Annotated in this window: 61 protein-coding genes, 1 other RNA gene, 1 riboswitch and 1 other annotated feature (1 of these 64 running past the window's edge); of the genes, 49 read left to right on the forward strand and 13 right to left on the reverse strand. The window is 34.4% G+C overall.

The annotated features are described in order from the left end of the window. Window positions 1-145: 145 nt before the first annotated feature. Complete coding sequence (locus FC72_RS06175; RefSeq protein WP_057765867.1) at window positions 146-487, forward strand: hypothetical protein; 342 nt, start codon at window positions 146-148, stop codon at window positions 485-487. A 32-nt stretch (window positions 488-519) separates the two neighbouring features. Further along, complete coding sequence (locus FC72_RS06180) at window positions 520-843, forward strand: hypothetical protein (protein ID WP_057765869.1); 324 nt, start codon at window positions 520-522, stop codon at window positions 841-843. 14 nt (window positions 844-857) lie between these two features. On the opposite strand, the gene FC72_RS06185 is transcribed toward FC72_RS06180, so the two are convergent. Beyond that, window positions 858-2,267, reverse strand: a complete 1,410-nt coding sequence (locus tag FC72_RS06185) for an amino acid permease (protein ID WP_057765871.1) — start codon at window positions 2,265-2,267, stop codon at window positions 858-860. Window positions 2,268-2,497: 230 nt separating this feature from the next. On the opposite strand from FC72_RS06185, the gene spxB reads away from it, so the two are divergent. Beyond that, window positions 2,498-4,258 carry a pyruvate oxidase gene (gene spxB, locus FC72_RS06190; protein ID WP_057765987.1) on the forward strand — a complete coding sequence of 587 codons (1,761 nt, stop codon included), beginning with the start codon at window positions 2,498-2,500 and terminating at the stop codon, window positions 4,256-4,258. 37 nt (window positions 4,259-4,295) lie between these two features. Here spxB and pstB read toward each other — a convergent pair whose 3' ends face one another. From pstB to FC72_RS06210, 4 genes are all read right to left on the reverse strand, one after another. Beyond that, window positions 4,296-5,090, reverse strand: a complete 795-nt coding sequence (pstB, locus tag FC72_RS06195) for a phosphate ABC transporter ATP-binding protein PstB (protein ID WP_057765873.1) — start codon at window positions 5,088-5,090, stop codon at window positions 4,296-4,298. 10 nt (window positions 5,091-5,100) lie between these two features. Further along, window positions 5,101-5,988, reverse strand: coding sequence for a phosphate ABC transporter permease PstA (gene pstA, locus FC72_RS06200; RefSeq protein ID WP_057765875.1), 888 nt, complete (start codon window positions 5,986-5,988; stop codon window positions 5,101-5,103). Continuing rightward, window positions 5,978-6,907 (reverse strand): phosphate ABC transporter permease subunit PstC, encoded by a 930-nt coding sequence (pstC, locus tag FC72_RS06205; RefSeq protein WP_057765877.1) that lies wholly within the window; start codon window positions 6,905-6,907, stop codon window positions 5,978-5,980. The genes pstA and pstC overlap by 11 nt, the downstream gene beginning before the upstream one ends. A gap of 73 nt (window positions 6,908-6,980) precedes the next feature. Further along, window positions 6,981-7,868 carry a phosphate ABC transporter substrate-binding protein PstS family protein gene (locus tag FC72_RS06210; RefSeq protein WP_057765879.1) on the reverse strand — a complete coding sequence of 296 codons (888 nt, stop codon included), beginning with the start codon at window positions 7,866-7,868 and terminating at the stop codon, window positions 6,981-6,983. Between the two features lie 251 nt (window positions 7,869-8,119). Here FC72_RS06210 and FC72_RS06215 point away from each other — a divergent pair, with 251 nt between their 5' ends. Then, entirely contained in the window at window positions 8,120-8,851 is a 732-nt protein-coding gene (locus tag FC72_RS06215; RefSeq protein WP_057765880.1) for a winged helix-turn-helix transcriptional regulator, read from the forward strand. 44 nt (window positions 8,852-8,895) lie between these two features. Here the strand turns inward: FC72_RS06215 and FC72_RS06220 are convergent, their stop codons facing one another. Next, window positions 8,896-11,535: an HAD-IC family P-type ATPase gene (locus FC72_RS06220; RefSeq protein WP_420806045.1), complete on the reverse strand. Its 2,640-nt coding sequence runs from the start codon at window positions 11,533-11,535 to the stop codon at window positions 8,896-8,898. Window positions 11,536-11,949: 414 nt separating this feature from the next. On the opposite strand from FC72_RS06220, the gene nagE reads away from it, so the two are divergent. The 5 genes from nagE (at window position 11,950) to FC72_RS06245 (ending at window position 17,831) form a co-directional block, all read left to right on the forward strand. Next, window positions 11,950-13,926 (forward strand): N-acetylglucosamine-specific PTS transporter subunit IIBC, encoded by a 1,977-nt coding sequence (gene nagE / locus FC72_RS06225; protein WP_057765884.1) that lies wholly within the window; start codon window positions 11,950-11,952, stop codon window positions 13,924-13,926. 652 nt (window positions 13,927-14,578) lie between these two features. Continuing rightward, window positions 14,579-15,553, forward strand: coding sequence for a mannose/fructose/sorbose PTS transporter subunit IIA (locus FC72_RS06230; protein WP_057765886.1), 975 nt, complete (start codon window positions 14,579-14,581; stop codon window positions 15,551-15,553). Window positions 15,554-15,589: 36 nt separating this feature from the next. Further along, a complete protein-coding gene (locus FC72_RS06235; RefSeq protein WP_057765888.1) occupies window positions 15,590-16,399 on the forward strand; it encodes a PTS mannose/fructose/sorbose transporter subunit IIC in 810 nt (269 codons plus the stop codon). 16 nt (window positions 16,400-16,415) lie between these two features. Then, window positions 16,416-17,327, forward strand: coding sequence for a PTS system mannose/fructose/sorbose family transporter subunit IID (locus FC72_RS06240; RefSeq protein ID WP_057765890.1), 912 nt, complete (start codon window positions 16,416-16,418; stop codon window positions 17,325-17,327). 108 nt (window positions 17,328-17,435) lie between these two features. After that, a complete protein-coding gene (locus FC72_RS06245) occupies window positions 17,436-17,831 on the forward strand; it encodes a DUF956 family protein (protein ID WP_057765892.1) in 396 nt (131 codons plus the stop codon). Window positions 17,832-18,210: 379 nt separating this feature from the next. Here the strand turns inward: FC72_RS06245 and FC72_RS06250 are convergent, their stop codons facing one another. Beyond that, window positions 18,211-18,963: a DUF5067 domain-containing protein gene (locus tag FC72_RS06250; protein WP_057765894.1), complete on the reverse strand. Its 753-nt coding sequence runs from the start codon at window positions 18,961-18,963 to the stop codon at window positions 18,211-18,213. Window positions 18,964-19,167: 204 nt separating this feature from the next. On the opposite strand from FC72_RS06250, the gene FC72_RS06255 reads away from it, so the two are divergent. From FC72_RS06255 to FC72_RS06270, 4 genes are all read left to right on the forward strand, one after another. Continuing rightward, window positions 19,168-19,383, forward strand: coding sequence for a hypothetical protein (locus tag FC72_RS06255; RefSeq protein ID WP_235805155.1), 216 nt, complete (start codon window positions 19,168-19,170; stop codon window positions 19,381-19,383). Window positions 19,384-19,504: 121 nt separating this feature from the next. Continuing rightward, entirely contained in the window at window positions 19,505-20,173 is a 669-nt protein-coding gene (locus FC72_RS06260) for a 2,3-bisphosphoglycerate-dependent phosphoglycerate mutase (protein WP_057765896.1), read from the forward strand. Window positions 20,174-20,279: 106 nt separating this feature from the next. Next, on the forward strand, window positions 20,280-20,816 hold the full coding sequence (locus FC72_RS06265) for a phenolic acid decarboxylase (protein WP_057765898.1): 537 nt from the start codon (window positions 20,280-20,282) through the stop codon (window positions 20,814-20,816). Between the two features lie 57 nt (window positions 20,817-20,873). After that, window positions 20,874-21,404: a PadR family transcriptional regulator gene (locus FC72_RS06270; protein WP_057765900.1), complete on the forward strand. Its 531-nt coding sequence runs from the start codon at window positions 20,874-20,876 to the stop codon at window positions 21,402-21,404. A gap of 32 nt (window positions 21,405-21,436) precedes the next feature. Here the strand turns inward: FC72_RS06270 and FC72_RS06275 are convergent, their stop codons facing one another. The 3 genes from FC72_RS06275 to FC72_RS06285 form a co-directional block, all read right to left on the reverse strand. Further along, a complete protein-coding gene (locus FC72_RS06275; RefSeq protein WP_057765902.1) occupies window positions 21,437-23,518 on the reverse strand; it encodes a KUP/HAK/KT family potassium transporter in 2,082 nt (693 codons plus the stop codon). Window positions 23,519-23,640: 122 nt separating this feature from the next. After that, entirely contained in the window at window positions 23,641-26,064 is a 2,424-nt protein-coding gene (locus FC72_RS06280; RefSeq protein ID WP_057765904.1) for a Xaa-Pro dipeptidyl-peptidase, read from the reverse strand. A gap of 104 nt (window positions 26,065-26,168) precedes the next feature. After that, window positions 26,169-26,591 carry a MarR family winged helix-turn-helix transcriptional regulator gene (locus FC72_RS06285; RefSeq protein ID WP_057765906.1) on the reverse strand — a complete coding sequence of 141 codons (423 nt, stop codon included), beginning with the start codon at window positions 26,589-26,591 and terminating at the stop codon, window positions 26,169-26,171. Between the two features lie 120 nt (window positions 26,592-26,711). Here FC72_RS06285 and FC72_RS06290 point away from each other — a divergent pair, with 120 nt between their 5' ends. After that, window positions 26,712-28,088, forward strand: a complete 1,377-nt coding sequence (locus FC72_RS06290; protein ID WP_157051122.1) for a DHA2 family efflux MFS transporter permease subunit — start codon at window positions 26,712-26,714, stop codon at window positions 28,086-28,088. 30 nt (window positions 28,089-28,118) lie between these two features. On the opposite strand, the gene FC72_RS06295 is transcribed toward FC72_RS06290, so the two are convergent. From FC72_RS06295 to FC72_RS06305, 3 genes are read right to left on the reverse strand one after another with little or no spacing between them, the layout of a single operon-like run. After that, window positions 28,119-29,462: a C1 family peptidase gene (locus FC72_RS06295; protein ID WP_057765910.1), complete on the reverse strand. Its 1,344-nt coding sequence runs from the start codon at window positions 29,460-29,462 to the stop codon at window positions 28,119-28,121. 21 nt (window positions 29,463-29,483) lie between these two features. Then, complete coding sequence (gene rpiA / locus FC72_RS06300) at window positions 29,484-30,170, reverse strand: ribose-5-phosphate isomerase RpiA (RefSeq protein ID WP_057765913.1); 687 nt, start codon at window positions 30,168-30,170, stop codon at window positions 29,484-29,486. Continuing rightward, window positions 30,167-30,469, reverse strand: a complete 303-nt coding sequence (locus FC72_RS06305) for a GNAT family N-acetyltransferase (protein WP_057765914.1) — start codon at window positions 30,467-30,469, stop codon at window positions 30,167-30,169. Before FC72_RS06305 ends, rpiA begins: the two co-directional genes overlap by 4 nt. Window positions 30,470-30,600: 131 nt before the next feature. Here FC72_RS06305 and FC72_RS06310 point away from each other — a divergent pair, with 131 nt between their 5' ends. The 35 genes from FC72_RS06310 to cas1 all read left to right on the forward strand — a co-directional run. Further along, complete coding sequence (locus FC72_RS06310) at window positions 30,601-31,143, forward strand: dCTP deaminase/dUTPase family protein (RefSeq protein WP_057765916.1); 543 nt, start codon at window positions 30,601-30,603, stop codon at window positions 31,141-31,143. An 18-nt stretch (window positions 31,144-31,161) separates the two neighbouring features. After that, window positions 31,162-32,532: a DNA repair protein RadA gene (gene radA / locus FC72_RS06315; protein WP_057765918.1), complete on the forward strand. Its 1,371-nt coding sequence runs from the start codon at window positions 31,162-31,164 to the stop codon at window positions 32,530-32,532. A gap of 10 nt (window positions 32,533-32,542) precedes the next feature. Continuing rightward, complete coding sequence (locus FC72_RS06320; protein ID WP_057765920.1) at window positions 32,543-33,751, forward strand: PIN/TRAM domain-containing protein; 1,209 nt, start codon at window positions 32,543-32,545, stop codon at window positions 33,749-33,751. Next, entirely contained in the window at window positions 33,732-35,228 is a 1,497-nt protein-coding gene (gltX, locus tag FC72_RS06325) for a glutamate--tRNA ligase (protein WP_057765922.1), read from the forward strand. Before FC72_RS06320 ends, gltX begins: the two co-directional genes overlap by 20 nt. 83 nt (window positions 35,229-35,311) lie before the next feature. After that, complete coding sequence (gene cysS, locus FC72_RS06330; RefSeq protein WP_057765924.1) at window positions 35,312-36,715, forward strand: cysteine--tRNA ligase; 1,404 nt, start codon at window positions 35,312-35,314, stop codon at window positions 36,713-36,715. After that, entirely contained in the window at window positions 36,708-37,121 is a 414-nt protein-coding gene (locus FC72_RS06335; RefSeq protein WP_057765926.1) for a Mini-ribonuclease 3, read from the forward strand. The genes cysS and FC72_RS06335 overlap by 8 nt, the downstream gene beginning before the upstream one ends. Next, window positions 37,102-37,869 carry a 23S rRNA (guanosine(2251)-2'-O)-methyltransferase RlmB gene (gene rlmB, locus FC72_RS06340; protein WP_057765928.1) on the forward strand — a complete coding sequence of 256 codons (768 nt, stop codon included), beginning with the start codon at window positions 37,102-37,104 and terminating at the stop codon, window positions 37,867-37,869. The genes FC72_RS06335 and rlmB overlap by 20 nt, the downstream gene beginning before the upstream one ends. Before the next feature lie 159 nt (window positions 37,870-38,028). Then, window positions 38,029-38,586, forward strand: a complete 558-nt coding sequence (locus FC72_RS06345; RefSeq protein ID WP_057765929.1) for a sigma-70 family RNA polymerase sigma factor — start codon at window positions 38,029-38,031, stop codon at window positions 38,584-38,586. Between the two features lie 73 nt (window positions 38,587-38,659). Next, window positions 38,660-38,809 carry a 50S ribosomal protein L33 gene (gene rpmG / locus FC72_RS10655; RefSeq protein ID WP_076613567.1) on the forward strand — a complete coding sequence of 50 codons (150 nt, stop codon included), beginning with the start codon at window positions 38,660-38,662 and terminating at the stop codon, window positions 38,807-38,809. Between the two features lie 13 nt (window positions 38,810-38,822). Beyond that, window positions 38,823-39,008: a preprotein translocase subunit SecE gene (gene secE / locus FC72_RS06350; RefSeq protein ID WP_057765931.1), complete on the forward strand. Its 186-nt coding sequence runs from the start codon at window positions 38,823-38,825 to the stop codon at window positions 39,006-39,008. 95 nt (window positions 39,009-39,103) lie between these two features. Beyond that, the gene (gene nusG, locus FC72_RS06355) at window positions 39,104-39,646 is read left to right on the forward strand and encodes a transcription termination/antitermination protein NusG (protein WP_057765933.1); all 543 of its coding nucleotides are present in this window, start codon (window positions 39,104-39,106) and stop codon (window positions 39,644-39,646) included. A gap of 124 nt (window positions 39,647-39,770) precedes the next feature. Further along, the gene (gene rplK, locus FC72_RS06360) at window positions 39,771-40,196 is read left to right on the forward strand and encodes a 50S ribosomal protein L11 (RefSeq protein WP_057765935.1); all 426 of its coding nucleotides are present in this window, start codon (window positions 39,771-39,773) and stop codon (window positions 40,194-40,196) included. 90 nt (window positions 40,197-40,286) lie between these two features. After that, the gene (gene rplA / locus FC72_RS06365; protein ID WP_057765937.1) at window positions 40,287-40,967 is read left to right on the forward strand and encodes a 50S ribosomal protein L1; all 681 of its coding nucleotides are present in this window, start codon (window positions 40,287-40,289) and stop codon (window positions 40,965-40,967) included. Between the two features lie 30 nt (window positions 40,968-40,997). After that, window positions 40,998-41,115 (forward strand) — a sequence feature (ribosomal protein L10 leader region). 46 nt (window positions 41,116-41,161) lie between these two features. After that, window positions 41,162-41,656 (forward strand): 50S ribosomal protein L10, encoded by a 495-nt coding sequence (gene rplJ, locus FC72_RS06370; RefSeq protein ID WP_057765939.1) that lies wholly within the window; start codon window positions 41,162-41,164, stop codon window positions 41,654-41,656. Window positions 41,657-41,689: 33 nt separating this feature from the next. Continuing rightward, the gene (gene rplL / locus FC72_RS06375) at window positions 41,690-42,058 is read left to right on the forward strand and encodes a 50S ribosomal protein L7/L12 (protein ID WP_057765941.1); all 369 of its coding nucleotides are present in this window, start codon (window positions 41,690-41,692) and stop codon (window positions 42,056-42,058) included. A gap of 73 nt (window positions 42,059-42,131) precedes the next feature. Continuing rightward, window positions 42,132-42,734, forward strand: coding sequence for a class I SAM-dependent methyltransferase (locus tag FC72_RS06380; protein WP_057765943.1), 603 nt, complete (start codon window positions 42,132-42,134; stop codon window positions 42,732-42,734). A gap of 52 nt (window positions 42,735-42,786) precedes the next feature. Continuing rightward, the gene (locus tag FC72_RS06385) at window positions 42,787-43,104 is read left to right on the forward strand and encodes a hypothetical protein (protein WP_057765945.1); all 318 of its coding nucleotides are present in this window, start codon (window positions 42,787-42,789) and stop codon (window positions 43,102-43,104) included. Between the two features lie 6 nt (window positions 43,105-43,110). Further along, window positions 43,111-43,587 (forward strand): nucleoside deaminase, encoded by a 477-nt coding sequence (locus tag FC72_RS06390; protein WP_057765991.1) that lies wholly within the window; start codon window positions 43,111-43,113, stop codon window positions 43,585-43,587. A gap of 43 nt (window positions 43,588-43,630) precedes the next feature. Further along, window positions 43,631-43,713: signal recognition particle sRNA small type (gene ffs / locus FC72_RS10660), an RNA gene on the forward strand. An 81-nt stretch (window positions 43,714-43,794) separates the two neighbouring features. Further along, window positions 43,795-45,492, forward strand: a complete 1,698-nt coding sequence (dnaX, locus tag FC72_RS06395) for a DNA polymerase III subunit gamma/tau (RefSeq protein ID WP_057765947.1) — start codon at window positions 43,795-43,797, stop codon at window positions 45,490-45,492. Between the two features lie 33 nt (window positions 45,493-45,525). Continuing rightward, window positions 45,526-45,831 (forward strand): YbaB/EbfC family nucleoid-associated protein, encoded by a 306-nt coding sequence (locus tag FC72_RS06400; protein WP_420806046.1) that lies wholly within the window; start codon window positions 45,526-45,528, stop codon window positions 45,829-45,831. A 1-nt stretch (window position 45,832) separates the two neighbouring features. Continuing rightward, on the forward strand, window positions 45,833-46,432 hold the full coding sequence (recR, locus tag FC72_RS06405; RefSeq protein ID WP_057765951.1) for a recombination mediator RecR: 600 nt from the start codon (window positions 45,833-45,835) through the stop codon (window positions 46,430-46,432). A 1-nt stretch (window position 46,433) separates the two neighbouring features. Then, entirely contained in the window at window positions 46,434-46,721 is a 288-nt protein-coding gene (locus FC72_RS06410; RefSeq protein WP_057765953.1) for a YaaL family protein, read from the forward strand. A 248-nt stretch (window positions 46,722-46,969) separates the two neighbouring features. Then, a complete protein-coding gene (tmk, locus tag FC72_RS06415) occupies window positions 46,970-47,620 on the forward strand; it encodes a dTMP kinase (RefSeq protein ID WP_057765955.1) in 651 nt (216 codons plus the stop codon). Between the two features lie 2 nt (window positions 47,621-47,622). Further along, window positions 47,623-47,946: a cyclic-di-AMP receptor gene (locus FC72_RS06420; protein WP_057765956.1), complete on the forward strand. Its 324-nt coding sequence runs from the start codon at window positions 47,623-47,625 to the stop codon at window positions 47,944-47,946. After that, window positions 47,946-48,899 carry a DNA polymerase III subunit delta' gene (locus tag FC72_RS06425; RefSeq protein WP_057765958.1) on the forward strand — a complete coding sequence of 318 codons (954 nt, stop codon included), beginning with the start codon at window positions 47,946-47,948 and terminating at the stop codon, window positions 48,897-48,899. Before FC72_RS06420 ends, FC72_RS06425 begins: the two co-directional genes overlap by 1 nt. Before the next feature lie 11 nt (window positions 48,900-48,910). Then, window positions 48,911-49,261, forward strand: coding sequence for an initiation control protein YabA (locus FC72_RS06430; protein ID WP_057765960.1), 351 nt, complete (start codon window positions 48,911-48,913; stop codon window positions 49,259-49,261). Between the two features lie 18 nt (window positions 49,262-49,279). Beyond that, entirely contained in the window at window positions 49,280-50,152 is an 873-nt protein-coding gene (gene rsmI, locus FC72_RS06435) for a 16S rRNA (cytidine(1402)-2'-O)-methyltransferase (RefSeq protein WP_057765962.1), read from the forward strand. Then, the gene (locus FC72_RS06440) at window positions 50,145-50,894 is read left to right on the forward strand and encodes an acyl-[acyl-carrier-protein] thioesterase (protein WP_057765964.1); all 750 of its coding nucleotides are present in this window, start codon (window positions 50,145-50,147) and stop codon (window positions 50,892-50,894) included. Before rsmI ends, FC72_RS06440 begins: the two co-directional genes overlap by 8 nt. 49 nt (window positions 50,895-50,943) lie before the next feature. Then, window positions 50,944-51,050: riboswitch (THF riboswitch) on the forward strand. Window positions 51,051-51,110: 60 nt separating this feature from the next. After that, on the forward strand, window positions 51,111-51,635 hold the full coding sequence (locus FC72_RS06445) for a folate family ECF transporter S component (protein WP_057765966.1): 525 nt from the start codon (window positions 51,111-51,113) through the stop codon (window positions 51,633-51,635). A 79-nt stretch (window positions 51,636-51,714) separates the two neighbouring features. Continuing rightward, window positions 51,715-52,437 (forward strand): tRNA (adenosine(37)-N6)-threonylcarbamoyltransferase complex dimerization subunit type 1 TsaB, encoded by a 723-nt coding sequence (gene tsaB, locus FC72_RS06450; protein ID WP_057765968.1) that lies wholly within the window; start codon window positions 51,715-51,717, stop codon window positions 52,435-52,437. Beyond that, window positions 52,406-52,957, forward strand: coding sequence for a ribosomal protein S18-alanine N-acetyltransferase (gene rimI / locus FC72_RS06455; protein ID WP_235805156.1), 552 nt, complete (start codon window positions 52,406-52,408; stop codon window positions 52,955-52,957). The genes tsaB and rimI overlap by 32 nt, the downstream gene beginning before the upstream one ends. A 10-nt stretch (window positions 52,958-52,967) precedes the next feature. Beyond that, window positions 52,968-53,981: a tRNA (adenosine(37)-N6)-threonylcarbamoyltransferase complex transferase subunit TsaD gene (gene tsaD, locus FC72_RS06460; protein WP_057765969.1), complete on the forward strand. Its 1,014-nt coding sequence runs from the start codon at window positions 52,968-52,970 to the stop codon at window positions 53,979-53,981. A 96-nt stretch (window positions 53,982-54,077) separates the two neighbouring features. After that, window positions 54,078-57,464 (forward strand): type II CRISPR RNA-guided endonuclease Cas9, encoded by a 3,387-nt coding sequence (cas9, locus tag FC72_RS06465; protein ID WP_057765971.1) that lies wholly within the window; start codon window positions 54,078-54,080, stop codon window positions 57,462-57,464. Window positions 57,465-57,641: 177 nt separating this feature from the next. After that, window positions 57,642-57,671, forward strand: partial view of a type II CRISPR-associated endonuclease Cas1 gene (gene cas1 / locus FC72_RS06470; protein ID WP_057765973.1) — the 5' end (the start) only. The gene runs 879 nt beyond the window's last position; only the first 30 of its 909 coding nucleotides appear in the window; its start codon is at window positions 57,642-57,644; the stop codon falls past the right edge of the window.

A 57,671-nucleotide genomic window follows, 5' to 3' on the forward strand; every position in this document is an offset into this window, starting at 1 on the left:
ATTATTTTCCCAGAAGTGCTCTTATTTATCTGTATCAAATTATATACTCAGTACCTAAAAGATATGATTTTTTTTATTGCCGCAACGTCAATCAGATTATCTGATATTACGTGTTAAACTTATTGAATAAAAGGGAGGGACCGATATGAGACGAATGAGCGGTGCACAATTGCTTGGATGGATTTTTTTCTGGTTACAAAATGTGGTCTTAATAGCCACTTCAATTATTTCTACTGTAAATTCAAAAGATCCGACGATTATACCTCATGATCTCTTGTCGACTGGTTTTGCCTTTGGATTGTTTTTATTCTTTGTAGTTTTTCTACAAGGTATGGCTGGTGTTGCAATAAAGAAGTTACATGAAGAAAATTATTGGTCGATCGTACTTTTGATAATAGGAATATTTTTCAATTGGTTTTATGTTATTTCAGCCATTTGGGGTATGATTTTAAATCAGAAAGCGGATAATATTAAATCAAGAACCTAGCAGCATGGTAAACTTAATTCGGGGTAAAGTTTATGAATAGCAAATCACAAGTGAGTGGTTGGATCGTTTTTTGGCTAACCAATATATTTATAATAGGGCTAATTTTAGTTTCAATCGTTCATCCAAAATATAAGACCTCGATTCCGTATGATGTTTCTTCGATGATTTTGGCTGTCTTATTATTAATTTGTATAGTAATTATTCAAGTTGTGGTGGGTTTATCAATTAAGAAGTTACACAAAAATGTTTATTGGTCAGTTGTGTTGTTTGCAATTGGCATAATTAGTAATTGGCTGTATTTAATACCAGCAATTTGGGGCATGATCATAAACAAACAAAAAGCTGACGAAACTTAATTCGTCAGCTTTTATTATGCTCTGATTTTTGAATGTTTATATGAATATCCAAAGTAAATACAAAGTCCAATAGCGAACCAGACTACGAATCTTAACCAAGTTTCCCAATTAAGTCCGACTACTAGCATGATACAGAATAAGATGGCAATTATTGGAGTTATAGGAACCCAAGGTGCTCTAAATCCACGATGAATTTCAGGATGTTTATATCTCATCCAAAGGACTCCGGCAGAAACGAGAATAAAGGCTGTCAATGTACCAATATTAACCAATTCAGATAAGATATTTAGATTTACTACGCCGGCCGCTAAAGCGGTAATTATTCCAAAGAACCATGTTCCTTTATAAGGTGTTTGACGTTGTATGCTGACGTCACCAAAGAATTTGGGGAATAATCCATCTCTTGACATAGAGTAAGTGATTCTTGATTGACCATATAATTGAACTAAGATAACTGTTGTCATACCTAAAATGGCACCAACGCTGACGATAATACTTAGCCATGTTTGACCGGTTGCTTTTATAACCGCCAAAATAGGCGCATCAAGGAATTTTGCAAAAACGGTATATTTAACAACACCAGTCATTATCAGTGTCATTGTAATGTATAAAATTGTTGATATACCAAGTGAGAATAAAATTCCTCTTGGTAGAGTTTTACTTGGATTGATAGTTTCCTCAGCACTTGAAGAAACAGAATCAAAACCGATGAATGAGAAGAAGACAATTGATGCGGCTGGAATTACCCCGGATGCCGTACCATTATGGAATGAGTAGATTCCGTATGGTGTAAATGGTTTCCAATTTTGAGGTTTTACAAACCAGACTGTGCAAATAATAAATAACAAAATAACGGCTAATTTGATCACTACCATTGTATCGTTAACACGCTTTGTTTGATTGATACCCATAGCAATGATACATGTAATTAGAATAACGATTAGAAAAGCTGGAAGGTTGAAGTATGTTTTTACTCCAGGAGTAGTTCCAGCCGCAGCAGTTAATCCTTTAGGGATTTTTAAGCCAAAATTAGTTAGTAAGTTGACGAAATATCCTGACCAGCCAGCAGCTACAGTTGCAGCTCCTAAGGCATACTCAAGAATTAAATCCCAACCAATGATAAAAGCTACAATTTCACCAAAAGAAATATAAGAATAAGTGTACGCGGAACCAGCAACTGGTGCCATTGAAGCAAACTCTGCATAACATAATCCTGCAAATCCACAACAGATAGCAGCTATTAAAAATGATAATGCTAAGGAGGGACCGGTAGTTAGAGCACCTTTACCAGTTAATACGAAAATACCAGTTCCGATGATAGCTCCGATCCCGAGGAAAGTTAGATCCCATGTATGAAGAGTTCGCTTCAAGGGGGAAGTTCTGTTGAGCAATTCATTAATGTCTTTTTTTTCAAATACATTCATGAAGCAACACCACCTTTGTTTTATTGCCGACATTCTAAGTCCTGATACGCCAATAATCCAGAATAATGAATTTCTATAATTGAAAATATTTTTTTGTAAAACTGAATAAATTCTTTTCTACCGCCGAGAAAAGATAATTGACAAAATATCAATATAAGAATAAAAATGATCATTGTATTCGTTTTCAAATGAGAGACATCTCATTAATTTCAGAGAAGGAAAGTGGAATTATGACAAAAATGATTGCAGGACAAGCTTTAGTTAAAGTATTAGAAGAATGGGGAGTAAAGCAAGTCTATGGTATTCCGGGGGGATCTATAAACCATACTGTTGAGGGATTATATTTAGAAAAAGATAATATTAAATATATTCAAGTGCGTCATGAGGAAGTTGGAGCCATTGCTGCTTCAGCTGATGCAAAATTCACGGGCAAAATCGGTGTAGCTTTTGGTTCTGCCGGCCCTGGTGCTACTCATTTATTTAATGGGTTATATGATGCCAAAATGGATCATGTTCCAGTTCTAGCATTGGTTGGACAAGTTCCACAAACAGCTATGAATACTAATTATTTCCAAGAGATGGACGAAACACCAATGTTTGAAGATGTTTCAGTTTATAATCGTACCGTTACAACAGCGGAACAAATTCCATATGTTATTAATCAAGCTATCAGAGAAGCATATCGTCAAAAGGGAGTAGCTGTTGTTACATTACCTGAAGATTTAACAAATAAAGAAATTGATTATGTTTCGCCAAAAACTCCAAAGATTGTTAAAAATAATTTCTCACAAGTTATTAATGCAGATGACATTGAAAATACATTGAAATTATTGAAGGAAGCAAAACATCCATTAGTATATGCAGGACGTGGATTATTGGGAGCCAAGGATGTATTAACAAAGTTTTCTGAACAATTTAATTTACCAGTTATGAATACCGTTCCAGCAACTGGTGTTATTAGTACAGACCATCCTAACTTTATAGGTACATTTGGACGTTTAGGTAGTAAATCAGGATTTGAAGCATTACAACATACTGATTTAATTTTGTTCTTAGGTTCAGAGTTTCCATTTGCAGGTTTCTGGCCAAAGAATTTAAAGATTATCGAAGTAAATAATAATCCATACGATATTGGTAAGACTGTTGATGTTGATTACGCAGTAATCGCTGATGCTAAAAGTTATTTACAAGCATTGATCGATACAGGCGATACTTTACCAGCTGGAAATTGGCTAAAAGCAAATCAAGAGAATAAGAAAAACTGGGATAAATGGCTAGATAAGTTAGCTAAGGATGATAGCAAAGGCCTAAATCCAGAAACAGTCATGGCAAAAGTTAAGGAATTAGCTGGTCCAAACGATACCTTTGGTGTTGATACTGGTAACGTTTCTGAATGGAGTGTTAGAGGATTACCAATGAATAAGAACCAACGTTTCGCATTGTCCGGATTATTCGCTACTATGGGATTTGGATTACCTGCTGGATTATCAGGTGCATTGAGCGTTCCAGATGCACAAAGTTGGTCATTTTCTGGTGATGGTGGATTCTCAATGGTAGCTCCAGATCTAATCACAGAAGCACGTTATAAACTACCTGTTATTAATGTTGTTTTCTCAAATGAAAGATTAGGTTTTATCTATTATGAACAAGTTGCAACAAAACAACACTTGTATGGTGTTGATTTAACGGGTGCTGATTGGGCTAAAGTTGCTGAAGGACTTGGTGGAATTGGATTTACCGTTTCATCTATTAAAGATGTTAATGAAGTGTTTAGTAAGGTTAAAGAATTACAAGAATCAGGTAATCAAAAACCAATAGTTATAAATGCTGTTATTAAACAAGATGATCCAGTTGCAACTGCATTCATGCCATTAGATGAAAAGTTATATGGAAAAGATACTGTTGATGCGTACGCTAAACAATATAATATTGATGTTTCTGAACAACCATCATTAGGTGAGTTGTTGAGAGCTACTGGTGATAATCAATAGTACAAAAAAAGATTGAATCAAACGATTCAATCTTTTTTTATCCAAAATCACCGGAAATATAATCTTCAGTTGCCTTTATTTCAGGTGCTGTAAAGATATTTTTTGTTTCATTGTACTCAATAATATGACCCATATGAAAGAAAGCAGTGTAATCACTGATTCTTGAAGCTTGTTGCATATTATGCGTAACGATAATAATAGTGTAACTTTTACTTAAAAGTTCAAGTGTTTCTTCAATCTTAGAAGTAGAAATAGGGTCCAGAGCACTTGCTGGTTCATCAAGTAATAAAATATCAGGATGCATGGCAATAGATCTGGCAATACAGAGTCTTTGTTGTTGACCACCAGATAAGGCTAGTGCACTTTTATCTAGATCATCTTTGACTTCATCCCAGAGTGCAGCATCTTTTAAACTAGTTTCAAGACGTTTTTGTAATTCATTTTTGTCGTTGATACCATTATTTCTTAATGCAAATAAAATGTTGTCTTTAATGGATTTGGCGAATGGATTAGGTCGTTGAAATACCATCCCAATATGACGTCTAACTTCATAAACATTAATTTTCTTTGAATTAATATCAGTGTTTCTATAAAGAATTTTACCGTCTACTTGGGCAATCTTATCATTCATTCTATTCAAGCATCGTAGGTAAGTAGATTTACCAGATCCTGAAGCACCAATTAAAGACGTAATCTGGAAACGAGGAAAATCAAGACTGGCATCAAAAATGGCGTGACTTTTTCCGTAGTGAACTTGTACGTTATCGGTCGAGATGGCGATTTCTTTATCTATTTTACTAATATATTGTTGATTAAAATCATAAGTTTTCAAACAATTATCCTCACTTTGCTGCAGTCATTTTCTTAAATAATTTATTACCAAGATATCTAGCACCTAAGTTAAAAATCAAGATAACAATGATTAAAACGGCTGATGATGCACTAGAAATTACTCCAGCATCAGGTGTGACACTTTCAGTATTTACTTTCCAAATATGGACAGCTAATGTTTCCGCTGGTCGCATAGGATTTAGAAAGCTTGTTTCAGTAAAGGGATTCCAATTACCGTAATCTACGCTAGGAGCACTTTGCCCAGCAGTATATATTAAGGCAGCAGCTTCACCAAAGATTCTACCTGAACAAAGAATTAACCCAGTTAAAATACCTGGTAATGCCATTGGTAAAATAATTTTAGTAATAGTCTTCCAACCAGATAATCCTAAGGATGTACCAGCTTCTCTTTGTAGATCTGGAACACTACTTAGGGATTCTTCAATGTTTCTTGTTAAAAGAGGGAGATTGAAAAATGTTAAAGCTATAGCACCGGCTAAAATTGAAAATCCTAAGTTTAATTGAATAACTAACAATAAATATCCAAACAATCCAACAACAACTGAAGGCAATGAACTTAAAACTTCAATAGAAGTTCTGATTATGTCAGTTATCCAGTTATCTTTAGCGTATTCGGATAAATAAATACCAGCTCCTAGTGCAATTGGAAATGAAATGATCAAAGCAAGGATCAAAAGATAAAGCGAATTGAAAAGTTGATCTCTGACACCACCACCAGCACTGAATGATTGGGCTTCTGATGTTAGGAAATGCCAGTTAATATCAGGCACACCATTATATAAGATGTAACCTAATAAAGAAATTAAGATGGTAACGACAATACCAACTAACCCGTAAATTATTCCTGTAGCTAATTTGTCAGATTTTTTAGCGTTCATTTTTAATGTTACCTCTTCTTCCAATGAATCTTACTACTAAGTTAAATAACAGAGACATAAATAGTAGAACTAAAGCTAATGACCAAAGAGCGTTGTTAGGTAGTGTTCCCATAACGGTATTTCCAATTTCTGTAGTTAGCTTACTAGTTAAAGTTGAGGCTGGAGAAATTAAGTTCTTTGGCATTAATACTGCATTACCAATTACCATTTGGACAGCCAAGGCTTCACCAAAAGCACGTGCCATACCGAAGATAACGGCTGTTAGTAATCCAGGTGCGGCCGCTTTTAGAATAACTTTGTAAATAGTTTGCCAGCGGGTTGCCCCTAAGGCTAGGGAAGCTTGACAATAATGCATTGGAACTGATTTTAAACTATCAACTGATAGGGATGTGATAGTAGGTAGAACCATTACGAATAAAACTAATGTTCCGGAAAGAATACCAAAACCTGTTCCACCAAAAATACCTCTAATGAAAGGTACTATTAAAGATAGTCCGATAAATCCATATACAACTGATGGAATACCAACTAATAATTCAATAACCGGTTGTAAAAATTTGGCTCCTTTTTTATTTGCAATTTCTGTCATAAATACAGCGGCACCTATTGCAAATGGAGTAGCGAGTAAAGCAGCCAAAATGGTAACACTAAATGATGTAACGATCATTGGTAAAGCACCAACTTGTGGATTACCGTACTTATCTACATCACCAGGTTTCCAATCTGACTGTGTTAAAAAGTTCCAAAATTTAACTCCATTTTGAGTGAATGTTGCAAGTCCCTTTGAAGCAATAAAGTAGAGGATACAGGCCACTAATAAAATGATCAGTCCAATACATGAATAACAAATTGCTTTTCCAAAGTAATCTTGACGTGTTGCTCTGGAACTTTTTTGTAATCTAGTTTGAATATCGTCCATTTGATCCTCCTGAGGACAGAAAAAAAGAACTTCGACTAAATTAACCATGGAGTCAAAGCTCTTTTTAAATTAATTATTTGTCTGTAACAGTTCCTTTTGCGTCTTTTTGTACTTTCATATCGTTTGTACTGATGTAACCCATATCTTTAACAAGTTTCTTTTGAACATCGTCAGATTTCATATATTTGATGAATTTTTCTGTTGCATCTTTAGGGTTACCCTTTGTATACATGTGTTCGTATGACCAAATTTTCCATTTGTTGTCAGAAACGTTATCGTCAGTTGGCTTTACATCATCAATTGATAAAGCTTCAACTTTGTCATTAATGTATGAGAAAGCCAAGTAACTAATGGCACCTGGAGTAGTAGAAACAATCTTTTGTACTGTACCGTTTGAGTCTTGTTCTTGTGACTTAACAGCTTTTTCCCCATTTAGTACGGCTGATTCAAATGTGGCACGTGTACCACTACCTTCAGCACGGTTAACAACAGTAATCTTTTCGTCTTTTCCGCCAAGGTCTTTCCAGTTAGTGATCTTACCAGTGAAGATTTGTTTTAGTTGGTCCATTGTAACGTTTTTAACGCCAGCATCTTTGTTAACTACTGGTGCCATACCAACTACGGCAACTTTGTGATCAACAAGTTTCTTTGCATCGATACCATCTTTTTGTTCAGCGAAGATATCAGAATTACCAATTTTAACTGATCCGTCTTGAACTTGGCTTAATCCTGTACCAGAACCTCCACCTTGAACAGTGATATTGATTTTGCTGTTATCCTTTTGGAAATCTCCAGCAGCTTTTTCAACTAAAGGTTGAAGTGCTGTTGAACCAACAGCTGTAATTTTGCCTGATACTTCAGACGAAGATGATTTAGAAGCATTTGAGTTACTGCATCCAGTTGCAATCGTCATTAAAGCGCCTAGCGCAAGTAATGATGAAATAATTGTTTTCTTTTTCATAAAGAAACCCCTTAACAAAAAATATATTATTGCTCTGTTATCAAGCTCCTATAAAGTACCCCACAGTTATATTTTTTTTGTCTATTTATTGTAAAGAATTGGTAAATTTTGTATTTATCTTGTTGTATTAGCATATATAAAAATACAATGGATAAATTGGATATATATAATGACCTAATCAAATCGATGCTGTTATAATCAAATTACTTGGCCGACCATAGCTAATTATGAAACTTGGAAGGAAGTATTGGATGCGACCGTTGATATTGTTAAGTAATAGATTACCTTTATTCTTAGAAATCAATCGTTATTGTAATGGCCAGAATTGGTTTGTTCATAACATCATGGATCATGATAAGGCAATAGAAGTGGTTAATGAAAATGATGTTGCCGGTTTGATCATAGATTTATCTACGATTGATATATCATCAACAATTGAGACTATTAAAGTTTTACGTAACAAAATAACTGGTCCAATTGTTGTGATTGCAACAAAGCATGATAAAAAAGAAAAAGAGATACTTTATGATTTGAAGATCGATGCTTATTTCTTAGAAAAATTTGAGTATCCAGTGTTTATAGCAAAAGTTAGACAGCTCTTTTGGTTATATGATAAGTTGCGTGATGAAGAAGCTGATAAGCCAGAGATAAAGAATGATAAATTGATTAAGTGTGATGATTTGTCAGTCGACTTTAAACATTATCGAGTTATACATGAAGGAAATGATATTGGCTTAACGCCTAAAGAATTTAGTTTATTTTGGTATTTAATGCAACATCGAGGTCAAGTACTCAGTCGCGATCAGTTACTTGAAGGGGTCTGGGGATACGATGCTGCCGGTTCTACACGTACGATAGATATTCATATTAGTCATTTACGTGATAAATTAGAAGAAAATCCGCAATCACCAAATTGGATAAAGACAGTTCGTGGATTCGGTTATATTTTAGATAATGATTATCCATTAGTTTCAGAAAATTAAAAAAAGCCAGGTCAATTTTTGACCTGGCTTTTTGAGTACTTAGATTAGTTTAATTTCATACGTATCATTTTATCTATTTCAGCAACAACTAGAACGATAAATCCACCTATAATGGCAAATCCCCATTCTTTAAGTCCGATGTTACCGGTATAGAATACACTTTGCATAAATGGAACATAAGTTAAAATCAATTGTAAAACAATCATCAATCCAATAAACAAGAAAGCTTTTGGATTGGAGAAGAAATCTTTTGAGAAAGCTAATTTTTTAGTTCTGATATTGAATAGATAAAAAATCTTTCCAATAACTAAAACGTTAACCATAGTTGTACTTGAAATTACTTCTCCAACACCTTGGGAGTTTAGCCAAGCATCAACTATCAAACTAACTCCAGAAATCAGTATCGCTACATAGGCCATTTGGAACACATCGTGGCGACTCATAAATTTAGAACCTGTTTTACGCGGAGATCTTTTCATAATACCATCTTCAGCGGGCTCAAAAATTAATGCGAACTGGATCGTAATGGCAGAAACCATGTTGATCCAAAGAAGCTGTGTAGGGTGCAATGGAATTTCACTCTTAGTAAGAACAGCATATGCAACAATCAGACCTTCGGAAAAGGAGATAGGTAGTAGGTAGAGAATACTCTTTTTAATGTTATCGAATATTCTTCGACCTTCTTTAATGGCCGTAGACATTGTTGCAAAGTTGTCGTCAGTTAAAACCATATCAGCTGAGTCTTTTGCAACATCGGTACCTTTGATACCCATAGCAACACCGATGTCAGATTTCTTTAGTGCGGGTGCATCATTAACACCATCACCTGTCATGGCAGTTACTTTGTTATTCTTTTGAAGAGCATCGATTATTTCTAGTTTATTGCTTGGAGTAGTTCTAGCAAAAACTTGATTTTTATCAGCGGCTTTTATTTTTTCATTATCGCTTAATTGATCCCATTCAAGACCAGTTATAGCATTGATTTCTTTTGCTAAGCCAAGCTGTTCACCGATTGCCTTTGCCGTCATAGCACTATCACCAGTTATCATTTTCACTTGAACACCGGCATCATTCATAACTTTTAATGCATCGATAACTTCTTCTCTAGGTGGATCGATTATTGCAGCCAATCCAAGGAAGTTCATACCATTAGTAATTTGTTCATGAGTTATTTCATTAACGTCATCGGGTACATCTTCATAACTAACCGCTATAACTCGCTTACCTTGTTCAGAGTATTTTGTGACCTTCTCTAACCAATAATCATAGTCAAAGTTAGGATCATTACTCATGTTTAGTAATTTGTCAGGTGAACTCTTTGCAAAAAGCAATCGTTTACCTGATTTATTTTTTACTAATTTAGCCATATAACGGTAATCAGAATCAAAAGGTAGGATATCTAATTCTTGATAGTCATCAGTATTACCCAGTACTTTTTGATAAAGTGTCAAAAAGGCACCATCAGTTGGTTCACCATTAATATTCCATTTGTTATCTTCGAAAAGTAAATCAGTGTCATTAGCTTGAAATCCAGCTTCTAAAAATAGTTTTAATTTAGAAGTGATTTCTGCCTTTTTCCCATTTAAACTTATTTGACCAGTTGGTTCGTATCCCGTTCCTGAAACAGAGTAGGTTTTATCATCAATAAGGATGTCCGTTACTGTCATTTCATTTTTAGTTAACGTACCCGTTTTATCAGTGGCAACAACGTCAACTGATCCTAATGTTTCGACAGCAGGTAAAGTTTTGACGATGGTATTGTGATTTTTAGCCATGTCACTAACACCTTTAGCCAAAATAACTGATGTAGTAGCGGGCAATCCTTCAGGAATTGCACCAACCATCATTGAAACAACAGCTAAAGTTAACACTGATAGGGAGTAAGTCTCAAAGAATAATCCTATTAGGAAAATAATTATTGAAGCTACAACAATAACATAGGAAACATTTGTACCTAATCGGTCAATAATTTGAATTAGTGGAGTTTTACGTTTTTTAACTGAGCTAACTTCTTGAGAAATTTTACCAATTTCTGTTTTTTCAGCAGTAGCTATAACCAGACCAGATCCACTACCGTTAGTGACCGCGGTTGAGGCAAAGGCCATATTAGTTTGTTCAGCTAAAGCTATTTTATCTCCATCTAAAGCTTCAACTGTCTTTTCAACAGAGTTAGCTTCACCTGTCAGAGCTGATTCTTGGATTCTTAAATTATCAGAATCCACTATTCTAAGATCTGCTGGTACGTTATCTCCAGCCTCTAAGAAAACTACATCACCAACTACTATGTCTTCAGCTGGGATGTCTTTTCTAGCGCCATCTCTATAAACTGTAGCGTCAGTTGACAGCATTTCTTTTATTTTTTCCAAAGCATTAGATGCGTTATTTTCTTGGTAGTATCCTATTAAAGCATTAATGATTACCACCATACCAATAATGATTGAATCAGAATAGTGACCCATCAATAATGTTATTAAGGTTGCTGCTAGCAAAACATAAATAACCATGCTCTTAAATTGACGGAAAAATATCTTCCATTTCGGTGTTTTCTTTGACTCAAGTTTGTTAGGCCCAAATTGTTCAAGGCGTTTTTGAGCTTCCTCGGTATTTAGGCCGTTTTTGAAATCATTAAGTTGTGTTTGTTTTTTTAGTTCTTCCAAATTTTGTTGATAATATTTTTTATCCATTTTCATCTCCTATTTTTTGTGTAAAAAAAAGACGGCTGCTTCATATATAGCAGTGCGTCACAAACAAACGTAATTAACTTTTAATTTTAATAGTATAGGGGTTAGCCTTCAGTTTAAGTTCACTCCTTAAAATATGGTAATAATAAAGTAACAGGTTTTAATCATTATGTCAATTTTAATATAATCATTAGATTTTAATTATTAATATCAATTAAAATTTCTTCATTGATTTATAATTAATAGTATTTTTGGAATATACCAATTTGTTAAAATGGTTTATTTTGAATAATTATGAAAGTCTATACTCCGCTTACATTGGTGCATATAATAAATTTACCCTTGAAATGTTCTATGTAGACCATTATTATTGAGTTCATTGATATTAAATGTTTTTTGTAAGGGGAAAATAGGAAAATGAAAACATATCTTCAAAAAATGGGTCGTTCATTACAACTACCCGTTGCGGTACTTCCTGCTGCAGCTCTTTTACAAGGTGTTGGACATCTAATGCCGCAAAGTTGGGGAATAGCCCAATTTATGCAAGCTGGTGGTGTAGCCATCCTTAATCAAATCGCACTATTATTTGCTGTTGGACTTGCCTTTGGTATGTCTAAGGACAAAGATGGTGCTGCTGCATTAGCGGGATTAGTAGCATATATTATTCCTGTTGGAATATTGACACCTGCTAATGTCGCATTGTTAATGGGAATTAGTGTTAAATCAGTTGATCCAGCTTTTAATTTTGTTTCAGGTAATGTACTTGTCGGAATTATTGCTGGTTTGTCTGCAGGTGCACTTTATAATCGCTTTAAAGATACTAAATTGCCAATGGCATTATCGTTCTTTAGTGGTAAAAGATTGGTACCGATCGTTGCCTCATTAGTTATGTTATTAGTCAGTGCTGTATTATTGTTTGCCTGGCCAACTATATATGATGCATTAGTTAACTTTGGTAAATTCTTTATTAACTTAGGAGCCATTGGTGCTGGATTATATGGTTTCTTTAATAGATTGCTTATTCCAACAGGATTGCATCAAGCACTTAATCAAGTATTTTGGTTTAATGTTGCAGGAATTAACGATATTGGTAATTTCTGGGCTAACAAAGGAGTTAAAGGTGTAACTGGTATTTATCAAGCTGGATTTTTCCCAGTTATGATGTTTGGACTACCGGCAGGGGCGTATGCAATTTATCGTAATGCCTTGCCAGAACGCAAAAAAGAAACTGCTGGTTTAATGATGGCTGGAGCATTTGCTTCATTCTTTACAGGAGTTACAGAACCATTAGAGTTTTCATTTATGTTCGTTGCTTGGCCATTATATATTTTGCACGCTGTATTTGTAGGCCTATCATTAGGATTTGCAGCATTTATGCATTGGACTGCTGGTTTTACTTTTAGTGCTGGATTGGTTGATTACCTATTAAGTATTCATATGCCGATTGCCAATATGCCATTGATGCTTATAGTACAAGGATTAGTAATGGCAGTGATATATTACTTTGGATTTAATTTTGCCATTCAAAAATTTAACCTAATGACACCAGGACGTGAACCTTTAGATATCGACGGATCAGACGCTGTCGATATTTCAGATGACGATGATAAATATACTCTTGCAGCTAAGAAGGTATATGCAGGTATTGGTGGATATGAAAATATTAAAGTGATAGATAATTGTACAACTCGTTTACGCCTACAATTATTTGATACTGATAAGGCAGATACAGCGCTTATTAAAACTTCTGGTGCTGCCGGGGTTAATATTTTAGATAAGAGTAATATTCAGATTATTATTGGTACGGAAGTTCAATTTGTAGCTGATGCTTTAAAGAAACTTTATGATAATAAAACACCTTTATCTAAAGCAGAAGATGTAAATGAAACACCAGAACCAGTTAAAGAAGAAACTAAAACAGATGTAAAAGCAGGAACACAAACATTCTATAGTGTTGCCAATGGTCAACTTGAGGATATTGAAAAAGTTCCAGATGATACATTTTCTCAAAAGATGTTGGGTGACGGTTATGCGGTTGTTCCAAGTGATGGACAAATCACTTCACCGGTTGATGGAACTATTACAACCATTTTCCCAACTAAGCATGCAATGGGAATCAAAACAGATAATGGATTAGAGATTCTTCTACATATGGGAATTGATACTGTTCAGTTAAAAGGTGAGCCATTTGATGTTAAGGTAACTGATGGACAAGAAGTTCGTCATGGAGATTTATTAGCATCCGTAGATCTTAAGAAGATCGAAGAGGCAGGTAAAAAGACAGATATGATGGTTATCGTTACTAATATGCCTGTCGTTTCAATGATGAAATTCAAGGACTTGGATCGCCAAGTAAACAAAGATGATGATGTAGTTAAAATCACTACTAAATAGTATAAAGAGACGCAAAATCAAATTTTGATTTTGCGCCTTTTTATTTGCAATCAAAAAACGTGGCAAATCTTTCTGAGTAGTTTAGGATTAGATTATTCCAAAATATCAATATTTCAGCAAGTGGGGATGAAACACTAATAACAATAAAAAAGAAGAATATTGTTATATAGGCTTTTGAATAATTTGCTGATTGAAAGGGATGATTATTTTATTGTCGAATAGGCAATTGGATTGAAAAAGTATTTAAATAATAGGAAGTAATCGATTAAAGTATGAAAAAAGTGATAAATGAATGCGTTTTCATACGAGCTAACAAACTAAACAAAACCCGTCAAACCCTTGGTATATCATTGGTCTACACCATTCACTGCTGAATGATGAGCTGATTTAGAGCCTTTTTAAGTGATAATCATTATCGCTTTTTAAAAAGAAGAAAATTTAAAAAAGTTTAAAGAATCCTTACGATTTATATTTTTTTATATAAAAAGGTGTTTTTTTCAGAAAAAATGATATTATGAAAGGGTTCACAAGAAGGGTGAGCTCGATTGAAGTGCCTTATTACGAAATTATTCTATTTTAATTTTTATCAAGGGACTATTATTGTTTAGTTTAAGTAAGCGCTTTAATCACTAATTCATAAGGAGGATTAAAGATGGTAGGGATTATCATTGCTAGTCATGGTAAGTTTGCCGAAGGTATCTTGCAATCCGGATCAATGATCTTTGGAGAACAAGAAAACGTCAAAGCTGTCACACTTATGCCAAGTCAAGGCCCAGACGATTTAAAGGCTAATCTTGAAGCAGCTATTGCTTCTTTTGATGACCAAGACCAAGTATTATTCTTAGTCGATCTTTGGGGTGGTACACCTTTCAACCAAGTTAACAACTTGTTTGAAGCACATAAAGATAAGTGGGCAATTGTTGCCGGCTTGAACTTGCCTATGTTGATCGAAGCATATGCATCACGCATGTCTATGGACAGTGCGCACGAAATTGCTGCTCATATTATTGAAACAGCAAAAGAGGGTGTTAAGGTTCGTCCCGAAGCACTACAACCAAAAGAAGCTGCAAAAACTGAAGCTCCTAAATCAACTGGAAATGCTGGTAGACCAGGATCATTTGAATATGTTCTTGCACGTATTGACTCACGTTTATTACATGGTCAAGTTGCAACTGCATGGACTAAGACAACAAATCCAACACGTATAATTGTTGTATCTGATGCCGTAGCTAAAGATGAACTTCGTACAAAGTTGATTCAACAAGCTGCACCATCTGGTGTTAAAGCTCACGTTGTTCCAGTTGATCAAATGATCAAGATTGCTAAAGATGACAAACACTTTGGTGGTCAACGTGCATTACTATTATTCGAAGACCCAGAAGATGCATTACGTGCTGTTGAGGGGGGAGTTCCTTTGAAAGAAATCAATGTTGGTTCAATGGCCCATTCAACTGGTAAAGTTCAACCTAACAAGGTTTTGGCTTTTGATCAAGAAGACATTGATACATTCAAGAAACTTCAAAAGGAAGGCGTGGAATTTGATGTTCGTAAAGTTCCTGCTGACTCAAAAGACAACATGGATGCAATCTTAAATAAAGCTCAAGAAGAGCTAAATAAACAAAAGTAAAATAATTATCAGAGGAAAAATGGAGGATTAATAATCATGGATTTGAATATTATTCAAGTGATATTAGTCGTTTTAGTATCATTTTTAGCTGGTATGGAAGGTATTTTGGATGAATTCCATTTCCATCAACCAGTTATCGCCTGTACTTTAATCGGATTAGTTACAGGTAACCTAATACCATGTTTGATTTTAGGTGGTTCATTACAAATGATTGCTCTTGGTTGGGCAAACATTGGTGCTGCTGTTGCTCCTGATGCTGCTTTGGCATCTGTTGCTTCCGCAATTATTCTTGTTCTTGGTGGCGAAGGTAGAAAAGGTGTTTCATCTGCTATCGCTATCGCCGTTCCATTGGCTGTTGCCGGTTTGTTACTAACAATCATTGTTCGTACAATTACTACTGGTATTGTTCATATTATGGATAAAGCTGCTGAAGAAGGTAGTTTTAGAAAAATTGAATTCTGGCAAATTGTTGCTATCTGTTTACAAGGTATCCGTATTGCCATCCCTGCAGCTATGATCTTGGCAATTGGTGCTGGCCCTGTTAAGGGTATGCTTAATGCTATGCCTTCATGGTTAACTGACGGTCTTGCCGTTGGTGGTGGTATGGTTGTTGCTGTTGGTTACGCAATGGTTATCAACATGATGGCTTCTAAAGAAGTTTGGCCATTCTTTGCTATTGGTTTCGTTCTAGCAACTGTTACAGATCTTACATTGATCGCACTTGGTACTATTGGTATTTCTATGGCTCTTATTTATCTTAAACTTGAAAAAACAGGTGGCGGATCAAATAACGGCGGCGGTTCAAATACCGGTGATCCAGTTGGCGATATAATAGATAATTACTAGGATGGAGGAAGAAAAATTGGCTGAAGAATTAAAGTTATCTAAAAGAGATCGTATAGCCGTTTGGTGGCGTTCAACCTTCATTCAAGGTTCATGGAACTACGAACGTATGCAAAACGGTGGTTGGGCATATTCAATGATCCCAGCACTTAAAAAATTATATAGTACTAAAGAAGACCGTGCCTCAGCATTGAAGCGTCACTTGGAATTCTTTAATACTCACCCTTACTTAGCTTCACCTATTTTAGGTGTTACTATGGCTCTTGAAGAAGAACGTGCTAATGGTGCTCCTGTTGACGACGTTGCTATTCAAGGTGTTAAAGTTGGTATGATGGGTCCTCTAGCTGGTATTGGTGATCCAGTGTTCTGGTTCACTGTTAAGCCTATCGTTGGTGCCTTAGCAGCATCACTTGCTATGACAGGTAATATCTTAGGACCAATCATTTACTTCGTTGTATGGAATGCTATTCGTATGGGATTCATGTGGTATACACAAGAACTTGGCTACAAAGCTGGTTCAAAGATCACAGAAGATATGTCTGGTGGTTTGCTACAAGACATTACTAAAGGTGCTTCAATTCTAGGTATGTTTATCCTAGGATCCTTGATCAACCGTTGGGTTGTTGTTAAGTTCACACCAACTGTTTCATCAGTTAAACTTGATAAAGGTGCCTTCATTGACTGGGCTCACTTACCAGCAGGTGCACAAGGTGTTAAAGAAGCATTGATTCAACAAAAAGCAGGTCTATCATTGACTGCACATAAAGTTACAACATTACAAGATAACTTAGATAGTTTGATCCCCGGCTTGGCCGCTCTACTTCTAACATTCTTATGTATGTGGTTACTAAAGAAGAAAGTTTCTCCAATCATTATTATTCTTGGTTTGTTCGTTGTCGGTGTTATCCTACACGTACTCCACGTTATGTAATAATTGGAATTATAAAATGGATGGGCTCTTTGGAGTTCATCTTTTTTTTAACCAAAAATTTTAGAGGTGTATAATTACAATAATTAGTGAAAGAATGGAGTAGATTAAATGGTCCAGTCAATCAATACAAAGTCTGATCTTGTTATTAATGGGACCTCTCATGTAGGAATTTCAGAGTACGGCAAGATTATGGTCGGTGATCGAGGTTTTGAGTTTTATAGTGACAGAAATACCAAGAACTATATTCAGATTCCTTGGAAAGAAGTAGATAAGGTTATCGTTTCAGTTGTTTTTAAGGGTAAATGGATACCACGTTATGCTCTAAAGACTAAGAAAAACGGTATGTATACATTCTCTTCTAAGGACCCAAAAAAGGTTCTTAGAGCAATCAGAGTGTATATCGATCCTAAAGATATTGTTCGTTCACTGAGTTTTAATGATGTCGTTAAACGTGGGTTGAAGAATCTCTTCACACGTAAAAATAAGAAGAAAAAAAATAAATAATGGGGTCGCGGCATAACTATTTTTTCGTTAATATGCAGCGTAAACGTGCGATAAAACATAGTTTTTTCCGCTTAAGTCAGACAAGGTCGGCAATCCTTTGGATTGCTGACCTTGTCTGTTTTAATGCTCGAAAGCTGACCATGCTTTGTCACACTTTGTTTTTGGGTCATTTGACCATTTGAATAAGAAGGGTGTAGGCTCAATTGCCTTACATACATATACTACGTTATGAAACGCATTCCACATCAAGACTTTTTTATCAATATTTGTCTATATCGCTTAATATTTTCGTTCTAAAGCCAATATTAAAAGAGATGACCAATTATTAGAAAAATAATCAATCATCTCTTATGAGGCTATTTTTTAAGAAATAAGCCTATTAACTTAACTTAAACGGTTGTGTAGTTTGAATTGGATCGTTTGTTTGAATATTTAGAAACGACATAATAACATCATCATCTGTACTGTTCACTTTGACAAGAAGTGCGCCGTCAAAACTCTTTCCTGGTTGAACTTGATCACGGTTACTTGAATCTATGATACCAGAATAATCTCCCGTTGCTTGAGTGGCTGAAAGTTGTTGATCATCTTGTTTTAAAATGATGTATTTTGATTGGATCTGTGAAGGATTTTGTGGTGATTGAGTTTTATTGGTGTAGTTATAATTTATCATTAAAGCAGGATCACCATTAGCGTCTTTGATAAGTTTTACATCATTGGAGAGTTTGAAGGTGAACCAGTCACTACTATAAACAAGTTCATTGTAACTTCCGGGATTCTTGATAGATTTGTCATCTGATCCAGCATTTTGTTTAGTTTCGTCCTTTTTCTCATCTGCCTTAGTCTCATCTTTAACTGATTGAGGTTTTTGTTTTTTTGATTTTTCGGCGGTTTTCTTTCTAGGTGTTACTTTTTTAAGTTTAATGTCAGTTTTTTTATGTGATGCTTTATGCTCCACCTTTGGTTCGTTATTTGATTTATTATTAAAAAAATAAACTCCTCCACCAATTAAACAAATTATAATCAGTGAGATTAAAGTTATGAAGCTCTTCTTTTTATAAAAAGGCTTATTACGTTTATGAAACTCGCGACGAGTTAAATTGGAATTGTTTTTTGTGTTGCGTTTTTTCATGGTCAAAACCCCCATAAGATATACCTTTATAGTAACTTAATTGACCAGCAATATCATAGTCATTTTCCCATAAAATTTTAACCAAAAGCAGAAAAAAATATTTAAAGAAAAAAGGCTTAAAAGTATTGAACCACTTCAAAAAAAATGGTATAAATATCTGGTCGAAACATGTGGGGTTTCTATCAATATAAAAGGGGGTCAACAATGATGTTGTTTTTTGGTAATCATGGCGACTATGAGGTCACTTGCAATTTTTTGAATAAAGAGGGCCAGCGTATTGCTAAGAAGCGCGTCTGTCACAACGTTTCTAAAAAAGAAGCACGTGACGGTATGAGGGATTATATTACAAATAGATTCTCTGATACTATTGATGTAGCTCAGCCCATTAGAGTTGTTGCTAAACCAGCAGTCTCTAAATAATACAGAAGAATAATATACATAAGTCGCCTGAGGGCGATTTTTTATTTGCATTGATAAACGAAAATAATGATTGTGATAATATAGATAAGTATCTTTCAAGAAAGTTGGTAACATCACAAATATGGTAAAACTGATTATGGTAAGACATGGAGAAAGTACCGCAAATGCTTTGAATCGTTACACGGGATGGAGCGACGTTGATCTTACCAAAATGGGGGAACAACAAGCACATCAGGCCGCAAAACAATTGTCTGGTATGGAAATAGAACATGTTCATACCTCAGTATTAAAGCGGGCTATTATGACAGCTTATTTGATCCAAGATGATTTAAATATCAATTATGTGCCAATTACTAAAACTTGGCGCTTAAACGAACGACACTACGGAGCTTTACGTGGTCAGAATAAAGATAAGACTAGAAAAGAATACGGTGTAGAGCAAGTTAGACTGTGGCGTAGAAGCTATTATACGATGCCTCCAAAGTTGTCTAAACCAGATGCAAATATTGGACCTTATAAGTATTTGGATCCTAAGGTTATGCCGCTGTCTGAGAGCCTTTTTCAAGCTTATAATCGAATTATACCTTACTATGTTGATTCGATTGCTCCACGCTTATTAGATGGCAAGAATCAATTGATAGTGGCTCATGGTAGTACAATTCGTGCATTGATAAAATATTTGGAAAGAATAAGTGATAAAGACATCGATGGTGTAGAAGTTGCTAATGGTAAGCCGTTGATCTATGAATTAGACAGCAAGTTAGAAATTATTGAATCAAATCGTAAATAAGAAGAAGCAGATAAGTTTTAAATTATCTGCTTCTTTTTTATTGACTTTATGTCGATAACGACATACACTGTTTATTGTCGATAACGACACAAGGAGGTACTAAAACATGACAAAAACTTTTAAAACTTTAGATGATTTTTTAGGAACACATTTTATTTACACTTACGATAACGGTTGGGAGTATGAATGGTATGCTAAAAACGATTATACAGTTGATTATCGAATTCATGGTGGAATGGTTGCTGGACGTTGGGTAACTGATCAAAAGGCTGATATCCTGATGCTAACGGAAGGTGTTTATAAGATTTCTTGGACTGAACCAACTGGAACTGATGTAGCGCTTGATTTCATGCCTAATGAAAATAAAATGCATGGTACGATCTTTTTCCCTAAGTGGGTTGAGGAATATCCTGAAATTACTGTAACTTATCAAAATGAACATATTGACTTAATGGAAGAATCACGTGAAAAATACGAAACCTATCCAAAATTAGTGGTTCCTGAAATGGCAAAAATTACTTACATGGGTGACGCTGGTCAAAATAATGAAGATGTTATTAGTGAAGCACCTTATAAAGAACTTCCTGATGATATTCGTGCAGGTAAGTATTTTGATGAAAACTATCATCGTATCAATAAATAAGCATGTTAGAATGGTATACGAAACAGCGTATATCATTTTTTTGTTACGGAGAGAATAATGCCCAAAAAACGTATTTTACCCTATGTTTTATTAGGATTGATCAATAATAAAGGTAACCTATCTGGATACCAAATTAGCCAAGAATTTAAACATGAAATTGGTGATTTTTGGCATGCTTCTCATAGTCAAATTTATCCAGAATTGTCTAGAATGAAAGATGATGGATGGTTGGTTGATCATGATGAAGAGAAATCGACTTTTTACAGTATCACAGAAAAGGGACATCAAATATTAAGGAATTGGATGGAGGAACCTTTAACGGACAGCGAAGAGATTTTTTCACTAAAATTGTACTTTATCAATGATGAATCCGATCCTTTGCTGCAGGAACTTTTAAAGCAAGAACTCAAATTAAAACATTCTAAACTGTCGTACTTGGAAGGTAGACTAAAAGAAGTATTTATAAATCAAAAGATCATTCAAAAAAACTATGGTCATTATTTGATTTTGACACGAGCTATCGAACGTGAAAAGAATCATATTCAATGGTTGAAAGATAAAATAGGGCACAAAAAAGACGCAGAATAAATTTATTCTGCGTCTTTTCTTGTAATTAAATTTTATTCATCATCATCGTCATCGATAGGTTGATCGATAGGGATGTCTCTTAATGCAGAGCTATCTTTTCTGACCAAACGTAGACGATTTAATGATACTTTACCTAGAACTAATGGAACTCTTTCCTCCAGTACATCACTGTATGATAATCCAAACCAGTTAGCAGGAGAAATGAATTTCTGTAGTAGTAGACGTAATCTAATGATACCTTTTTTAACATTACTGATCTTTGTATCAGGTGAGAGAACCTCTTTGATAAGAACAAATGAGAAGTCACCAACTTGGCGATCAGGTATAGTCGTGTATTTTTGCGGTTGTGTTTTGATTTCACCACTGGCCATAAGGTCTTGTACGACTTGTCGTAGATAAACATTAACTTTTTGGTCAACTCTAAAGCCTAGATATAATTGAACACTGACCATGTAGTCAGTATCAAATGTTTCTACACTATAGGCCGCAGTATAAGGCTCATCCGTAACGTTTACTGTGACAAACCAATAAACCTCAGCTCTCTTTGGACGTTTATCTAAGATGGAATATAAGATATTCTTCTTGATTCTGTAACCGTCATGAACTTTAGTTAAGTAAACCAAATTAGTTGTGTAAAGTGGATAACTTGGATCTTTTCTAAGATCATTTAATTGATGTTTGAAAGCTAGTAATGAGGCGAAGTGACTTCTGAATGTATTATCATCCATTAATCTATCACCATATCTCCAAATGAACATAACACTGATCAAAACAGCAGCAATGAACATTGTGATATATGCACCGTGGATAAACTTACTACTATTTGTTACAAAGAAGATACTTTCAATAACAAAGAAGAAGCCAATAATTAATGACGTCAAAAGGCGATTGAAGCGTTTCATCAATAACCATTGATGTAGCAATATCGTTGTCATTAACATTGTGATCGTAATTTCCAAACCATAAGCATTAGACATGTTTTCAGAATTTTGGAAGTAAATTACGATAAAAAGACAAACTACCCAAATGATTGAATTTACAGTTGGAATATATAGTTGTCCTTTGAAATTGGTAGGATAGTATGTTTTCAAACGTGGGAAGATTCTCAGTTTGATAGCTTCTGAAACTAAAGTATATGATCCCGAAATCAATGCTTGAGATGCAATGATAGCAGCCAAAGCTGATAAGAAAATTCCAAAGACACGTAAATTATCAGGCATTGACTGATAGAAAGGATTCATCGAATCCATTGCTTGCATAGCTGCATTATCTTTAACACGTAATAACCAAACAGCTTGTCCTAAGTAACTCAATAGAAGACATATTTTAACAAAAGGCCAACTAGTGTAAATATTAGAACGACCAACATGTCCCATATCAGAGTAAAGTGCTTCTGCACCAGTTGTGGCTAGAAAAATACTTCCCAAGATAAAGACACCACGAATATTGATAGGACTGCGTAGTAATTCAAAAGCATAGTAAGGATTTAGAGCGCGAATAATAGTCCAGTCAAAAGAAATATTATAAATACCCATGAGTCCTAAGAACGCAAACCAAACCAACATAATTGGTCCAAAGGCTCGACCTATCAATTGCGTTCCAAATCTTTGAATGAAAAACAAAGTTGATAGGATTATTAAAGTGATAATGATAACCTGTGTCTGATTATGAATCAAAACATTATTGTTAAAGGCGATTCCCTTTAAACCTTCAATAGCGGCTGTAACGGTAACAGCAGGAGTCATCATCCCATCGGCTAAGAAAGTAGCCCCACCAACCATTGCTGGGATAATTAACCATTTGGCCCGTTTTCTCACTAAAGTATAGAGAGCAAAGATTCCACCCTCACCACGGTTATCAGCACGTAAAGCAATTAATACGTACTTGATAGTGGTAACTAAGGTCAATGTCCAGAAAATTAATGAAACACTACCTAAAATAAAATTGGTGGACATTTTACTTAATCCACCATTCCCCACCATTAATGAGTGCATAACATATAGAGGCGAAGTTCCGATGTCTCCATATACGATTCCTAAAGCAATTAGGAATCCCGCTAGACTCATTTTTGAATGAGGATTATTTTTTAAAGAATTCAATTCACGTTTTTCCATATAAATAATCTCCAAATAAACAGTTCAAGCGTGATTATAACATTAGAAAAGGACACATTAAACCTTTTAATTTTGGTCTAGTTAGCAAGCTCTTTAGTGATGAGGTTAGCTGAAATCTGGTATTAATTTAGTTTGTGAAGTGGAATTGATAGTTTGGAATTATTTAATTCAAAACTATATTTCAAATCTTGATTGCCACGAACTGTCATTCCAAAGTCTGTAGCATAGATTATTAAACCTAATTGATGACCTTTGATTAGGTTATAGAAATTAGGCTGTAATTCAATACTTAAGTCATATAATTTATTAGGGATCAATTCATCAGTTTTGTATGGATTATGACGATTTTGGAGATTGATATGTCCCTTAGTGATCATCTTTGAGTCTGTTTCCTTAGCGAGCTCAAATTCTCTCAAGTCATCTTTTCTCCAATCAAAAGTTTCATCGATACCATTTGGAGTTAGAACAGATGGTGAAACTTTTAGACGTTTTTCCTTACCATAATCGACTAATTGGAAGCTAAGCATACCAAGATCTTGGTTCGATGATACTTTTAAGTCAAGCTTTGGAATACCATCTAGAGTCATGTTTTCAGATAATTTATCAGTCTTAAATACTAAACGATTTTCATTTAATGGACTGTCGTCTTTTAGAAGATCTGCTTGCCATTCATCATTATCTTTTGAGTATTCCTGATATAAGTCGTCAGGTAAAGAATCTTTGAATGATAAAGTTTCTTTAGATGAAGTTTTAGTAAGTTTATCAGGAGCTAGATTAAATATTTCTTTGTCGTTATCAGGGTCGCTCCAATTATCATATGTATTCCATGTTTCAGGTTTGACGTTATCTTGAATAACAACATCAGGAATAACTTTTTCAGCCTGATTATCAACATCTAACAATTCGTGAGTTAGCCATAAATTGATCATGTCTGTATAGTCGATAGAACGGAAGTTATTGATATATATGTGTTGTCCTTGATGAAGAATAGCCTTTTGAACCATATTATTATTTTTGATGCCGTTCCAAAGTCTCTCCACATTTCTAGGTTTAACGTTCCAGTCATTTAATCCGTGGACCATTAAAACATCGGCTTTAACATTTTTGAAATTCTTGTGATAGTTTCTAGCATCCCAAAAAGTATTGTAATCTCCAGTATCACGGTCTTCATCATGATTTATTTCTATTAATTTTTGATCCCAATCTTCTTTAACACGGTGGAAGTCACCAGGATTGAGACGACGACTGAAAGTCTCTTCAGCTAAAACATCAGCATCCTCACCAGGGAATCCACCAGCAGCAATAACTAATCCACCATCACGATAGTAGTCATACCAACTAGAAATAGCAGCTTCAGTAACGATAGTTTTCAATCCTTCAACACCAGTAGTTGCCGCTGCTGTTGCTAAGGTACCTAGATATGAGCGTCCAGTCATACCAATTGATTTGTTGGACCACCATGCTTTAATTTCAATATTATCGACACGATTTGTGAAAGCAACACGATTGCCAGCTAACCATTCAATAATGGCCGTAGTTGAAGTAGTTTCTTCAGGACCGCCAGTAGTTCTCATACCATCAGAGTCGCTAGTACCAATTCCTGAAGCATAAACTACCGCAAATCCACGTGCCAAGAAATAATCATTTAAGCTGTAACAAAGATCTTTTATAAATCCTTCTTCAGCTTCTTTAGCAGTACCATTTATCGGACGTTTGTCTGGGAGTTTTTCGTCTGGTGCTTTATATTCGATATCTTCGTATTTAACATTGTTTGGTTCTTTATGACGAAGTGGGACATTGACATTATGAGTCATTTCTAAGCCAGTTTCATCGTTTGTACCTTGAAGATAAGGTGTAGCAGTATATAAAACTGGAACTTTTAATCCATTTTCTGTTTGAGCGGGACGGATAATTTCAGCTTTTAATAAATCAAGTTTCCCGTCATGGTCTGTATCTTGAGATGATTCAACATAAACTACCTCACGAATCAATTTATGTGGATCGAAAACTGGTAAAGTTTTTCCGTTAAAAAGTAATTGTTTTGTTGTGTTTTTATAGAATGGTACAAAATAACCTTGAGTAGCTAGTCTATCTATAAATGATTGACCATTTTTAGTGTGAGTAGCAAGCAACCAATACCATGCTGAAATAATTTCATCATGATCAAAGTGATTAGATTTATGATCTGACACTTTAAGTTGAATTTTTTTCATAGCACTCAATGGATCAGAAAAATCAAAATCTACATCAGGATTAAATTGTAAAAGTTGAAGAGCAATATTATAGAAAGCAGAGACAGATACTTGATCATTGTTTTCTAAGTAATCAAAGACATCTGAATCCTCTGTTGCTTGTAATGAATGTAATCGGTGTGCAAAAGCTTGATCTGATTTTATTTCAGGATAACTAAGTTTAAGAAAGCTCTTTAAAAGTTTACTAGGGCTAGTCTCATCCTCATTAGTCTTGTTTAAAAATTTGATTTCTTTCAATTCTTTAATCTGAGTATCAAAATCAGTAGGTCGAATAGCAAATTGATTATTACGCATAACAAAACATCTCCTTAATCTATTTATGACTCATGCCCTCAGTATAAGATAATTAATTCACAATTTCTATTTGATTTGAGTAGTTGTCAAAAAATGATTTACAGCTAATCGGATAATTGGTTGATGATTTTGGACAAGCCATTTGAAACTGTCAATTTATTTTCGGGTCCAATGGCGTCAATAATAATTTTTTCGGTTTCGTTAAAGTAATCGTCAATTTGTTTTGATAGATTATTTGCTTTTGGTGTTAATTTAAGTTGTTTTAGTCTTGCATCTTTTTTTACAGGAGTTCGAGTTATTAAATTTCTATCTTCCATTAATTTAAGAGAGCTTGTTGCAGTTGCTCTTCTGATATTAAATTCTTTTTCTATATCTCTTTGAAAGACATCTTTTTCTTCGTTATGTGCAATATAGTCAATAATACTGATTTGTACACTAGTTAAGCCTAATGTTTGGGCAAATTTATCAGCATTTCTTGTTACAGAATTGTTAACCTTTTTTATAAGAGTTCCAAATTTACGGTTCATATTTCCACCTCGTTGTTAGAAGTCTAACATAATGCTAGCGAAAGCTTACATGAATATGGTATAACTGATGTCGCTAGTTAGAATTCTAACAACATCTATTTAGGAAATTAGGGAGAAATTATTTTGAATAAAACTTTAAATTCTAAATTGATTCTTTCAATTTTGGCGACAGGACTATTGGCATTCAGTGGTATCGTCGTGGAGACAGCGACTAATGTCACTTTTCCAACATTAATGAAAGAATTCAATGTTACAACATCTTCAGTTCAATGGCTGACGACTGGATATCTGTTGGTAGCGTCAATTATGATGCCTTTATCAGCCTTTTTAAAAAACAATTTCACGTCAAAAAAATTATTCACTATTGCGGCTTCTTTGTTTGCAATTGGTTTATTAGCTGATGCTTTAGCTCCAGTCTTTATGGTATTAGTTGTTGGTAGAGTTATTCAAGGTATTGGTGCAGGGATAGCTTTACCATTAATGTTTAATATTATTTTAGAGCAGGCTCCACAAGAAAAAATTGGTTTCTTGATGGGTATAGGAACTTTAATAATCGCAATTGCGCCAGCAGTGGGTCCAACATTTGGCGGTATTATCGTGGACGCTTTTGGTTGGCGTAGTATTTTTGGATCCTTGATACCAGTAGTTATTATTGCCTTAATAATAGGGATGTTTGAAATTCAGCAAGTAACAAAACCAATCAAATCTACTTTAGATTTTTTGAGTGTGCTCTATATTGCCATTACTTTTATTGGCTTGATTGTTGGATTTAGTAATCTATCTAAGGGATTGGTTTACTTTTTGATACCAACTTTGATAGGAGTTATATTTTTAATTTTATTTATTAAGCGTTCAAATTCGATTGAAAAGCCTTTATTAAATTTAAAGGTTTTAGGTAATAAATTATTTCGTAAACATTTAGTTGCTTTCTTTTTGTTTCAGATGGCAGCATTAGGAATGTCGTTTATTTTGCCTAACTACATTCAATTGGTAAATCAAAAATCTGCCTTAATAGCTGGTTTAGTTGTTTTACCTGGTGCAGCTCTTGGAGCAATTTTTGCACCGCTGAGTGGAAGTTTATTAGATCATTTGGGAGCTAGAAAGCCAATTATATTTGGCGCTTTTTTACAAATCATTTCAATGATCATCTTTTCTATTTTTGGTAAGAATCTATTTGTTTGGTCAGTTTTGATACTTTATGTTATCTATATGGGAGGAATAGGTACTAGTTTTGATAATACAATGACAAATGGTATTGGTCAATTAGATAAATCTGATACAGCAAATGGGAATGGATTGTTTAATACTGTGCAGCAATTTGCAGGTGCAGTAGGGACATCAGTCATATCAGCTATTGTGGCCACTTCTCAATCAGCTAATAGTGGTTTAAGTTATGCCATAAAAACGGCAACTGGTTCACAACATGCCTTTATATTTTTATTAATATTATTGATTCTTGCAGGAATACTTGTAAATAAAGCTACTAAGGCAAAATAAAAAGACATCCAAATTTTGGATGTCTTTTTATTAGGCTAGTGCTCCCATTGGATCCCATGGTGCAAGCACTTTAGGATCTTTAGATTCTGTTTCAAAAGTTTCTTTTAGTGAGTCGCTTAAAAGATTCTTGTTGATAACTAGTTGATAAACATATTCATCAAACCATGAATCACTCATAACAAAGTAACCCTTTGTACCAACTTTTTCACCCCATGAGTTTTCGACTTTCCACTTGAGTGGTTTGCCGTTTTCGTCGAGGTCAACACCTGTAATTACCATTGCGTGTGTCATCATACTTTCAATGTAATCTAGACGTTGTGCTTTAGTTAATTCAAGGTCAGTATTCAAAAGTCCTTCAAGATCATAGATGTTTGTGTCCATGATTCCGGCCTTTGTATCAGAACTTTGACCAACATCACTACCAAACCAAACAACTTCATCGCTTTGTAATTGTTTTACAGCAAGATCTTTAAAGTCATTGATTTCAAGGTTTAAGTGACGTACTTGGCGTCCACCAACAACATTTCCTAGCATTTCAACTGTATAAACATGATTGTAAGGCTTGTCGTCAGTTGGAGCGTTGATAGTTGAAACGTAATTATCTAGATCCCAACCAACATACTTTTTAAAGAATTCTTGTGGTGTGATATTTGATTCCTTATGATATTTTTTATCATCGTCACGGTAAGCCCAGTCAAATTTAGCAGGTGGTTCACCAACTGAATAAACCAAAATTTTGTATATTTCACTTAACATTTCGTTCTTTTGACGTTCAACGTCATCTTCTGATTTATTGCTATTAACTAAATCACGTAAAATAATTGCATCTTTACGCAATTTAGTATTCAAGACAGTGTTAAGTTCATTTGATTTAGTTCTACTGAATGTATCAGGCATAACGCTCTTAGGAACGACACCATATTTTTGAACAAGTGCCATGACCATATCCCATTGACCACCATCTTGTTGAGGTGTTGTCATTAGAAAGTCAACTTTTCTATCACCAACAGGTAGATCTGCAGTGTTGATCACATTTTGGAAGAAGAAGTTAGATTTTTCTAACTTATCCCAAAACAACATATAACCCTCAGATAATTCAAAGCCTTTGATTTTGAAATCCTTTTGAAGGGGATGTCTCATTGTATTTAAAGCTGCAAAAACCCAGCACAAACCTGATTGTTTTTGATCAGAAACTGAACCAGTGTCGATATCTACTGAAAAAATTGGATCCATAGCTACTTTAGAAGCAATGGTTTCACTTGACTTGTAAAGTCCGTTATTAGCAACAGCATTTTTAATAGCTGAAGATCCAGGAGTATTTTCAAAGTTCTCTTGAAACTTAGTTAGTTCTTTTGATGTTATTTCTTTTGTCATAAAATTTCTCCTTTTTTAAAATTATCTACATTCGATTACTTTAGGACCATCATCGTATCCAACGACAACTTTGTTTACTAGGTCAAGGAATAATCCATGAGCTACTATGCCGACTTGATGGTCCAACCAGTCTGCTAAAAGATGTGGATGTTTGATCGATCCCATCTTTAAGTCAATAACGTAATTTTTATTGTGGGTTAACACACGCTTTCCATTTTCATCCAATCTAAACTCTGGGTGCAAGTTTTCAGCTTTAAGGTCACTGAATGTTTTTTCGCATCCAAATGGTATAACCTCAGTTGGAAGAGGGAAACTGCCTAATTCATCAGCCATTTTAGATTGATCAACGATCCAAATGTTTTTATGTGAGTTAGTAGCTACCATCTTTTCAAGTAGGTGGGCAGCACCGCCACCTTTGATTCCTTGAAAGTTTTTATCAATTTGATCAGCACCATCGATCGTTAAGTCAATGTGATCGACATCATTTAGATCCTTCATAGGAATACCTAATGATTCAGCTTGTTTTTGTGATCGTGATGATGTGGCAACACCGACGATGTTTTTAATATCTCCATTTTGATATCTTTTTCCCAATTCTTCGATCATGTAGTAAACTGTTGAGCCTGTGCCTAATCCAATAACAGAGTTACTTTCAATGAAGTCTACTGATTTGACACCAACGGCTTTTTTTAGTTCGTCTTGATTCATTTTTCTCCTCCTAGAAGTTTTTGATAGTTTTTAGTTAAGAGATACTGAATATTAGGGTCGTTTTTAAAAGTTGCTTTGGCATATGAGCAAACAGGAACAATTTTTAAGTTATTTTTATCTGCATATTCTAAAACAGCGTCTAATAATTTTTTTGCAAGTCCCTTACCACGATAATTTTCGTTGACAAAAGTATGGTCAATAGAAATCGTTGAATCATCTATTTTGGTAATACCTATTTCACCAACTAAAATGTCACTTTCTTCTATATAAAAACGATTAGTTTCTGACTTTATTTCCATAAACAGCCCCCTTTAAAAACTTTTAATTCAATATTACCGTATTAATGAGGGAAAGTCAGTGTTGAGGATAGTTTTATCTACATTAGAATGCTATTATTTTAGGTATCTAATAGTTTGGTGAGGTTGGAATTTTGAATAAAAAACGCGGTTTTGAAATTGTCGGAAAATATCGTGAACAGGGAATTAATTTGCCAAAGAGACAGACTAAAAACGCTGCTGGATATGATATCGAGAGTGCAGCCGATTTTGTAGTTCCTTCGATCTGGAAATTTGGAGTATTAAATGTTTTAAAATTTTTGTTTAACAAGGGTAAAATAGAAGATCTAGAATTAGACAAAGTTCAAAAGTCTATTAAGCCAGTTCTTGTTCCTACTGGAGTTAAGGCTTATATGCAAGACGATGAGGTGTTATTAATTGCTAGTCGCTCTAGTAACCCTTTGAAGCGTGGACTTTCAATTCCTAATGGAATCGGTGTTGTAGATGCTGATTATTATAATAATGAAAGTAACGAAGGAGAGTTGTTCGTTCAATTGATCAACTTTTTCCCGGTAGATTATAAAATTAAGAAGGGTGAACGCCTAGCTCAAGGTATTTTCATCAAGTATTTAACTACTGATGACGATGAAGGCGGTCTAAAGGAACGTCAAGGCGGCTTTGGTTCATCTGGAATTTAGTTAAGGAAGGAATTTTTAGTGGCTAAACCAAAAACAAAATATATTTGTCAAAATTGTGGTTACGTTTCACCTAGATATTTAGGACGTTGTCCCAATTGTGGTGTTTGGAATCAGATGGTAGAAGAGGTTGAGCATAAAGAAACAACTCAAGCTACTCCTAGTCGTCGAACAAGTGATTTGGAATCTAAACCAGTAAGTCTTAATAATGTTAGTTTTTCTAAAGAAGAACGAGTAAAAACTAAGATGTCAGAATTAAATCGAGTACTTGGAGGAGGAATTGTTCCGGGCTCGTTGATTTTGATTGGTGGAGATCCTGGTATTGGAAAATCTACTTTATTGATGCAAGTATCAGGTCAACTGCAAGATGCTGGTGGCAAGGTTCTTTATGTTTCCGGTGAAGAGAGCGCTTCGCAAATTAAAATGCGTGCTGATAGATTGGGTATTTATGGTGATGATTTATTTGTTTATCCCCAAACGGATATGAGTTATATCAGAGAAACAATCAATGATATAAAACCAGATTATCTTGTGATCGATTCTGTTCAAACGATGGACGAACCAGAAATAACTTCTGCTGTTGGTAGTGTTTCTCAAATTAGAGAAGTTACTGCAGAATTGATGAATATTGCTAAACAGCAAAATATTACTGTTTTTGTCGTTGGGCATGTTACAAAAGGTGGAGCAATTGCTGGCCCTAAAATTTTGGAGCATATGGTGGATACTGTTTTATACTTTGAAGGTGATACACATCATAGTTATAGAATCTTAAGATCAGTAAAGAATCGTTTTGGATCAACTAATGAAATTGGAATCTTTGAAATGAGAACTCAAGGTCTTATTGAGGTGGATAATCCATCAGAGATTTTCTTAGAGGAAAGATTAACTGATACAAATGGATCTGCCGTTGTCGTATCTATGGAAGGAACTAGACCTATTTTGGTTGAAATTCAGTCATTGATCACCCCAACAATTTTTGGTAATGCCAAAAGGACTGCAACTGGTTTGGATCATAATCGAGTTTCTGTTATCATGGCAGTTTTAGAGAAACGTGGAAACTTGATGTTGCAAAATCAGGACGCTTATTTAAAGTCAACTGGTGGTGTAAAATTAGATGAGCCAGCAATTGATTTAGCATTGGCGATGGCAGTTGCTTCCAGCTATAAAAATTTGGGTATTTCAGCGACCGATTGTTTTGTTGGAGAAGTTGGATTAACCGGTGAAGTTAGACGAGTAAACTTGATTGATCAAAGGGTTAATGAAGCGGAGAAACTTGGCTTCAAGAGAATATTTATTCCAAAGAATAATCTTGGTGATTGGTCGAAGAACAATAAAATACAAATTATTGGAGTTTCTACTGTTACAGAAGCAATGAATAAAGTTTTTAACTAGGAGGTTTTCTATGCGAAAAATTTTAATAAATGCTATTTTCGCATTGTTAGGAATAGCTGTCGGTATAACTTTTCTACCGGCGTTATGGGCAGTCATAGGCATGGCTGATATTGCGTGGTTAAATAACGGATATGTTAACGGACTTATTGGTGGGATCATTTTATATTTATTTTCATTTTTATTTGTTAAACCAATATCTGACCTTAATGCCAGGATTGAAGGATATTTTAATACTCGCTCGCCGGGTTGGATAATCTTTGGAGCCTTATTCTTAATCGGTGGATTGATTTTAGCAAATATTATCTCTATTCCTTTTTATATGATGCATAATATATTTGCTAATATTATTCCTCCTATTCTAATGATTATCTTCGGTTTCTTAGGTTTTCGATTAGGTACAAGTCGAAGAAATGATTGGCGTAGTTTTTCATTAAGTAAACGTAAGAATAATGAAAAAAATGACGGGTTAGATTTTAACGGGGAAATTACTCGTCGAGAATCCAAAAAAGACTTTTATCCTTATAAGATACTTGATACATCAGTCGTAATTGATGGGAGAATTCATCAATTAGCTCAAACAGGTTTTCTTGAAGGAAAGTTAATGATTCCTGATTTTGTGGTTCATGAACTTCAACTTATTTCTGATTCAAGTGATAACCAAAAGCGTGAACGTGGACGCCGTGGATTGGATATTTTGAACGAAATAAAAATGGATCAAACAATAAATTATGAAACAACTACTAGAGATTATGATAATATTCCTGAAGTGGATATGAAATTACTTAAATTAGCTAAAGAAATTGGTGGCGCTGTAATTACAAACGATTATAATTTAAGTAAGGTTAGTGAATTTCAAAATGTTCAGGTTCTTAATATTAATGAATTAGCCAAAGTCTTAAAACCTATGGTTTTGCCAGGAGAGACAATGACTGTTAATGTAATAAAAGAAGGTACTGAACGAGAACAAGGTGTTGCATACCTAGAAGATGGAACAATGGTCGTCGTTGAAGATGGAAAATACTTCATTAATAAGAAAGTCGACGTTGTCGTAACTAGTGCATTGCAGACAGATGCTGGTAAAATGATTTTTGCAAAGCCTAAGCATTCTATGAATGGCATTCAGGAAAGTACCAAGAATGGTTCAAAGGAAAAGAAAAATCCTAAGAATAATTCGCAAAATAAGAGGGGAGTAAATAGAAATGGCAAAAAAGTCAGATAATAAAGTACGAGTTAGATATGCACCAAGTCCTACAGGACACTTGCATATTGGTAACGCTAGAACTGCAATCTTTAATTATTTGTTTGCAAGAAGACATAAGGGGACTTTTGTTATCCGTATTGAAGATACAGATACAAAACGTAATGTTGAAGGCGGCGAACAAAGTCAACTTGAAAACCTTAAATGGTTAGGTGTTGACTGGGATGAAGGTCCTGATGTCGGTGGAGATTACGGTCCTTATCGTCAATCTGAAAGAAAAGAAATTTATCAAAAGTATATCCAAGAATTACTAGATAAAGGTCTAGCTTACGAATCATATCTGACTGAAGAAGAATTAACCAAAATGCGTGAGGATCAAGAAGCTCGCGGAGAGATGCCTCACTATGAGTATGAATTTGCTGGAATGAGTGAAGAAGAAAAGGCAGCAAAGATTCAAGAGGCTAAGGATGCTGGCTTGACACCAGTTGTCAGAATTCACGTTCCAAAGAACAAGGATTACGAATGGGATGATATCGTTAAAGGTAAGGTATCAATTGATTCTGATACTATCGGTGGAGATTGGATCATTCAAAAACGTGATGGTATGCCAACATATAACTTTGCTGTTGTTATTGATGACCATTTGATGGAAATCAGTCATGTTCTTCGTGGTGATGATCACGTTGCTAATACTCCAAAGCAATTGATGATTTATGAAGCACTCGGTTGGGAAGCTCCTAAATTTGGTCATATGACACTTATCATCAATACTGAAACAGGTAAGAAGTTAAGTAAACGTGATGAGTCTATTCTTCAATTTATCGAACAATATCGTGCATTAGGTTATTTGCCAGAAGCTATGTTTAACTTCATTACTCTACTAGGATGGTCTCCAGTAGGTGAAGATGAATTATTCACACGTAAACAATTCATCAAGATCTTTGATGAAAATCGTTTGAGTAAATCACCTGCTAAATTTGATCAAAAGAAGTTGGAATGGGTCAATAATCAATATGTTAAGAATGCTGATGTTAGTGAAATAACAGATCTAACACTTGCTAATTTGATTGAAGCAAAACGTATTCCAGAAAATCCAGATACAAATACAATTCAATGGGTAAGACACTTAACAGAATTGTATATGCCACAAATGAGTTTTACACAACAAATTGTTGATCTATCAGATGTCTTCTTTAATCAACCAGATGTTTTAACTGATGATGAACAAAAAGAACTAGAAGATGACGATGCGCGTCCAGCTATTGAAGATTTGCGTGGTAAACTTGAGAAACTTGATCGTTTCACAGCCGCAAAGATCATGGCTGCAATTCAATCAGTTCGTGCTGATACTGGTGTTAAAGGTAGAAAACTTTATATGCCAGCTAGAATTGCTGCTACTCGTACAATGCATGGTCCAGCAATTGCTGAAGCAATCGAATTGGTTGGTCGTCAAAAAGCTCTAGATAATATTGATAAAACTTTGTCACAAATGAACTAAATTGAATAAATTAAAAAGAGGTTGAAGGCTCAATTTGCCTCAATCTCTTTTTTTATAATAGTTTAATATGGAAAGGAGAAATCATGTTAAAGATATTCAATACGTTAACGCGCCAAAAAGAAGAATTTAAATCAATTATCCCAAATGAGGTTCACATGTATGTTTGTGGTCCTACTGTTTATAACTACATTCATATTGGTAATGCGCGTTCAATCGTCGCATTTGATACAGTACGTCGATATTTAGAATATTTAGGCTATAAAGTAAAATTTGTTTCTAACTTCACAGATGTTGATGACAAGATGATTAAAGAAGCAAATCGTGAAGGTATAACTGTTCCTGAAGTTGCTGATAAATTTATCAAGGCATTTTATGAAGATGTAGCCAAGTTGAATGTTCAAAAAGCTACAATTAATCCTCGCGCTACTGATAATATTAAAGAAATCATTGATTTTATTTCAGATTTAATTGATAAGGGTTACGCATATGAGTCCCAAGGGGATGTTTTCTATCGTGCTAGAAAATTTAAGCATTATGGAGAATTATCAGATCAAGATATCGATCAATTAGTCCAAGGGGCAAGTGAACATATCGGTGAAGCTGAATTTGATAAGAAGCAAGACCCAGTTGATTTTGCTCTTTGGAAAAAAGCAAAGCCTGGCGAGATTAACTGGGACTCACCATGGGGAGCAGGTCGTCCAGGATGGCATATTGAATGTTCTGTTATGTCTACTAAATATCTAGGTGACACTTTTGATATTCATGGTGGTGGCCAAGATTTGGAATTTCCACATCATGAAAACGAGTTAGCGCAAAGTGAAGCCAAAACTGGTAAAAAATTTGTTAATTACTGGATGCATAACGGTTTCGTTACTGTAGAAAATAATGAAAAGATGAGTAAATCTCTAGGTAACTTTGTTACTGTTCATGATTTAGTAACAAAGGTGGACCCTCAAGTATTACGTTTCTTCTTATCATCAACTCATTACCGCAGACCTTTGGAATATTCAAAATCTAATTTGCAAAAAGCTGCTGATAATTTAGAGAAAATTAAAACGGCTTATAATAATTTGCAATTTAGATTAGATGACGCAAGTGGTGACCCTGATGATATTGATGAACAAGTAAAAGTCATTTCAGATAAATTCAAAGAAGCAATGAATGATGACTTCAATGTTCAAAATGGTTTAACTGAAATATTTGAGTTAGTCGGTTTGGCTAATAATTACAGTTCTCAAGATGAAGTAAATGAAGACAGTATTAAGAATATTTTAAGTGAAATGGTTTCATTAGGAGGAATTCTCGGTATCAAATTTGACGAAAAACAAGATTTGTCAGATGAGATCCAAGAAATGGTCGATAAACGTGATCAAGCACGCGCGGACAAAGACTTTGCAACAAGTGATCAACTACGTGATAGATTAAAAGAAATGGGAGTTATTCTTGAAGATACTCCACAAGGAACACGGTGGCACATTAATGGTTAAAATCGAACAATTAAATGGAGTTACTTTAGCCTATTTAGGAGATGCAGCATATGAAGTTTATATTCGCAGGCATCTGTTAGATTTGAACATCACTAAAGTAAATCTATTGCAACAAAGAGCTAAGCACTATGTTTCAGCCAAGGCTCAAGCGGCACTTATTAATTTAATGATAGAAGAGAACGTTCTATCAGATGAAGAAATTAGAATTTATAAGAATGGCCGTAATGCTAAAAAATATACTAAGGCAAAAAATACCAGTGTATTAACTTATCATATGTCTACAGGCTTTGAAGCTTTAATAGGATATTTGGATATCAAAGATGATAAGAAAAGGTTAGAAGAGTTAATTGCCTGGTGTATAAAAAAAGTAGAATCGGGGGAAACAGATGCAGAACAATTCGAATAATAATGAAGAGAGTGAACTAGTTTTTGGACATCACTCAGTTGAGGAACTATTAAAATCACCAACTGCCGGACAACGTGTTAATAAAGTGCTAGTTCAAAAAGGACTAAAGAGTTCTCATATTGGTGAGGTTATTGAGTTAGCCAAGCGTAGTAAATTGATCGTGCAAGAAGTTCCCAAGACAAAGCTTGATGATATTAGTAATGGCGGTAATCATCAAGGTATGGCTGCATATATTGCACCATATCAATATGCTGAATTGGATGATATTTTTAAAGCTGCTAAGGCTAAGAATGAAGATCCTTTCATTTTGATTTTAGATAGAATAGAAGATCCTCATAATTTAGGATCCATTTTAAGAACGGCAGATGCTGTTGGAGTTCATGGAATTATTGTTCCTAAGCATCGTTCAACTGGATTAACTTCAGTAGTCGCTAAAACATCTACTGGTGCAATTGAACATGTGCCAGTAGTAAGAGTTACTAACTTAGTTAATACGATAAAGGATTTAAAGAAAGAAAATGTTTGGGTCTTTGGCACGGCTATGGAAGGTGACAATTACCGTAGTTGGAATGCTAAAGGTGCTATTGCTTTGGTTATTGGTAATGAAGGAAAAGGTGTATCACCACTAGTTCAAAAGCAAGTTGATCAAACATTGAGTATTCCTATGGTTGGACATGTTCAAAGCTTAAATGCCAGTGTTGCAACTGGAGTTTTACTCTATCAAGCATTTGCTTCAAGACATTCATAATAAATTAAAAATAGTCTCCGTATGAAGACTATTTTTTTGTGGATAAATAAATTTTTGCATGATCCAATTAAGTTGTAATGAACTAACGTTCTCTTAAATTTGGGATTTAGGAATGATAAATTTAAATAGAAAAATCGTTCATAAAAGAGGGGAACTTTTATGAATAAAACTGAAGCCAGTCTGATTTTACGTGTTAGGAATGAAAATGATTCAAATTCTTTACAAAAATTGATCAAACGCTATAGACCAATGATAGAAAGTTTATTTCAGCAATATTATATTCACGGTTATGATCGCAACGATTGGTATCAGGAGGCATTCATTGTTTGTCACGAAACTTGTGTGATATTTAATGGTGATAATGGATCCCAATTTGGTAGTTTTTTCAAAATGAGATTCAAAAACCACATTATTGACATTGTTAGACGAGAAAATACTTATAAACGTCAAGCTAACCAAAATGCTCATTCATTTGAAGTTTATCTAGTAGAGAATCATCAGGCATTTGTTTCTAATCACCATACTAAAATGGTAGATTTGGTGAATGGTTTGGAAGATTATTTTAATGATTTAAGTCATCGAGAAATTTTGGCAATTAGGTATTTGTTAGGTCAAATTGAATTAAGTGAAGCTTGTAAAAGAGCTAACTGTACTGAGGAACAAATGATTCGTGCAATTAGTCGTTGCAAAACTAAGATCAAAGATCGACTACGTTAAAATTGTTGGACTTTTAATATTTAAAAAGCTACAATAAAAAAGATAATAAAATGCACAGATTCTGGAGAATTCAATGGGACTAAGAAAAGTAGCACTTGCTTGTAGTGTTTGTGGATCTAGAAATTACACGATTTCTGAAAATCCAAACAGAACAGAACGTCTTGAAGTAAAGAAGTTTTGCAAGCATTGCGGTAAACATACATTACATAAAGAAACACGCTAAACTGGAGGACTAAATGAAATTATTTAAATTTTTTGGTAGTGTCAAAAAAGAAATGAAACTTGTTGTTTGGCCTACATTCAAAGAAAATAAACGTGATACATGGACAGTTATTGTTACATCACTAATATATGCTGCCTTTTTAGCTTTGATCGATTGGGGCATGTTATCACTTCTACAACATTTCTTGATGGGTAAATAAGATTGTAACTAATTAAAAAATTTGCTACTATAGAAACAAGCGAAAACTTCGATTTTTTTCGAAGTTTTTTTATTTTGATTTTTTTGGAGGAAATTATGGCTGAAGCTGGAGAAAAACAATGGTATGTCCTACATACATACTCAGGTTACGAAAATAAGGTTAAGGAAAACTTAGAATCACGTGCTCAATCAATGGGTATGGAAGATTATATTTTTCGTGCAGTAGTGCCAGAAGAAGAAGAAACAGAAGTAAAAAATGGTAAGTCAAAGACAGAAATGAAGAAGACTTTCCCAGGTTATGTTTTAGTAGAAATGGTTATGAGTGATGAATCATGGTTTATTGTTCGTAATACACCTGGTGTTACAGGATTCGTTGGAAGTCACGGTTCAGGTAGTAAACCTGCACCACTCTTACCAGAAGAAATCGATCACATTCTAAATGACTTAGGTATTAGTATTAAAGATCAAGCCAACGACTTTGAAGTTGGTGAGACAGTTACAATTATCGATGGTGCTTTTGCTAATATGACTGGTAAAGTTACAGAAATAGATGCAGAACACAGTAAATTAAAAGTTGATGTTGATATGTTCGGACGTATGACAAGTGCCGAAGTTGATTTCAACGCCGTTGAAAAATAAAAAATCATCATTGCTATAGTCAATAATTGATGATATTATAAGACGGTATGTTTTTCTCATACATGTGGGAGAGAAAATATTTATTCTCAATATGACCACATCACGGACTAAGGAGGTATGCACCGTGGCTAAAAAAGTTGCTAACGTAGTTAAATTACAAATTCCTGCTGGTCAGGCTACTCCAGCTCCACCAGTTGGTCCTGCTTTAGGACAAGCTGGTATTAATATTGTTGCATTTACAAAGGATTTTAATGCACGTACACAAGATCAAAAGGGAATGATTATTCCTGTTGTTATCTCTGTATATGAAGATCGTTCATTCGATTTTGTTACAAAGACACCACCTGCAGCAGTTCTATTGAAGAAGGCTGCTGGTGTTGAAAAAGGCTCTGGCGAACCTAACACTAAGAAAGTTGCCAAAGTCTCACAAGACCAAGTTCGCGAAATTGCTGAAACCAAGATGAAAGACCTAAACGCTGCAAATGTTGAATCTGCAATGCGTATGGTTGCTGGTACTGCAAGAAGTATGGGCTTTGAAGTAGAAGACTAGACATAGCAGTTTACAGGGATACGAAAGTGTTCTTAACAAGTGGGAGGGGAAAAGCCCCCAATAAGACCACAAAGCAAGGAGGAACTTAGCATGGCTAAGCATGGAAAAAAATATATTGAAGCTCTCAAACAAGTAGATAAGACAAAGACTTATACTGCTACAGAGGCTATTGACTTACTTAAAAAAGTAAATTACGCAAAATTTGACGCAACTGTTGAAGTTGCAGTTAACTTGGATGTAGATCCAAAACAAGCTGACCAACAAATTCGTGGTGCCGTTGTTCTACCTAACGGAACAGGTAAATCACAAAAGGTTATCGTCTTCGCTGAAGGTGAACAAGCTAAGGCTGCTGAAGCTGCCGGTGCTGATATCGTTGGTTCTGACGATCTTGTTGAAAAAATCCAAGATGGTTGGTTAGACTTTGATGTTGCTGTTGCAACACCACCAATGATGGCTAAAGTTGGTCGTTTAGGTCGTGTACTTGGACCTAAAGGCTTAATGCCAAACCCTAAGACTGGTACTGTAACAATGGATGTTACAAAGGCAGTTAATGATATTAAGGCTGGACAAGTTACTTACCGTGTAGATCCTAATGGTTTGATCCACGCACCTATCGGTAAACTATCATTTGATACAGACAAACTTGCTGAAAACTTTAACTCATTCTACGATGTTATTGCTAAAGCACGTCCTGCATCATTGAAGGGTAACTATATTGTTAGTGTTAATATGACATCAACATTTGGCCCTGGTCTAAGAATCAACGCTTAGTGTTGACTAATAACCAAAATAATGATAATGTACAATAGTTGATTTCTACCGAAGACTCAGGTGATGTAAATCTTAATATCCTGCCGAGGCCAGAAGATTGTTAATTAATCTCTGTGTCCTTCGGACGCAGAGATTTTATTTTAGCCGAAATTTGTAGAATTAACTAAAATAAATTGTGGAGGTGAAACGTAATAATGAAGCAAGAAAAACTAGCACAAGTTACAGAAGTTGCTAAAAACCTTAAAGGCGCTAAGTCAGTTATCGTTGTTGACTATTTAGGTCTTACTGTTGAACAAGCTACTGAAATGCGTGCTGAATTACGTGAGCAAGGTGCTACTATGCAAGTTATCAAGAATACTATCTTGAGACGTGCTGCTGAAGAAGCTGGATTAGAAGGTCTTGAAGAATTCTTCGTTGGACCAACAGCCATTGCTTATTCTGAAGAAGATCCTGTAGGACCTGCTAAAGTTGCTGCTAAATTTGCTAAAGATGTTGAATCCGTTGAAATCAAGGGTGGAATCATCGAAGGCAAAGCTGCATCACTTGAAGAAATTCAAGCACTTGCAACACTACCAAACAGAGAAGGCTTACTATCTATGTTGGTATCTGTATTACAAGCTCCAGTTCGCGACTTCGCATTGGCTGTTAAAGCTGTTGCTGAAAAGAAAGACGACGAACCAGCTGCTTAATTAAAAGACAAACATAATTTGGAGGACAAAATAATGGCTTTAGATACACAAAAGATTATCGATGATTTAAAAGATGCTTCAATTCTAGAACTTAACGACCTTGTTAAGGCTATTGAAGAAGAATTTGACGTTACAGCTGCTGCTCCTGTTGCTGCAGGTGCTGCTGCTGGTGGCGACGCTGCTGCTGAAAAGGATTCATTTGATGTTGAACTTACAGAAGCAGGTCAAGAAAAGGTTAAGGTTATCAAGGAAGTTCGTGGTATCACAGGACTTGGCTTGAAAGACTCAAAAGACCTTGTTGATGGTGCTCCTAAGGTTATCAAGGAAGGCGTTGCTAAGGCTGACGCTGATGACATGAAGTCAAAACTTGAAGCCGTTGGTGCTACAGTTACATTGAAATAATAAATTTCAAAATTAAAAAGTTTGGGTTTAGCCCAGACTTTTTTTGTATCTAAAAATACAGAAAGAGAATAATATGGCTAATCAATACTTTGAAAACTCAACAGATTTAGGGCATGAATTAAAAAATTTCAATTTTACTTTACGAGGAAATAATTTATCTTTTACATCTGATAGCGGCGTATTTTCAAGACAAACAATTGACTTTGGATCAAGAGTTTTGATTGAATCAATTAACTTCGATGAAATTCCCGAAGGAAATATCCTTGATGTTGGATGTGGGTATGGGCCTATAGGTTTATCATTGGCTAAAGAGCAAAATTCTCGTCAAGTAGTAATGGCTGATGTAAATCTTAGAGCATTAGATTTAGCAAGAGAAAATGCTAAGGCGAATAATATTAAAAATGTTGATATCTTAGAATCTGATGTATATGAGAATATTAAAGATAAATATGCGTTGATCGTTTCAAATCCACCTGTTAGAGCTGGTAAAAAAGTTGTTACTGATATATTAAAGAATTCAATTGAACACTTAGATTCTAATGGAGAGTTGTGGATAGTTTTACAAAAGAAACAGGGCGCTCCATCAGCTAAAAAGTTGATGAAAGAAACATTTGGAAACGTTGAAGTTGTAACCAGAGACAAAGGATATTATATTTTAAAAAGTTGTTTAAACTAATTTATTTTTAAATTAAATATAATATGTTATATTCATTCTGGAGGTGTTTACAATGGACAAAAAACAAATTGTTATTGGTATAATTTTGGCTTTAATTACTGGTGGATTCTTTTTGGTCGCTATAATTATTTTAAAGGCTATTAAAGCAATTAAAATTAAGCGTGAAAGATTGCAATTAGAATCGTATATCAAAGATTATTTCAGAGGTAATGAGAAGTTGTTGGCCTTTGTAGGCACATTATCAGATGAAGAAGTTCGTATCCTAATTAATATTATTAATAAAGCTCGTGAAGAAAAATCTGATATTGAGTGGAAAACTCTTAAGCTCCCTAAAATTCTTGAGCAAAAGTTTAAAGATTTAGTTGATTAAATGAATATGAAGTTTTCAGAAGAACAAATTAATCATTTTATGGATCTAGCAATAGATGAAGCAAAAAAAGCTGAATCAAGAGCTGAGGTTCCTATAGGGTGTGTAATTGTAGATAATCGTACACAAGAAGTTGTTAGTGTTGGTTCTAATGAGAGAGAAGAAACTCAAAATGCTATAAAACATGCAGAAATCATTGCTATTGAAGCTGCTTGTAATAAAATTGGCAGTTGGCGCTTAGAGCATATGAGTTTATTTGTAACTTTAGAACCATGTCCAATGTGTGCCGGAGCAATCATTAATAGTAGAATTGAAGAGGTAGTTTTTGGTGCTAGTGATCCAAAGGCTGGATCAGTTGGATCAATTAATAATTTATTGACCGAAACGCGGTATAATCACCAACCAGAGGTTTTAGCTAATGTTAAATCAAAAGAGACTGGTGACTTATTAAGAAATTTCTTTAGAAAAATCCGTGGTAAAAAGTAGCATAAAAAGTAAATTTATAGTATTATAGTTATTGCCGCAAGGCCTTAGGGCAATGGTGCTCTTGTGAATCGTGTCAGGTTCGGAAGAAAGCAGCACTAAGTGAGTTGTACCATGTGCCTTTTGTTATGTATATTAGCCTCCTAATCATAATTGGTTAGGAGTTTTTTTGTGGTAAAATTTACTTATTCTATTCACTAAGGAGAAAAAATGGCATATCAAGCACTTTATCGAGTTTGGCGTCCCCAAACTTTTTCAGATGTAATTGGTCAAGGTGTGATAACTCAGACTTTAAAAAATGCTGTCGCAAGTAAAATGACCAGCCATGCTTATTTATTCAGCGGACCGCGTGGTACAGGGAAAACTTCTTGTGCTAAGATTTTGGCTAAAGCTGTTAACTGCTTGAATCCACATGATGGTGAACCATGTAATGAGTGTGAAATTTGCCAAGCTGCAAACGAGAACCGATTGAATGATGTCATTGAAATAGATGCTGCATCAAATAATGGTGTAGAAGAGATTCGTGATATTCGTGACAAGGTTAAATACGCACCAACTGAAGCCAAGTTTAAAGTTTATATTATTGATGAGGTTCATATGTTATCTCAAGGTGCTTTTAATGCCTTGTTGAAAACTTTGGAAGAGCCTCCTGCTAATGTCATGTTTATATTAGCAACAACTGAACCACAAAAGATTCCAGCTACGATTATTTCTAGAACTCAAAGTTTCACCTTTAGAAGAATTTCTAAACAAGATATTCTAGATCGAATGGTTTATATCTTAAAAGATAAGAATATAGATTATGACGAAGAAGCACTTAATATCATTGCTGCATCAGCAGAAGGTGGTATGCGTGATGCATTGAGTATTTTAGATCAAGCGTTATCGTATGGTGATGATCATCTGACATTAACTAATGCACAAGAAGTTACTGGTGCTTTAAGTAATGAACAAATAACGGCATACATGTCAGCCATTGCTAAAAATGAATCTGCACAGGCACTTGAAAGCTTGTATAAAATTTTGGAGAGTGGTCGTTCAGCAATTAGATTTACGGAAATGATTATTAGAGTTTGTCGTAATTTGATTCTTTATAATTCTAATTCAGATTTATCCGATCAAATGGATAACACCATTATGACTAAAGATCTTTTAGATTTGGCAGATAAGTTTGATAATCAACGTCTATTTTATATTGTTGACCAAGTCAGTTCAGCCCAAAGAAATTTAAAGAATTCCAATCAAACTGATGTATATATGGAAATATTGACTGTTAAAATAAGTGAACCACAAGTTATGGATCAAACTGATGTCAAAGATAAAGCCGACAATCAGGAAGTCGAAAAACTTAGTGGACAAGTTAAAAAATTACAGAGTGAAATTAAAAATCTTTCCACAGGCAATGTACAAGTTCAACAAGAACTTCCTAAGAAAAAATCTCGAAAAGCAAAGGGTAGTAACCATCTTAATAAAACTGCAATCTATAAAGTTTTGGATAATGCTACCAAAAAAGATTTAGCTGTTGCTAAAGATATCTGGCCCGATTTAATGAGTAAGCTTTCAGTAACACAACGTGCTAAAATGAGAGTTGCTGATCCTGTTGCAGCTAGTGTTGATGGGATAGTTGTGGCATTTGATTTTGAGTTATGGTTTGAACAAGTTCAAGAAGATACTGAGTTTTTGGACGAATTAAAGAGTAACGCAGGTACACTTTTGAAAAAGGATTGTGAGATAGTCCTAGTTCCAAAAGATCAATGGCCAAGAATCAGAAAAGAATATATTTCTAATAATATTGATTTACCGAATAAGGACAAGGTAGAATCTAAAGCAGAGCCTAAAAAGGATCCAGCTGTTGATGAAGCTTTGAATCTTTTTGGCAATGAAATAGTAGATATAAAAGACGACTAGGAGGAACTACTTATGAGTAAAGGAATGCCTAATATGGGTGGAATGGGAAACATGGGAAATCTCATGCGCCAAGCCCAAAAGATGCAAAAAGAAATGCAAGGTGCTCAAGAAGAACTTAAAAAGACTGAATATATTGGTAAATCAGTTGATGATTTAGTAACTGTAAAATTAAATGGTGATCACAAAGTATTAGATATTAAAGTTGATGAGAAAGTCATTGATCCAGATGATCCAGATACATTAACAGATATGTTGATTGATGCATTTAATAATGGTGTTGATCAAGTCGCTAAAGACCAACAGTCTAAGTTAGGAAAATATACGAATGGGTTGATGTAGTATGAAATATCCAGAACCAATTTCTAAATTAATTGATAGTTATATGATGCTTCCAGGTATTGGCCGAAAGACTGCTACAAGAATGGCATTCTTTACCTTAAGTATGGACAAAAGTCGAGTTCAAGAGTTCGCAGATAATTTAGTTTCTGCTAAAACTGATTTAAGATATTGTAAGATCTGTGGAAATATAACTACAGATGAATTTTGTTCTATCTGTAAAGATGAAGGTCGTGACCAATCGACTATTCTTGTTGTTGAACAACCTAAAGATATAATGGCTATTGATGATATGAATAGTTACAACGGACTTTATCATGTTTTGGGTGGTGTGTTGTCACCAGTTGACGGTGTTGGACCAGAGGAACTCAATATTAAATTATTATTGAACCGTTTGAGAACAAATGATGCTGTTAAAGAGTTGATCATTGCAACTAATGCAACTCCAGAAGGTGAGGCAACTGCGCAATATTTGGCTAAATTAGTTAAGCCAGCCGGCATTAAAGTTACGAGATTAGCCCATGGCTTGTCTGTTGGGTCAGATATCGAATATGCTGACGAAATGACTCTAAAGAGTGCCGTTCAAGGCCGTAGGGAGATTTAATATGTTTGGTAGAAAGAAATTAAGTGTCCAAAAATCTGAAGACGATCGTCTGTTAGGTAAAATTCATGAGATACAAGAAAGAATCAATAATTCTACTAAAGTGGTAAATACATCATTTGATTTGCCACAAGATACTCAAAATGAGATAAAGCTTGATAGAATCAAATATCAATATCTCTATTTAGAAGCTAGGAGAAGAAAAGCGGCTGCCAAAGAGACTACTAATATTATCTTTGGTGAAGAAGATACTTTTTTGAGACAACCTAGTAGAGCCGAAAAACATTGGTAAAAAGATAAGTGTGGCAAACCGCCTTTTGGTGCACGCTATAGTCTATAAAAGTTCGTAAACAAAATCTGGAGTTGTGACTTATGTCACGACTCTTTTTTTGTATTTATTGGAAAAAGCCATGTAGTGTTGCACGTTTATATTTTAGAAATATTACGTTTACAGAATAAAGGTCTTTTAGGGCTATCGCCTTGGATTTGTCAGCTGATTCAAGTAAAATAGTAATAATCACTTAGGAGAGAATAATTTATATGTCAGGAATTTTTATTTCATTTGAAGGTCCAGATGGAGCTGGAAAAACTACAGCTTTGAATTCATTGTTACCTTTATTAAAAGAAGAAACTAGTAAAGAAGTTGTTGTTTCCAGAGAACCTGGCGGCAGTCCCATTTCAGAAAAAATTCGCAAAATAATTTTAAGCATTCATGATCAAGATATGGATGATAGAACTGAGGCATTGTTGTATGCAGCGGCAAGAAGACAACATTTAGTAGATGTTATCTTACCAGCACTTAATGAAGATAAAGTTATGATAAGCGACCGATTTGTAGATAGTTCTATAGCCTATCAAGGCGGTGGACGTCAAATCGGAACTAAGGAAGTTGCAGAGATCAATGATTTTGCAATCAATGGTACTATACCGGACTTAACGATTTATTTTGATGTAACTCCAGAAGTTGGAATTGCTAGAATCAGAAAAGACCATGAAGGGGCAATGGATCGTTTGGAGCAAGAGAAAATTGATTTCCATAAACGGGTTCATGAAACTTACCAAAAATTGATCAAAGAAAATTCTGATAGAATTATTAGGGTAGACGCTGAGCAAAAACCTGAAAAAGTTGTTTCTGATGCCCTAGATATAATACTTAAAAGATTTCCTAAGACATTTAATGGAGGAAAATAATTATGAAACTTATTTTAGCCATTGTTCAAGACAAAGACAGTCAACAATTACAAGCGCATTTAGTTAAAGATGGATTCCGTTCAACTAGATTGCCATCAACTGGTGGATTTTTAAAGTCTGGTAACTCAACCTTTATTCTAGGTGTTGAAGATGAAAAGGTTGATGCGGCTCTTGATGTTATAAAAGAAAATTGTCATACAAGAACACAATTTGTAACACCTTCTTTTATTTTGCCTGAAGCTGCTAATATGAGTGATCCTGTAGAGGTTCAAGTTGGAGGAGCTACTTGCTTTATCCTACCTGTAGATAAGCTTGTGAGATTCTAATGAATGAATTACTAGAAACTCAATCCAAGACTTTAGATGAATTTCAAAGAGTTATAAAAGCCAATATGTTGTCGCATGCTTATTTGATTGATAAGGCATCCTCAAAAGTAAGACATGAGGTTGCTATTTGGCTTGCGCAGAGTCAATTTTGTGACAATTTAAAAGATGGAGCACCGGATCAAACTTGTCAGCGTTGTAAAACGATTGCTTTGGGAGATAATCCTGATGTATTAGAAGTAAAAACGGATAAGCAAAGTATCGGTGTTGATGATATAAAATTTTTCAAAAGAGAAGCCAGTATGACGGCAACTCAAGGTAAAAGACGTATTTTAATTATAGATGCAGCAGAAAAGATGACTAATGCTGCTAGTAATAACCTGTTGAAAACAATTGAAGAACCAGAAGGTAATTTGATGATAATCCTTTTGGCTGATTCAGCTAAACAGCTTTTACCAACAATAAGGTCTCGTGTACAAACATTTCATTTATCGGATAAAAGCAACAACGAAGAAGTTGATACTTTAATTGAAGCAGGATATAAAGAAGCACAGGCCAAATCAGCTTTAAAAGTTTCAGATATTAAATTTTTACAAGAGATGTCTGGTGAAAATTACCAGTTGTTATTGTCAGCAATAATCAATTGGTTAAAAGAATGTAATCGCAAAAAAATAAGTAGCTTTATTGATGTACAAACTGATATCATGCCGTTAGTAGAGAATAAGGACCAGCAACATTTGGTATTCGACATGATGAATCAAATTTTTAGTGATATATTATCAATTAGGTATAATTTTAAACCAGCACTTTTGATTAAAGAGGATATTCTTTCAAATAAGGATATTCAAAAGATTGTTGATCTTTCGGATGAGTTATTTAAAGCAGAAGAAATGTGGAAAAGTAATGTCGCCTTTCAAGCAGTCTTAGAAGATTTATCGTTAAAATTTGTGGATTAGTGGGTGAAACTATGGCAGAAAAGGATTTATACGATGAGTTTGAGACTATCTCTAATCAATTAAATAATTTGAATGATCGTTTAGAATCATTAAAAGAACAATTATCAAAGAGTTTAGAGGAAAAAGAAGAATTGGAGATGGAGAATCATAATCTTCGTAAACATCTTGAAAAGCTTGGTTATGAAGATAAAGATTATGGGGCAAATGGATTATCCACTTCGAGATTAAATTTGGAAAAATTGTATCGAAAAGGATTTCATGTTTGCCAGCAATTTTATGGATCACATAGAAAAGAAGATGAGGAATGCGTCTTTTGTTATGGTGTGATTTATGGAAATCATGAAAAAAAATCAAAAAAATAAAGTAAGGGAGCTAATTGAATGAGAGAACAAAAGAGTTTTGTCGACAATTCTAAGGGCTGCCTTTTTTTAGTGCCAACACCGATTGGTAATTTAGAAGATATGACTTTTAGAAGTGTAAAGACATTACAAGATGTTGATTTGATTGCAGCTGAAGATACTAGAAATACAATGAAATTATTAACGCATTTCAAAATAGAAACTGATTTGATAAGTTTTCATGAACACAATACAGCACAACGTATCCCAGAATTGATCGAAAAGTTAGAGCAGGGAATAAATATTGCTCAGGTAAGCGATGCGGGAACACCATCAATCAGCGATCCGGGGAAAGAATTAGTTAAAGCAGCGATTGAAAATGATATTTCTGTTGTACCATTACCAGGAGCAACGGCTTCGATAAGTGCCTTAATAGCATCAGGGATAGAACCTCAACCGTTTTATTTCTTTGGCTTTTTGCCAAGAAAAGGTAAAGAAAGAACTGAAGCCTTAGAAAATCTTTCTCAAAGAGTTGAGACATCGATTATTTATGAATCACCTAAAAGAGTCGTAAAGACTTTGACAGATTTAAAAGATTCGTTGGGTGAAGATAGACAAGTAACACTAGCTCGCGAGTTAACAAAGATTCACGAGGCGTTTTTAAGAGGTACGGTTTCTCAAACACTGGAGTATTATCAAGAGCATGATCCAAAAGGTGAATTTGTTATCATAATTTCAGGTAAGACTATTGAAAAGAATGCTGAAATGACCGATGCCGAAATTATAAATGCCATTGACTTACAAATTCAAGAAGGCATAAAGCCTAATAAAGCTATCAAAGATATTGCAAATCAAAACTTATTGAAGAAACAAGTTGTTTACAACTTATATCACGGAATCGGAAAGGATGAATAAATTGTCCGAAGAACAAATTTTCTCGCAAGAAATGGAATTTCCTTTTTATTTTGCTAACTTAACTGGGGACATGCGTTTGTCTTCGCTAGTGGACGCAATGATATTAACCTCAGAAAAGCAATTGCATCAAAGTGATTCTGATAGTTCAGAAATGGTAAAGCGTGGTTTAGGATGGGTAGTTGTTCAGTACCATATGGACGTTACGTCAATGCCACATCTAGGTCAGAAATTGAACGTTAGAACTAGAGCAACAAGTTATAATAAATATTTCTTCTATCGTGATTTTTGGATCGATGATTTAGAAGGTAATAATATGGTCAAATTGGAAAGTGCCTTTGTTATCATGGACGTAAATGAACGTAAGATGGTTAGTGCTTCGGATAAACTAACTGATATGTTTGGTGCTAAGGAGATAACTAAGATCAAGCGTTTCCCACGTATTAAAGTACCGGATGAGTTTGACATCAAGAAAAATCAACAGATAGGTTACTACAATATTGATGTTAATCGTCACGTTAATAACTCATATTATTTCGATTGGATGGTAGATTCTTTAGGAATCGACTTTGTTGAAAAACATAGGGTTAAGACCATGGATATTAAATACGAAAAAGAATTGAATATAAATAGCCACCCAGAGGTTTTTGCAAAGATAAGTGATGACGGTTTAGTAACTAAGCACTGGATAAAAAATGGTGACGATTTAAATGTCATTGCCGAAATGTCATGGGAAGATAAATAAAAGTACTTTGTAAACTTAATTTCTTGTGCTAGTATATTGGGGTAATAATTTTGGAGTAGGATTCAAAGCGTGAAGTGCCAATGGAACGGGATGTGAACATTGGACGAAGAGTTAGACAATATCTCAACTCGCGGTTTTGTTTCCGCATTCGCCACTTTATATAGTTAATTAGCCTCTAGTTATATTCGGTGGCAGCTCCTATGAGGAGATGTCAATATGTTAAGTAAGAGTAGAAGTACTATCACTGTTCACGAACTTACGTGGATGGCAATATTAATTGCATTGGAAATGGTTTTGAGCCGTTTTTCAATTGGAAGTAATGCTTTACAAGTTGGTTTTAGCTTTGTGGCCATGGGTTTAATAGGATATTATTTTGGACCTTATAAGGCTGCTATTGCGATGGCAATTGCGGATATAATGAAAATGGTAATTTTGCCGAGTTCAGGAGGATTCTTTTGGGGATTCACTGTATCGGCTATCGTTAGTGGAATTATTTACGGAGTAATGCTCTACAATAAAAAAGTAACAGTAGTTAGAGTGTTAATTACAACTATCCTAATGGTAGTAATAGTTAATACTTTGATGAATACTTTATGGATCCATATGATTTCTAATGTTCCATATCTAGTATTACTAATGCCAAGACTGTTGAAAGAGGCTATCAGCTTGGTTTATCAAACTGGAATTTTGTACTTGGTTCTTAAATGGATCAGCAATTCGAGATTTAACAGAATTAATTAATATTAAAGACCGTAAGGTCTTTTTTTTTTGCACAAATAACTTGTGGTAGAATAATGCTATTAAGAATGAGGGGATATTTATGAAAATATTAGCTTTTGACACTTCAAATAAACCATTGACTGTTGCTGTGGTTGATGATGGAAATGTTTTAGCTGCTTTGGAGTCGACTGAAAAGAAAACTCATAGTGTTACTTTACTGCCTGATATTCAAAAAGCACTAAAAGAATCAGAATTGTCAATTGATGACATTGATTTGATTGCGGTGGCTAAAGGCCCTGGATCATATACGGGCGTTCGTATTGCAGTTACTGTAGCTAAGACGTTGGCCTTCACTTTGAAGAAAAACTTAGTAGGAGTATCTAGCCTAAAAGTTTTAGCAGCTGATGGGGATGAGAATAAAATATTAGTGCCTTTAATGGACGCTAGAAATGATAACGCCTTTGCCGGGGTTTACCAATATTCTAATAATCAACTTACTAACTTGATTGAAGATCACCATACTTCAATGTCTAAATTACTAGAGTTGTTAGAGAAATATGATTCAAAGGATTTAGAGTTTATTAATGCGACTGATCATTTAACTGACTTAATTCAAGAAAAATATCCTGAGGTTAAGATTTTAAATACTAAAGACAGTTTGCCAAAGGCGGATAAATTAGCAAAACTTTCTGAAAACGAACCTGTTGTTTCGGATATAGATAGTTTTGTTCCAACATATCTGCGTTTAACTCAAGCTGAGCATGATTGGTATCAAAAGGGACATAAAAAATATGGCAATATTTCCTATGTTGAAGAAGTTTAAAGAAACATTTTGGCCTTCAGGATCACCGGATAAATACCCATTTGAAAAACAGTCAGTAACTATTAATGGTCAGCAATTGGTTTTAAAAAAAGCCGAATTAAGTGATTCCAATGATTATATGAATATTCAAGAAATCATTTATTCTAAACCTGCACCTTGGCCACAGGATGTGGTCGATACTGAACTTAGAAATAAAAATGCACTCTATCTTTCATTGATCAGGAAAAATCATTGTGTAGCTTTTATTGGTGTTTCTTTAAGAGATATTAAAGAGGCGCATATAACAAATATTGCAGTACTTCCGGAATTACAAAAAGATGGAATCGGCCATTTATTCTTAAATCAAATTTTTGAATATTGCCGTAAGCAAAATTTTCAGAAAATATCATTAGAAGTTGATGTTACAAACGAATCTGCTATTGAATTGTATAAAGCTTTTGGCTTTAAGACACGTACTATTCATGAGAAATATTATTTTAGAAATCATCATGATGCATTAGAAATGGTGGTTGATTTATAGGGAGATAACCTTGGAAAAAGATACATTAATACTGTCATTTGAGAGTAGCTGTGATGAGACTAGTGTTGCAGTTATTAAGAATGGTAAAGAAATTTTGTCCAATATAATAGCAACACAAATTAAAAGCCACCAAAGATTTGGTGGAGTTGTACCTGAAGTTGCTAGTCGTCATCATGTAGAAGAGGTCACACATTGTATTGATCTGGCTTTGAATGAAGCCGAAGTTACTTATGATGATTTAGATGCCGTGGCTGTAACTTATGGTCCTGGTTTGGTGGGATCATTGCTGATTGGAATTATGGCCGCAAAAACAGTAGCTTTTGCTCATAATCTACCTTTGATCAAGTCAAACCATTTGGCTGGTCACATTTATTCCGCAAATCTGGTAGCTGATTTGAAATACCCATTTATGGCCTTACTAGTTTCAGGTGGTCACACAGAAATTGTTTTAGTTCGTGCACCGGGTGAATTTGAAACACTAGGTGATACACGTGATGACGCAGTTGGTGAAGCTTACGATAAAATTGGACGTGTTTTAGGTATAAATTATCCTGCTGGTAAGCAAGTTGATGAGATGGCCGCAAAAGGTAAGGATATTTTTGATTTTCCACGTGCGATGGTTCAAGAAGATAATCTTGATTTTAGTTTTAGTGGACTTAAGAGTTCATTTATAAATCGTGTTCATCATGCTGATCAAATACATGAAGAACTTAACAAAGATGACTTAGCAGCAAGTTTTCAAGGAGCAGTGTTGGATATTTTAAGTAATAAAGTATTCAGAGCCTTAAAACAACATCCAGTTAAACAATTAGTAGTAGCCGGAGGGGTTGCTGCTAATCAAGGATTACGTCAATGTTTGAAGGATGATATTGAAAAACGTAATTTGGATATGGATCTGATTTTCCCTCCATTAAGATTATGTGGCGACAATGCAGCCATGATCGGAGCAATTGCACAAATACAATATGATAAGAAGGATTTTGCTGATTTAACAGTTAATGCAGATCCTAGCTTGGACTTTTAAAATCGAGGAGACTCGATTTTTTTTGTTCTTTTTTTGTATTAAAAGGTTGTGATATATTAAACTTGTGTATTTTTAGTTAAATTGGGGGGATTTGAAGTGGATCGAAAAATAAGTTTGGGGTTAGACATTGGTGTTTCATCAGTTGGATATAGTGTAATAGATGTTGATACTGGTAAAGTTTTAGAACTTGGATCACGCCTGATAAACGGTAAAATTGGTACAGAAAACCAAGCGCGTCGAGAGATGCGTGGCACTAGACGATTAATCAATCGAAAGAAACAACGTCGTAAGGATACAGTTAAATTATTTAATGAATTTAAATTGATTGATTCAAAAAAAGATGAACATTATTTTGACCACTTCGCAAATAATTCTGATCCGTATGAATTGCGAGTCAAGGGATTGTCTGAAAAGTTGTCACTTTCAGAAATTGCCGATGGTTTGTATCATATTGTTAAAAGACGTGGTATTAGTTACGATTTAAAAGACGCTGATGAGGAATCTGAAGGTTCTGAATATGAAAATGGATTGAAGATCAATAATAGTGAGTTAAAAAATCAAACTCCGGCGCAAATACAATTAAAACGTTTGAATGAATATGGTGCCATTAGGGGTAAGGTTGTTATTGATGAAGAAAAAATTTTATTGAATGTTTTCCCTACAAAAGCATACCTTGATGAAGCTAAAAGAATAATAGAAAAACAAAGAGAATTTTATCCTGGAATTTTAACAGAGGAATTTGAAGAAAAGTATTGTCAAATACTTACTAGAAAAAGAGACTACTTTGTTGGACCAGGTAGCGAAAAATCTAGGACTGACTACGGTATTTATAAAGAAGATGGTCGAACACTAAATAATTTATTTGAGGAATTAATAGGACACGACAAAATATACCCTGAAGAACTAAGAGCTTCAGGAGCATCATTTACTGCACAACTGTTTAATGTTTTGAATGATTTAAATAATTTGCATATTTCATCATATGAAGATCAAAAATTAACGACTGAAAATAAAGAACAAATTATTTCGGAATTAAAAAGTACAACTTCAAATGTCAATATGATGAAACTTATTCAGAAAATTGCTGGTTGTGAAGAATCTGATATCAGTGGTTATCGAACTGACAAGAATTACAAACCTGAAATTAGCTCTATGCGTATTTATCGCAAAGTCCATAAAAAACTTTTAGAATCTGAAATTGATATAACTAATTGGCCGGATGATTTTATAAATAAGTTAAGTTTCATTTTGACTCTTAATACTGAAAATGGTGAAATTAGAAATCAATTAAAAAATCGTCTGCAGCCAGAATATGATTTTCTTACTGATGAATTGATTCAGACAATTATTGATAATAAAGAAAGTTTTGATATTAAATCTAATAATAAATGGCATAGATTCTCTATTAAAACGATGGAGCTGTTGATCCCAGAAATGATAAAACGTCCAGTTGAACAAATGACTTTGATAAATGAAATGGGATTGATCAAAAATAGTGGCAAGAAGTTTAGCAACTATAAATATTTGCCATATAAAAAAATTGCTGAAGATATATACAATCCAGTAGCATCTAAGTCAGTCCGTGAAGCTTTGAAGATAGTTAATGCAATTTTAAAAGAATATGGTCATATCGAGTATATTGTTGTTGAAATGCCACGTGACAAAAATGAAGATGAAGCAAAAGATCAAATCGAAAAGTTCCAAAAAGCAAATGGACGACTAAAAGATGCTGCATTGGAAGAATTCACAGAGGCGATTGGAGATAAATCCACCGTTGACAAGAAATTGGGAGTACATAGGTCTAAACTCCTTTTTAAGATAAGACTTTGGTATCAACAAAGAGGAATGGATCTATATGAGGGCAAACCAATATCTGCAGTTGATTTGTTAAATAATCCTGATAGTTTTCAAATAGACCATATTATTCCACAGTCAGTTTCTTTTGATGATAGCTTTAATAATAAAACACTTTGTAATTCTGGCTTGAATCAAATTAAAGATAAAAAAACACCGTTTGAGTATATGAATGAGGGATATGGTCAAGGATTCGATTCAATGAAGGCCATGGTAATGAAAAATCCAAGAATAGATCATAATAAACGTAAAAATTATCTTTTCTCTGAAAATGTTAGTGACATTGAAACTAGAAAGAGGTTTATTTCTCGTAATTTAGTTGATACCAGATATGCATCCAGGGTAGTTTTGAATAATTTGCAGGAGTTCTTTAAAGAAAAAGAATCGGATACTAAGATTTCCATTATTCGTGGTAAATTTACTTCCAATTTACGCAAGCATTGGAAGATAAACAAGAATAGAGATACTTATCATCATCATGCAATAGATGCCACTATAATTGCTGCAACGCCATTTTTAAATATTTGGAAAAAGGGTTCTAGTATTTTCCCTTCAAATGTTGAAAGTGAAGATTTTTTTGATATTAAGACTGGTAAAATTATTGGAAATGATGAGTTTAACAAATATGCGTATGATGAACCTTATAATGGCTTTTATAATGAACTTAGGAATGCTACTGATAGAATTAAATTCTCTCATCAAATTGATAAAAAAATGAATCGTAAAGTTAGTGATTCAACAATTTATTCAACTAGAGTTGCAAAATCACCAAAGAATAAAAAAGAATCAGAATATATAGTTGCAAAGATCAAGAATATTTATGATGCAGATGAATATGCTAAATTTAAGAGGATTTACGATAAAGACAAGACTAAATTTTTATTAAATAAGTATGATCCAAGGAGCTTTAATCATTTAGAAAAGATCATGAATACTTATCCTGATTCAATTGAAAGAACAATGAGTAATAATAAAGTGAAGGTAGTAAGAATCTCACCATTTGAACTTTATCGTCAAGATCACGGTCCAGTAAAAAAATATTCCAAGAAAAATAACGGACCTGAAATAAAGCAACTTAAATACTTGGATAAAAAAGTCGGTTCTAGTATTGATGTCACACCTGATAACGCTAAAAATAAACACGTTATTTTGAAGTCATTGAAACCATGGCGCACAGATATTTATTTGAATCATGAAACAGGTGAATACGAAATTATGGGTATCAAGTATTCTGATCTCAAGTTCAATAAGGGTGAAGGTTATGGCATTAAAAAGGCTAAGTATTTAGAAATAAAGCATCGGGAAAAAGTTTCTGATGATTCTGAATTTATGTTTACTTTGTACAAGAAAAATCGTATTAAGGTTGAGAATATGGAGACTGATGAAAGTGTTGAGATGCTGTTTTGGTCTAGGACCATGGATAGCCAAAAGGGGTATGCGGAACTGAAGCCAATTTATAAATATAAAACAGAGGATGATAATTGGCCAATTTATGGGAATGCAAAGAAACAAATTATAAAAAAACTGATTCCCAAAAACTGTAAAATATGGAAAGTAAATACTGATGTATTAGGCAATCCTTTTTATGTAGAAAAAGAAGGAGAATATCCTAAAGATGTCCTTGATTAATGGATAATTTATGATATTATGAATTTTGTAAGGGACGCCTTATATGTTTGAATATATTCATTCGACGTTTTACTATTACTAAATTCTTAAGGATCTACAAAAATAAGGATTTATTCCGAATTTACCACCTACTTGTTAGGTGGTTTTTTTTTACAAAAAAATTCAGGAGGATAAATTATGGCGTGGAGAATCGTTCATGTTAAGGAA

It is taken from the genome of Companilactobacillus tucceti DSM 20183 (genome assembly GCF_001434665.1).
Classification (GTDB): Bacteria; Bacillota; Bacilli; order Lactobacillales; family Lactobacillaceae; genus Companilactobacillus; species Companilactobacillus tucceti.

Excerpts from the sequence above, each read along its gene's own strand:
- FC72_RS06175 (WP_057765867.1), top strand. The coding sequence starts at position 146 with ATGAGACGAATGAGCGGTGCACAATTGCTTGGATGGATTTTTTTCTGG.
- FC72_RS06180 (WP_057765869.1), top strand. The coding sequence starts at position 520 with ATGAATAGCAAATCACAAGTGAGTGGTTGGATCGTTTTTTGGCTAACC.
- FC72_RS06185 (WP_057765871.1), bottom strand. The coding sequence starts at position 2,267 with ATGAATGTATTTGAAAAAAAAGACATTAATGAATTGCTCAACAGAACT.
- spxB (WP_057765987.1), top strand. The coding sequence starts at position 2,498 with ATGACAAAAATGATTGCAGGACAAGCTTTAGTTAAAGTATTAGAAGAA.
- pstA (WP_057765875.1), bottom strand. The coding sequence starts at position 5,988 with ATGAACGCTAAAAAATCTGACAAATTAGCTACAGGAATAATTTACGGG.
- pstC (WP_057765877.1), bottom strand. The coding sequence starts at position 6,907 with ATGGACGATATTCAAACTAGATTACAAAAAAGTTCCAGAGCAACACGT.
- FC72_RS06210 (WP_057765879.1), bottom strand. The coding sequence starts at position 7,868 with ATGAAAAAGAAAACAATTATTTCATCATTACTTGCGCTAGGCGCTTTA.
- FC72_RS06215 (WP_057765880.1), top strand. The coding sequence starts at position 8,120 with ATGCGACCGTTGATATTGTTAAGTAATAGATTACCTTTATTCTTAGAA.
- FC72_RS06220 (WP_420806045.1), bottom strand. The coding sequence starts at position 11,535 with ATGGATAAAAAATATTATCAACAAAATTTGGAAGAACTAAAAAAACAA.
- nagE (WP_057765884.1), top strand. The coding sequence starts at position 11,950 with ATGAAAACATATCTTCAAAAAATGGGTCGTTCATTACAACTACCCGTT.
- FC72_RS06230 (WP_057765886.1), top strand. The coding sequence starts at position 14,579 with ATGGTAGGGATTATCATTGCTAGTCATGGTAAGTTTGCCGAAGGTATC.
- FC72_RS06235 (WP_057765888.1), top strand. The coding sequence starts at position 15,590 with ATGGATTTGAATATTATTCAAGTGATATTAGTCGTTTTAGTATCATTT.
- FC72_RS06245 (WP_057765892.1), top strand. The coding sequence starts at position 17,436 with ATGGTCCAGTCAATCAATACAAAGTCTGATCTTGTTATTAATGGGACC.
- FC72_RS06250 (WP_057765894.1), bottom strand. The coding sequence starts at position 18,963 with ATGAAAAAACGCAACACAAAAAACAATTCCAATTTAACTCGTCGCGAG.
- FC72_RS06255 (WP_235805155.1), top strand. The coding sequence starts at position 19,168 with ATGATGTTGTTTTTTGGTAATCATGGCGACTATGAGGTCACTTGCAAT.
- FC72_RS06260 (WP_057765896.1), top strand. The coding sequence starts at position 19,505 with ATGGTAAAACTGATTATGGTAAGACATGGAGAAAGTACCGCAAATGCT.
- FC72_RS06265 (WP_057765898.1), top strand. The coding sequence starts at position 20,280 with ATGACAAAAACTTTTAAAACTTTAGATGATTTTTTAGGAACACATTTT.
- FC72_RS06270 (WP_057765900.1), top strand. The coding sequence starts at position 20,874 with ATGCCCAAAAAACGTATTTTACCCTATGTTTTATTAGGATTGATCAAT.
- FC72_RS06275 (WP_057765902.1), bottom strand. The coding sequence starts at position 23,518 with ATGGAAAAACGTGAATTGAATTCTTTAAAAAATAATCCTCATTCAAAA.
- FC72_RS06280 (WP_057765904.1), bottom strand. The coding sequence starts at position 26,064 with ATGCGTAATAATCAATTTGCTATTCGACCTACTGATTTTGATACTCAG.
- FC72_RS06285 (WP_057765906.1), bottom strand. The coding sequence starts at position 26,591 with ATGAACCGTAAATTTGGAACTCTTATAAAAAAGGTTAACAATTCTGTA.
- FC72_RS06295 (WP_057765910.1), bottom strand. The coding sequence starts at position 29,462 with ATGACAAAAGAAATAACATCAAAAGAACTAACTAAGTTTCAAGAGAAC.
- rpiA (WP_057765913.1), bottom strand. The coding sequence starts at position 30,170 with ATGAATCAAGACGAACTAAAAAAAGCCGTTGGTGTCAAATCAGTAGAC.
- FC72_RS06305 (WP_057765914.1), bottom strand. The coding sequence starts at position 30,469 with ATGGAAATAAAGTCAGAAACTAATCGTTTTTATATAGAAGAAAGTGAC.
- FC72_RS06320 (WP_057765920.1), top strand. The coding sequence starts at position 32,543 with ATGCGAAAAATTTTAATAAATGCTATTTTCGCATTGTTAGGAATAGCT.
- gltX (WP_057765922.1), top strand. The coding sequence starts at position 33,732 with ATGGCAAAAAAGTCAGATAATAAAGTACGAGTTAGATATGCACCAAGT.
- cysS (WP_057765924.1), top strand. The coding sequence starts at position 35,312 with ATGTTAAAGATATTCAATACGTTAACGCGCCAAAAAGAAGAATTTAAA.
- FC72_RS06335 (WP_057765926.1), top strand. The coding sequence starts at position 36,708 with ATGGTTAAAATCGAACAATTAAATGGAGTTACTTTAGCCTATTTAGGA.
- rlmB (WP_057765928.1), top strand. The coding sequence starts at position 37,102 with ATGCAGAACAATTCGAATAATAATGAAGAGAGTGAACTAGTTTTTGGA.
- FC72_RS06345 (WP_057765929.1), top strand. The coding sequence starts at position 38,029 with ATGAATAAAACTGAAGCCAGTCTGATTTTACGTGTTAGGAATGAAAAT.
- rpmG (WP_076613567.1), top strand. The coding sequence starts at position 38,660 with ATGGGACTAAGAAAAGTAGCACTTGCTTGTAGTGTTTGTGGATCTAGA.
- secE (WP_057765931.1), top strand. The coding sequence starts at position 38,823 with ATGAAATTATTTAAATTTTTTGGTAGTGTCAAAAAAGAAATGAAACTT.
- nusG (WP_057765933.1), top strand. The coding sequence starts at position 39,104 with ATGGCTGAAGCTGGAGAAAAACAATGGTATGTCCTACATACATACTCA.
- rplA (WP_057765937.1), top strand. The coding sequence starts at position 40,287 with ATGGCTAAGCATGGAAAAAAATATATTGAAGCTCTCAAACAAGTAGAT.
- rplJ (WP_057765939.1), top strand. The coding sequence starts at position 41,162 with ATGAAGCAAGAAAAACTAGCACAAGTTACAGAAGTTGCTAAAAACCTT.
- rplL (WP_057765941.1), top strand. The coding sequence starts at position 41,690 with ATGGCTTTAGATACACAAAAGATTATCGATGATTTAAAAGATGCTTCA.
- FC72_RS06380 (WP_057765943.1), top strand. The coding sequence starts at position 42,132 with ATGGCTAATCAATACTTTGAAAACTCAACAGATTTAGGGCATGAATTA.
- FC72_RS06385 (WP_057765945.1), top strand. The coding sequence starts at position 42,787 with ATGGACAAAAAACAAATTGTTATTGGTATAATTTTGGCTTTAATTACT.
- FC72_RS06390 (WP_057765991.1), top strand. The coding sequence starts at position 43,111 with ATGAAGTTTTCAGAAGAACAAATTAATCATTTTATGGATCTAGCAATA.
- dnaX (WP_057765947.1), top strand. The coding sequence starts at position 43,795 with ATGGCATATCAAGCACTTTATCGAGTTTGGCGTCCCCAAACTTTTTCA.
- FC72_RS06400 (WP_420806046.1), top strand. The coding sequence starts at position 45,526 with ATGGGTGGAATGGGAAACATGGGAAATCTCATGCGCCAAGCCCAAAAG.
- recR (WP_057765951.1), top strand. The coding sequence starts at position 45,833 with ATGAAATATCCAGAACCAATTTCTAAATTAATTGATAGTTATATGATG.
- FC72_RS06410 (WP_057765953.1), top strand. The coding sequence starts at position 46,434 with ATGTTTGGTAGAAAGAAATTAAGTGTCCAAAAATCTGAAGACGATCGT.
- tmk (WP_057765955.1), top strand. The coding sequence starts at position 46,970 with ATGTCAGGAATTTTTATTTCATTTGAAGGTCCAGATGGAGCTGGAAAA.
- FC72_RS06420 (WP_057765956.1), top strand. The coding sequence starts at position 47,623 with ATGAAACTTATTTTAGCCATTGTTCAAGACAAAGACAGTCAACAATTA.
- FC72_RS06425 (WP_057765958.1), top strand. The coding sequence starts at position 47,946 with ATGAATGAATTACTAGAAACTCAATCCAAGACTTTAGATGAATTTCAA.
- FC72_RS06430 (WP_057765960.1), top strand. The coding sequence starts at position 48,911 with ATGGCAGAAAAGGATTTATACGATGAGTTTGAGACTATCTCTAATCAA.
- rsmI (WP_057765962.1), top strand. The coding sequence starts at position 49,280 with ATGAGAGAACAAAAGAGTTTTGTCGACAATTCTAAGGGCTGCCTTTTT.
- FC72_RS06440 (WP_057765964.1), top strand. The coding sequence starts at position 50,145 with ATGAATAAATTGTCCGAAGAACAAATTTTCTCGCAAGAAATGGAATTT.
- FC72_RS06445 (WP_057765966.1), top strand. The coding sequence starts at position 51,111 with ATGTTAAGTAAGAGTAGAAGTACTATCACTGTTCACGAACTTACGTGG.
- tsaB (WP_057765968.1), top strand. The coding sequence starts at position 51,715 with ATGAAAATATTAGCTTTTGACACTTCAAATAAACCATTGACTGTTGCT.
- rimI (WP_235805156.1), top strand. The coding sequence starts at position 52,406 with ATGGCAATATTTCCTATGTTGAAGAAGTTTAAAGAAACATTTTGGCCT.